Below are 57,224 nucleotides of genomic sequence, written 5' to 3'. Positions count from 1 at the left end.
GTCCTGCATGACCTTGAAGGCGTCGTCGCGGTTCCAGTTGCCGAACTGGCGGTCGAGAACCTTGACGTTGGAGCCTTCGATACCCTTGTCGAAGCCATCCTGACGCTGCTGGTCGATCGGGATCGGCAGGCCGCGGATGATGACGACTTCAGCGTCCGGCGTGGTTGCCTTGATATATTCGCCGGCCGTCTGGCCGAGCGCCGGGTTGTTACCGGCGACATAGAGGTCGCGGACCGAGTTGTCGTTGACGGACGGTGCACGGTCGACGATGGCGACGAACGTGCCCTTGCCCTTGACTTCCTTGATGGCGTTGACCAGCGGATCCGGATCGGACGGCAGGATGACCAGTGCGTCGATGCCCTGAGTTTCAAGGTCCTGCACGGCATTGGCCTGGCTTGCCGGATCCGGCGACGTCTTGACGATGACGTTGAGGCCCGGATGCTGTGACATCAAGAGCTTGGCGACACGTTCGGCGTGGAACACGACACCCGAAGTCCAGCCATGGTCGGCGGCCGGGATCGAAACGCCGATCGTGACCTTCTTTTCCTCTTGCGCGTGGGCAACGCTGGTCAGCGCCATGACGGCGACGGCTGCTGCGCCCAATAGTCCTTTACGCATGTTTCTCTCTCCCTAGTGAATGCGGGTCTGACAGTCCTGACCGGGCGACCCCCTGAACCCGGTCCTTCACGATTTCCGAACCAGCGAACGCTGGACGAGCATCGCAACGATGATGATCGTGCCCTGGATGGCCCCGATCAGATATTCGCTGATGAAATTGGAAAGCAGCATGATGTTGCCAACGAGTTCCAGAATGAAGGCACCACAGATCGTCCCCCAGACCCGGCCCGCGCCACCCTTCAGCGCCGTTCCGCCGACGACGACAGCGGTGATCGCCTGGAGTTCCCACAGGATGCCGGTCGTCGCCGACGTGGAGCCGAGGCGCGGCACATAAAGAAGAACCGCAATCGCCACGCAAAGCCCCTGGATGACGAAGGCGATGGTGCGAACCCGGTTGACCGGAATGCCGGAATAGCGGGCAACATCGGCGTTCGAGCCAACGGCAACGACATGGCGGCCATAACGGGTGCGATAGAGAATGAAAGCCGCAATGCAGGTCACCGCCAGAATTACCACAATCGGCACCGGGACACCGAGGATCGAGCCGAAATAGGCGGGGCGGTATATTTCCTGGAGGGCCGGATCCTTGAGCGTGATCGCACCGCCCTGCGACAGCCACGTCGTCAGTCCGCGGTAGATGCCCATGGTGCCAAGCGTTGCGATGAATGGCTCGATCCGGCCGACCGTGGTGATCAGGCCGTTTGCCAAGCCACACAGGGACCCTGCGACAACCGCGAACAGCACTGCCGCCGTCAGCATCAGGGCCGGGTCGGCGATGACGCCGGAGTTCATGAACAGGATCATCAGACTCGCGACGAAGGCCACCATCGCGCCGACGGACAAATCGAGATCGCCGGAGGAAATAACGAACGTTGCGCCAATCGCGATGATGGCGATGAAGGCACTGCGGGTGGCGACATTGGCGAGATTGTTCAAGCCGATGAAGTTTGGATTGACGAGTGCCCCGAGGATGAGAAGCAGTATCAAAGCCGCAAATGGCGCGACCGCCCGAAGGTCGATATCCCGCCAGCTCCGGCGCCGCACGTCCCGGGTTTCCTCATTCACGCTTGTATCCACTCCAACCTCCCGTCCCATTATCCCTGGGGTTTGTTTTTCAGTGCGCCGCTTTCGCCACAACAGTTCAGGCCGCGGCCTTTTTCTTCAGTCCAGCCGCGTAGCGCATGATCTCCTGCTCGGAGATTTCATCGCCTTCCAGCATGCCGACGATCCGCCCTTCCCGCATGACAGCGACGCGTGTGCAAAGGCCGATCACCTCCGGCATTTCCGAGGAGACGACGATGATCGAGCGGCCATCTCGCGCCAGTGCCGAGATGAAGTGATAGATCTGCTGCTTGGTGCCGACATCGATGCCGCGGGTGGGTTCGTCGATGATGATGATCTCGGGCTCGGTTTCCATGACCTTGGCAAGCAGCAGCTTTTGCTGGTTGCCGCCCGACATGCGGCCAGCCACCACATTGCCATCGCGTACCCGGATATCGAAGCGGCGGCGCGCGCGCTCCAGCGCCTGCGCCTCGCTGGCGGGGCTGAGATAACCGAGCTTGCCGTGATTTTCGAGCGACTGCAGCGTCAGGTTGGCGGTCATCCGCGAATTGAGCAGCAAGCCCTTCGACTTGCGATCCTTGGTCATGTAGGCAAGGCCGCGCCGGTTGGCGGCATGCACATCGCCTGATGGAACCGCTTCGCCGTGGATAACCACTTCACCCGAGGCGCGCGACCTCAAGCCCGCAATCGCCTCCATCAATTCCGTGCGACCGGAACCGATCATGCCGGAAAACCCGAGGATCTCGCCCTTGCGAACCTCGAAACTCACATCTTTGACGTAGCCGGTCGACACCGCGTCGACGCTCAACACGATCTCTTCGTCAACATTCGGCTCGCGCTTGGCCGGATAGAGTTTCGACAACTCGCGCCCCACCATCAGCTGCGCGATCGATTCCCCATCAAGAATGGATGTCGGCGACGTCTTGATCCACTGGCCGTCACGCAGCACGGTGACCCGGTCGGTCAGCTCCATGACCTCGTCCAGCTTGTGCGAGACGAAGACGAAACTCGTCCCCTGATCGCGCAGCTTGCGCACCTGCTTGAACAGGAAATTGGTTTCCTCGCGGGAAAGCACGGCGGTCGGCTCATCCATGAAGACGACGCGGGCATCGCGGCTGATCGCCTTGGCGATCTCGACCATCTGTTTGTCGGCAATCGACAGCGAACTGATCATCGCATTCTCATCGACATGCGATCCGAGCAGATCAAGCACGCGGCGCGTTTCGGACCGCATGAACTTGCGATCGAGCACGCCGAAACGCGTGACTTCGCGGCCGAGAAACAGGCTCTCAGTGACGGTCAGATGTTCGGCGAGATTGAATTCCTGGTGAATGATGACAATGCCGAGCGCTTCGGCGGCACCGTTCGGCGGCAGCTTGACGGAATGTCCATCGAGGATGATGTCGCCGGAGGTGGGCTGCTCGAAACCGGAAAGAATCTTGACGAGCGTGGATTTTCCAGCACCGTTTTCCCCCATCAAGGCATGGATTTCGCCAGCACGCAGATCGAAGTCGACACCGAACAGGACCTGCACGCCGTTAAACGACTTGCTGATGCGCCGTGCGGACAACACGATCGCGCCATCACCGGCGCCGCTGGTCTGCGAACTCATGAAATCCTCCCTGCGGCTCCCATCCGCTTGAGCATGATGTAAACCTTTACATAGATCATGTAAAGGTTTACATCAGGGCATAACCGAGAAATTCTTCGTGCAGGCTTTGACCTCCGGGCAAGTCTGTGTAGTGTCCCGCCGAGACTAAAACCAAGGCAGAGCGCAGTGTCGAATTCCACGCCGGCAACCATCGAAGACGTCGCCCGGATCGCGGAAGTGTCGATTGCGACCGTGTCGCGCGCCATCCATATGCCAGAGAAAGTCGCCAATTCGACGCGGCTCAAGGTCAGCCAGGCAATCGCCATCACCGGCTACACGACCAACGCCATGGCCCGCAGCCTGCGGCTTGGCCGTTCCAATATGATTCTGGTGGTGGCGCCCGATATCGGCGACCCGAATTTTTCCAACATTCTCGTCGGCCTGGAAAACGAAGCGCGCTCGCATGGTTACGGCGTGCTGATCGGCCATACGCAGAACGACGCCCAGCGCGGGCTGGAATATCTGAAGTTCCTGAATTCCAACCAAGCCGCCGGATTGATCCTGTTTACCGGCATCCTGCCTTTTGGCCATCAGTCGATGACTGCACGGCTGCCGCCCAGCGTCGGTGTTTTCGAACCGGTTTTCAATGGCGGCATTCCTTATGTCGGCGTCGATGATACCGAGGGCGCCCGCAAGGTAATCGACCTGCTGATCGCCGAAGGTCATCGCAAGGTGGCCTTTATCGGTGATTCCCGCACCCGGCTGGCCTATAGCCGGCGGCGCAGCGGATATGAGGCCGGGCTGGATGCCGCCAATGTCAGCGCCGATCAGCGTATCGTTTTTGAAGGCGACGGCACGATCGAAAGCGGGCGGCTTGCCGTCGAACAATTGTTCATGCGCGACACGCTGCCAACAGCCTTCATGTGCGTTAACGACCAGACGGCAATCGGCGTGATGATTGGCCTTGGCGCCCGCGGTTACGATATTCCGCGCGATTTTTCCGTGACCGGTTTTGACGACGTGCCACAGGCAAGCTTCATGTCACCGGCACTGACGACCATCCGCCAGCCGCGAACCGCAATCGGCAAACATGCGATGGCGCTATTGCTGGATCTTTTGTCCGACGGAAAGCCGCCGGAAACGGAAATCCTGCTCCGTCCCGATCTGGTGGTCCGCAACTCGGTTGCCGCCCCGTCGCTCAAATGGGCGAAGCGCTGAGCCTTCCGGCCAGCGCTCCATTCATCAAACAGATGTTCGGTGATCAGGCGTAACGCTTCTCAGGCGCGCGGCGCGACACGACTTCAATATGCCGCCGGTTTGACACCGTGAACTGGTTGGCCAGGTCCTTCAGCGTCGTGCTGACGCGCATCAGATTATGGGTTGCCGCATTGGTCTGCTCGACCATGGCGGCATTTTGCTGGGTCATTTGGTCCATGCCCGTCACCGCCGTGTTGATTTCGGTAATGCCGATCGCCTGCTCCCGCGCTGAACCGGCGATGGCATCGATATGACCGTTGATATGCATGACCTGTTCGCCAATCGTCCGCAGAGCCTCGCCAGTCTGGTTGACGAGGGAAACGCCGGTCAGCACGTCCTCGAACGACTTGTCGATCAGGCCCTTGATCTGCTTTGCCGCATCGGTGGACTTTTGTGCGAGTTCACGCACTTCCTGCGCCACGACAGCAAACCCCTTGCCCGCATCCCCGGCGCGGGCCGCTTCAACGCCGGCGTTCAATGCAAGCAGATTGGTCTGGAACGAGATCTGGTCGATGACGCCGATGATCTGGGTGATCTTCTGGGACGATTCCTCGATCGCGCTCATCGCCGATACGGCCTGCTGGACGACTTGCCCCGATTTGCGCGCCTCTTCGGTGGCGTTACCGACGACACGGCGGGCCTCTTCGGTGCGGATCGCCGCTTCCTTGGAGATCGTGGTGATCTCTTCCAGCGCTGCAGCAGTCTGTTCCAGCGAGGCCGCCTGCTGTTCGGTGCGGCGGGCCATATCATCGACGGCGGTCACCAGTTCGCCCGCATTGCCGGAGGTTTCGTCGGCGGCCAAAACGATAGAGCCGAGCGCCTTGTCGAGCGTTCCAAGCGCAGAGTTGAAATTGGTTTTTAAACCGTCGAACTGCGGCGCAAGCGCCGCGCTGAGCTTGGCGGTCAGGTCGCCATTGGCAAGTCCTGTCAGCGAGCGGTCGAGCGCCGAAAGAGCCTCGTCCTGCTGTACCGAGTGTGTTTTCCGCTCGGCATCCCCGATTGCCCGCTGCTCCTGCAGGGCATCGAGATAGACCGAGATGGCATAGTCCATATCGACAAAGGCGGCTTTCATGATCGCCGTCACTTCGATGCTGATATCCTTGGCCTTCTTCTTGTAGAGAAAGCCTTCAAGGTGCTTTTCAACAACCGCCTTGATGATCGATTCCATGATCAGCGCATAGCCGCCGATGTACCAGCGCGGCTCCAGGCCGAGGCGGGCATGGGTCTTGCCAATCGCGGTGACAGCCTCGACATATTTATCATCGAACTCACCGGAGGCGATCTGATCCCAGTGGCGAACCTGCCGCGACTTGGCGCTTTTGACATGCGCTTCGCTGGCGAAGAATTTCGCTGTTTCCGGCACCGCCGTCGCCTTGGCATAGAATTTGTCAAGCGCAGCATCCAGGGAGGCCGAAATGGCCGGCCTTGCCCGGACCAGGGCAGCGCGTTCTTCGCCAACGAGCCCGACAAAATCGAGACGTTCATTCAGGTGTTTGGTCGCGGAAACGGGCGCAGACATAATGGAGCATCCTAAAATCAAAACGGGGAAAGGCATGCGCGCTGCGCAATCGGCGTCATGCCGGCAGGGTGGTCCAAAGCGTGAAGACAGAACTAGGCCGGCATAGTTAAGAATGCCTTTAAGAGCGCTGGTTACTGTTGATGCCAAACCGCCCTAAGACCCTGTCTTCGCCCATATTTTCTCAAAAATGCGACAAAGTGACCGGGGTTGTTTCAAACAACCAAAACAGCATTTCATGCAAAAAGGGGCGCCGGTGGCGCCCCTTTGACTGATCATGAATTTAACTTGGAAAGACGATCAGACGTAACGGTTGACGACGTTTTCGAGCAGTTCCTGCTTGCCGGACTTCGGCTGCGGATTGAGATCTGTCTTTTCGACATAGGCCGTAATCTCTTCCAGCGACATGCTGGTCAGGCGCTTCTGGCCTTCGGCCGATTTCCAGCCGGCATAGCGAGCGTCGAGCGGACCGGAGAGTGCCTTGTCCTCGACCATCTTGGCGGCAGCGCGCAGGCCCCGGGCGCAGCAATCCATACCGCCGATGTGGCCGATCAGCAGGTCTTCCGGATCGATCGACTGGCGGCGCAGCTTCGAATCGAAGTTGGTACCACCGGTCTTGAAGCCGCCGCCGGACAGGACCTGATAATAGGCCAGCGCCATTTCCGGAACGTTGTTGGGGAACTGGTCGGTATCCCAGCCGGACTGGTAATCGTTGCGATTCATGTCGATCGAACCGAAAATACCATAGGCGTTGGCAAGCGCCAGTTCATGCTCGAACGAATGGCCGGCGAGGATCGCGTGGCCCTGCTCGATATTGACCTTGACCTCGTTTTCAAGACCGTAGGACTTGAGGAAGCCGTAGACTGTGGCGACGTCGTAATCGTACTGGTGCTTGGTTGGCTCCTGCGGCTTCGGCTCGATCAGGATGGCGCCCTTGAAGCCGATCTTGTGCTTGTACTCGACAACCATGTTGACGAAGCGGCCAAGCTGGTCGAGTTCCTGCTTCAGGTTGGTGTTGAGCAGGGTCTCGTAGCCTTCGCGACCGCCCCACAGGACATAGTTGTCGCCGCCGAGCTTCAGCGTTGCGTCCATGCAGGTCTTTACGGTCGCCGCGGCAAAGGCAAAGACATCCGGATCCGGGTTGGTGGCAGCGCCCGACATGTAACGGCGGTTGGAAAACAGGTTTGCCGTGCCCCAGAGCAGCTTGACGCCGGTGTCGGACTGCTTCCTGGCGAAATAATCGACGATTTCGTTGAGGTTCTTGGTATTCTCGGCAAAATTCTTGCCTTCCGGGCGCACGTCGGCGTCATGGAAGCAATAGAAGGGTGTCCCGAGCAGCGAGAAGAATTCGAAAGCAACATCGGCCTTCAGCTTGGCTGCCTTCATGCTGTCTTCGAACCAGGGGCGCTCGAATGTCTGGCCACCAAAGGGGTCACCGCCCGGCCAGACGAAGGTGTGCCAATAGGCAACGGCAAAGCGCAGATGGTCTTCCATGCGCTTGCCCAGAACGATTTCGTCCGGATTGTAATGGCGGAAGGCCAGCGGATTGGTGCTGTCGGGGCCTTCATATTTGATCTTGGCGATGTCGCCGAAAAAACCTGTACTCATGGGTGTTTCCTCTTGGTGTTCGAAATGCTGGTTGGAATCAGTAGGCGGAGCGGATCGCAGGATAGAGGCGGCGATAGCGCTGATAGGCTTCCGCATAGGCGCCGTGCAGCGCCGCGTCGGGCTGAATGGTTTCGGCGGTTGCCGGGGCGGTGAAGACCGACAGCGGATCAGCCTTTGTCGCGGCAACGAGGCCCAGACGGGCGGCGCCGAATGCAGCCCCGAAATCGCCGTCGGCAGGCACATCGACCGGCAGGTTGAGAGCCGTCGCAATCGATTTCAGCCAGTAGCGCGAGCGCGAACCGCCACCGATGGCCGTGACGCGGGAGAGTGTCGTGCCTGCAACCCGCAATGCCTCGAGGCTATCACGGAGCGCGAAGGACACGCCTTCGAGAACGGCCTGCGTCAGCGCCACCCGGCTGCTTTTATGGCCAAGTCCAGCGAAGACACCACGGATAGAAGCGTCATTGTACGGTGTGCGTTCACCGGAGAGATAAGGCAGGAAAGTCACCCCGGACGGCGCGTTGAGGCTGTCGCCCAGCTCAGCCGTCAGGTCGGCGGCGCTCTTGCCGGTGATCTCAGAATGCCAGTTGAGCGCATCGGTCGCCGAAAGGATGACGCCCATCTGATGCCAGGTGTTGGGTAGTGCATGGCAGAATGCGTGAACCGCGCTGGCCGGATTGGGCAGATAGCTGGCATTGGCAGCAAACAGCACGCCGGAGGTGCCGAGCGAGACGAAGGCATGGCCTTCACCAACGGTGCCCATGCCACAGGCGGAGGCGGCATTATCGCCTGCCCCGCCGGCAACGATAACGCCGGCGCCCATGCCCCATTTGGCAGCAAGATCAGCCTTGAGCGTCCCGCCCTGTTCCGTGCCTTCGATCAAGGACGGCATATGGCTTTCGGTGAGCCCCGTCGCATCGAGCAGGCTTTCCGACCATGCACGTTTGCCGGTGTCGAGCCAGGAGGTCCCGGCCGAATCTGACATTTCGGAAATATGCTCACCGGTCAGCCACAGGCGAAGATAATCCTTGGGCAGCAGGACCCAATCGACCTTCTCGAAAATATCGGGTTCGTTTTCAGCCACCCAGGCGAGTTTCGGGGCTGTAAAACCTGGAAAGACAATATTGCCGGTCAACGCCCGGAACTGCGGATCGGCGTCCAGCGCCAAGGCCTGCTTGTGGCTGCGCGTATCGTTCCAGAGAATGCAGGGGCGCAGCACCTTGTCGTTGTCATCCAAAAGCGTCGCGCCGTGCATGTGACCGGAGAGCCCGATCCCCTTGACGGCGGCCAATTCCTTGGGATGAGCGGCTTTCAACCCGGCGATCGCCTCTTCCGTGGCGCGGATCCAATCGGCAGGGTCCTGTTCCGACCAGCCTGGATGCGGCCGCGATACGTCCATTGCTCCCGATGCGGAACCGATGATCCGCTGGCCGCCGTCGATCAGCAATGCCTTCACCCCGGACGTACCGAGGTCGATGCCAAGATACATGATGATCTCCCTAATCTTGCCTGCCCTCAGCGGGCGCCTGGTTGCTGTCCTGCTCAAACGGCAGGTTATCCTTGAGGAAAATGTCGAGACGGATGCGCTCCTGCGCACCGATAACGGCGACGCCATCGGCCTTGGCTTTCAATACGCGAATGGCGCTGCGTACCTCGTGCCCCGCGTCCTGATTGAGGACCACATCGATCAATCCGTCGTTCAACGCTGCCCGCGTGTGCTGTGTCAGTTCATGGGCGATCACACAGACCGGGGCGGCGTTCACCCGACGCTTCAAGGCGGCGATCAGGCCGCGATTACCGGCGCCGAGGCTGTAGATACCGGTAATTCCCGGCGATGCGGCAAGGGCTTCGCCGACAAGCTTCTCGACAAAGGCGGGATCGTCCTGTCCTTCGATGACAGGCAGCAAGACATGCCCGGGAAAATTCTCCGTCATCACGGCGCGAAAGCCGTCAAGCCGTTCGCGATGGTCGCGCACCAGCATCGAACCGGCCAGCACCGCCACCGGTCCGGAGCGGCCGCCGAGAAATCGCCCCATCAGGCTGGCCGCCGTGCGCCCTGCGGCGATATTATCGACGCCAGCGAAATGATCGCGCTTCGAACCGGCCAGATCGGAAACAAGCGTCACGACGGGGATGTGATCAGCCCGCAGGCGGTCGACGGCAGCGATGACATCGGGAGAATCGATCGCCACAACCGCGACGCCCGCGGGAGATCCCGCCCGCGCCTCATCCAGCGCTGCCACCAAAGCCTCGGCATTAAACGCGGGGACAGTGACGATGGAAATGCCTGTGCGCTCAACAGCCGAACGGCCGATCGCGGCTTGCACCTGCGCCTCAAGGCCGCGCATGAACGAATTGTCCCCGGACGGTAGAATGAAGACGAGAGGATAGACGCGGCTCTTGGCAAGGTTGGCGGCGGCAACGTCGCGGACATAGCCGATGCGCTCGATCGCCTGTTCAACCTTTTCGCGCGTGACGGCGCGGACACCGGCGCGCTGGTTCAAAACGCGGTCGACGGTCGCAAGGCTGACCCCTGCCGCAGCGGCAATATCGTGAACTGTCGGGCGCATGTTTCCTCCGGCAACGAGCCTTAGAGGAAAATTTGATGTACGTAAATCAGAAAATGGCGGCCGAGCCATTTCCGGGCAATCGCCATCAATCGCAGATCACCCGAAACGCTTGCTGAAAGCCTTCTGAAACGTCACGCCGCCATCCGTGCCGTCAGCCTGCGCGAGGGCTACGTCCATGTATTGATTGGTGATATGCACCACAGCAAAGCCACCCTTGAAGGTGGCAATTGGCTTGAACAGATCAAGACTGCCCTCTTTATAGATCATCGGCGTATCGTGTTCGTGGCCATGAAACAGGCCAACGACATTATAGCCTTTCAAGACCGAAAGCAGTGCGGCGCGATCATCGTCATCCCACCAGTGCGCGTGACCGGAGCCTTCATCATCGAAGGTCATCTTTGCAGGGTCCCATTTCTCCAGCGAGAAAGTATCCCAGCCGTAATGTTGAAACACGACGACCGGCCGGCCATCAGCAGCCGCATTGGCGAGGTCCTGTTTCAGCCAGTCCAGCCCGCTGATTGCTCCTTTGCTGGTATCGCCACCGAAACGCTGCAGCTGCACCAGATGCAGGCCGCCCCAGTCCCAGGAGTAATTGTCGGAATCGATGTCGTAATTGGCGACGGCCACCGGTGGCTTGTAGAACACCGTCGGGCGATGATTAAGCTCGACATAGTCGCGCAGTTCACGGCGATACCAGTCGATATGCGGCGGCGCTCCATCCTGGTCGAGATCATGATTGCCAAGGCCGTTATAAACGGGGAAATGCACCCGGTCCGGCCCGGTGCCTTCCTGATAGCGGCTTGAAAATTGCAGCAGTTGGTGGCCTTCGCCAGGAACCTTGACTTGCCCCCCGCCATCATCCGTCATGTCGCCGCCGATCACCAGGCCGAGCGGCTTGGCGATTTTCTTGCCTGCCCCGGCAAGCCCGGTCGCGACGCCGCCAATCTCCGTTGGCCAGCTAAACTCCGTGATGCGATTCAGCGCCGCCACATGCCGTAAAAGATTGGCGTCGGTCTTGCCTTCCGCCGCGCAGTTCGGGCTGAGCGTACCGCCAGAGATGAGGCAGGTATGAACGTCGGCCGTGAACAGGAATGTCGCATCGATGGGAGGCCAGGCTGGTTTTCCCGCCGCCGCAAAGGCCGGACCAACCGACGACACAACCCCGAGACCAAAGAGATTGGCGAGAAACGAACGTCTGGGGAGCGCAGGAAACGGATGACCAGTCATGCAGAATGCCCTGAAGTTTGCCTTCAGGGCATTCTGGCGGATGAAAGCCGCGCCGTACAGATCGGATGTGCAGTGGCCTTAACGGCTAGTGTCCGCCACCACCGGCTCCGGTTGGCACAGGCGCTGGCTTCTGGATCAGGAAGGCGCAGAAAACCAAAGCACCGAACAGGGCGGTGAGGATCAGGAACACATCGATGAATGACATGACCATCGCCTGCTGCGTCACCATCCCGGACAGCTTCTGAATGGCAATGGTCGCGCCGTCGAGGCCATGCGAATTGTACTTGGCGATCATGTTGTTCAGCTGGTCCATGGCTTCCGGGTTGCCCCATTGCACATGTTCCTGCAGGCGGGCGTAATGCTCTTCCTGGCGCTGCGTGAGAATGGTGTTGATCGCAGCCAGACCAACGGCGCCGCCAAGATTACGCGTCAGGTTGAACAGGCCGGACGCGCCGCGAATACGGGCTGGCGACAATGTACCGAGCGCAACGTTGTTGATCGGCACCATGCACATCATCAGACCGAAACCACGCAGGATCTGCGGCAGCAGAAGCTCATAGAAATCCCAGTCCGCCGTCATCGAGCTCATCAGCCAGGTACCGGACGCAAAGCTGGCAAAACCGATCGCCATCATGACGCGTGGATCGACCTTGGTGGAGAGCCTGCCCGCAATCGGCGCGGTGCAGAACATCGCCAGGCCTGACACGAACATCGTCTCGCCGATCATCAGCGAATCGTAGCCGCGGATCCGGCCGAGATAGAGCGGATAGATATAGGTGAGGCCGTAGAGGCCTATCCCCATGACGAAGGAGAACAGCGACCCAAAGGCGAAGTTTCGATTGGAGAAAGCCCTTAAATCGACCACCGGAAACTCGACTTTGAAGGCCCGATAGAAGAACACCACAGCACCGATCGCCGATGCAACCGCGCCGATGAGAATATATTCGTCGCTGAACCAGTCGTTCTTGTTGCCTTCCTCCAGCACATATTCCAGCGCGCCGAGGAAGACCGCCATCGACAAGAGGCCCCACCAGTCGAACTTCTTGAAAAGGCCCCACTCAGGCTTGTCGAAATCGATGAAATTCCAGGTTACGATGGTAACGATGATGCCCGGGATAATATTGACGAGGAACAGCCAGTGCCAGGAAAAGGCATGGCTGAGATAGCCGCCGACGGTCGGTCCAATGGTTGGCGCCAGCGTCGCGACAAGGCCGATGATCGGCGAGACGATGCTGCGCTTTGACGGCGGGAAGATCGTGAAGGCAGCTGCGAACACCGACGGGATCATGCCACCGCCGATAAAGCCCTGCAGCACCCGGTAGACGATCATCTGGTCGATATTGGTGGCCGTCGCCGCGAGGGCGCTGGCGATCGTAAAGCCTGCAGCCGACACCGAGAACAGCACACGCGTCGAAACGATCCGGGCCAAGGTGCCGGACAGCGGGATCATGATGACCTCGGCGATCAGATAGGCCGTCTGCACCCAGGCGACTTCATCGGAGCCGGCCGACAGTCCGGCCTGGATTTCGGCCAGCGAGGCCGAGACGATCTGAATGTCGAGGATCGACATGAACATGCCGAAGACCATCGCGAAAAAGGCGATCAGCCGTTTCGGGTCCATCTTCTCTTCCGCTTTGGCGGCAGGAAGCGGCATTGTACCCGCTGTTGCAGTGGCAGCCATCGGCTTTGCTCCTGGCGTGACCGCGTTCAAACGAACGTGGGAGCCATCATGATCATGAAAACTGGTGCATCACAGGGTCCCGGCACATCGGCCCGGGACGTTTTTGTCTAAACCGCTGAAGCCGCGCCTTGACGGCGCGGCATACGGATCACTTGGCCGCAGCGGTTTCCTGCTTCGGTGCGGTGCGGGTATCGACATCGACCACGACGCTCAAGCCGGCGCGAAGGCGGCCGCTGTCCAGCACCTCTTTCGGGAAGACAATGCGAACCGGAACGCGCTGGATCACCTTGGTGAAATTGCCCGTGGCATTTTCAGCCGGAAGCAACGAGAACACCGAGCCGGAAGCCGGCGAGATCGACTGCACGGTGCCGACGATCGGCGCTTCGTCGAAGGCATCCACATGGATGTTGACCTTCGAGCCTGGCACCATGTGAGCGATCTGCGTTTCCTTGAAGTTCGCATCGATATAGAGCTGCTCGGTCGGCACCAGGGCCGCCAGACGCTGACCCGCGGAAACGAGGTCGCCATCCTGAACGGACAGATTGCCGATGACACCGTCATAAGGCGCCTTCAGCACCGTGAAGCCGAGATCGCGCTGAGCCTTGTCGCGGGCCAGTTCGAGCGTCCGGATGGTGCTTTCGGCCTCGGCGCGCTGAGCAACCAAAACGGCGATGTTGGCGTTCGCCGTAGCGATCTGCGCATCGCCACCAATGAGATTGGCCTTGGCCTGATCGAGTGCCACCGTGGCATCATCGAGGGAGGCGACCGTACCGACTGCCTTTGACTGGAGGTCACTGGCACGCGCGAGCGTGATCTGGGCACCACGGACGGTCGCCTCAAGGGCGGTTTTCTGCGCTTCTGCCTGCTGCAGGCTGGCCTTTGCACCAGCGATCTGAGCGTCGAAGCGTTGCAGCGACAGTTTTTCCGTATCGATCTGCGCCTGCGCCTGATCGGCGGCAATGCGGTAATCTTCCTTGTCGAGCGTGATCAACGGATCGCCAGCCTTGACGTGCTGGTTGGCGATGACATTGACCTTTTCGATATAGCCGGACACCTTCGGCGAAATCGACGCGATATCGCCCTCAATATAGGCGTCGTCGGTCGAGATCATGAAGCGGCCGTTGGTCCACCAGTCGTAGCCATACCAGCCGCCGGCTGCCAAAGCAGCGATCACGATGACCGGAAACACCAGCTTGCGGCGCTTCGGCGCGGGCTGCTCAGCAACAGCCGCAACCTGAGGAGCCGCCTGCTGCTCGGCAGCGGGCTCCGTCACGTTCTTGGCTTCAGGAGCTTCGATCTGTTCGCCGGGCACCTTGAAATCATCGCCGACGGGGCGGACATGGGCAGCACCGGACTTGCTTGAAACTGACATATTGCACTACCAGCCATGATATGAGAAATTCGAACCGAACCGTTCAGTTCGATTTGACTTAATGCGAAACTACTCACATATCAAGTCAAATCGAACCAACCGGTTCGAAAAGTTAACAATGAGACAAAAATGTCCGAAGGTAACGACAAATTGGCAGAAACAACGGCTACCGCAGACTGTCCGGGTGAGGCCCTTTCCGGCCGCCGCGCCGCCGGCGAAGACCCAGCAAAGCGTGAACAGATCATCGAAGGCGCAAAGCGCGTTTTCATGAGCGTCGGCTTCGCCTCCGCCAGCATGAACGATATAACGCGGGAAGCCGGCGTTTCCAAAGGCACGATCTACGTCTACTTCCAGAACAAGGAAGACCTGTTTTCGGCGATCATCGAAAACGAGCGCGCACTTTTTCTGGCAGCGGTTCGCACGGTTCTGGCCGCTCACGAGGATGTCGAAGCCGGGCTTTATAAATTTGGCGTCTCCTTCGTAACCCACGTGACCGATGAAAAGGTGATCAGCGCGATGCGCACCGTTCTTGGCGTCCGCGATCGGATGCCGGTTCTGTGCCAGCGGTTCTTCAAGGGGCCGGAAAACCTGCGAACGGTCCTCCAGGAATTCCTCGCACATCAGGTCGATATCGGCAGCGTCAAGATCGATGACCTCGATCTGGCGGCAGGCCAGTTTCTGGATCTCGCCAGTGGCGGCTTCTTCAAGTTCCGTCTGTTCGGAACCATGGAGGCCGCACCACCGCCGGAGGAAATCGATCGGGTTATCAGCGGTGCCGTCCGGGTCTTCATGGCCGCTTACGGAGCACGGCATACTGAAAAAGATTGAAGGGCATTTGCGGCACCAATCGCGCAAACGCGATCAAGTGAAGATGCGTGATCGCGGTTAAGATCATACCCGGCTTGCTGTTGGAGGTTGGATGAATGCGATTGGCAAGGCGCTGTGGTTTATCGAAAGCCATTACGCCGGGGATATTTCACTGGAAGATATCGCGGAGACGGCGGGGCTTTCCCGCTATCACCTGTCGCGTGTCTTTGGCCTGACGACAGGATTTTCGATCAGTGGTTATATCCGGGCGCGGCGCTTGAGCACCGCGGCTCTCTCCCTTGCCGAAGGCGCCTCCAGCATTCTCGCAGTCGCCCTTGATGCGGGCTACAGCTCGCATGAAGCCTTCACCCGTGCCTTTCGCGAGCATTTCGGCGCGACACCGGAAGAGGTTCGCAACAGAGGGTATATTGGCGATCTCGATCTTATGGAGCCCCTTCGCATGAACACTGCACCCCTTCCAAGACTGGACGAGCCGCGATTTGAAACCACGCCAACCATGATGATGGCAGGCCTGCAGCAGACCTACAATTACGGCGGCAATGCCGGCATCCCCTCGCAGTGGCAGCGGTTCAACGCCCATGATGGCAGCATAACCGGCCAGATCGGACATGCCGCCTATGGCATCTGCACGCAGGAAGACGGACAGGATAGCAGCTTTCAGTACATGACCGCCGTCGAGGTTCGAGACACCGACGACCTGCCCGAAGGCTTTGAAACTCTGAAACTTCCCGCCCAGACCTATGCAATCTTCGCCCATCGCGGCCATATTTCCGGCATCCAGGCAACCTGCAACGCGATCTTTACCGAATGGCTGCCCACATCCGGCTATAAGCATGCCGGACTTCCCGATCTGATGGAACGCTATGACGAGCGGTTTGACCCGAGAACGGGTATGGGGCTCACCGAAATCTGGCTTCCGGTGGCGAGTTAACGGTATCACAGGTCGATTGAACACCCCTCGGCGCTTGCCTTGCCGCCGTTTCCGCATACATAAGAAACATCAATTACACCCGCGTTGCCATCCGGCGGCGCGGGTTCCCGCATATGCACGCTGATTGCCGAGGAAGGAACCGCCCCCGATGCAGGATATTTTGCTCCTGATGCAAGATCCGACTGCCTGGATTGCCCTGATTACTCTGATCGTCATGGAAGTCGTGCTTGGCATCGACAACCTGATCTTCATCTCGATCCTGACCAACAAATTGCCGCCCGAACATCGGGAAAAGGCACGCAAGATCGGCATCGGCCTTGCCCTGCTGATGCGACTGGGCCTGCTTGGCACAATCGCATGGATCGTCCAGCTGACGACCCCGGTCTTTACCGTGTTCGACCATCCATTCTCGTGGAAGGACATGATCCTGATTGCCGGCGGCCTGTTCCTCGTCTGGAAGGCCACCAAGGAAATCCACCACAATGTGGATCCAGCCGATCATGAGCAAGATTTCATCGCCAGCTCGGTGACAACCGGCTTTGGCGCCGCCATCGGCCAGATCCTGCTGCTCGATCTGGTTTTCTCGGTCGACAGCATCATCACTGCCGTCGGCATGACGCCGCATCTGCCGATCATGGTTATCGCCGTCGTTTTTGCCGTTACCGTCATGCTGGTCGCTTCCGGTCCGCTTGCCCGCTTCATCGAGAAGAACCCGACCATCGTCATGCTGGCGCTCGCGTTCCTTCTGATGATCGGCACGACGCTGATCGCCGAAGGCATGGGCCTGCATGTGCCGAAGGGTTACGTCTACGCCGCCATGGCCTTCTCGGCGCTCGTCGAGGTGCTCAACATGCTGTCGCGCAACAAGCGGCAGAAGGGCAAGGCCGCAAAACACTGACCGGGTATTCGCCTGATTGACGACTGAACAGGGAGCGCACCATCCGGCTGCGCTCCCTTTTTTGTTTGCGGCTGGAAGGCGCCCATCAAAAAAGCCCCGGGACTGTTGTCCCGGGGCAATTCCATATGGGCATTCGAGGAACGAGGCCGAAGGGGTAAGAAGCTCGCCTGCCATTTCGTTGGCCGCGAAGAGAAACCGGAAAAATCTCCGCGTTCTCCATCTCCCTCGGGTCCGGTTGGCACGGCCCGCACTCCTCATCAAGGAAACGGGTCACGCCAACAATGGTTCCCTTTTTGCCGGTTACTTTTCCGCAATCACCTTGAGGTTTTGCAACCCTTGCGCAAAATCGCCACCGATCATCGTGTCCATATTGAAGAACAGACCCATCACTTTGGCGATCAGCGGGCTCGGTCCATCCATCGCCCAGGTCACAGTCGTGCCTTGCGTGGCGGGTGAAAGCGCGAAGGTAGCAACGTTATGGCCTTCGAAGGGACGGATGAAGTCGAGCTTGATCTGTACCTTGGTGGATGGTGTCGCTTCAGTGATTTCCATCCGGCCAGCGCCGACATTCTTGTTGCCATCCCAGCTGTAAACCGCGCCCTGACCGCCTGTCGCGCCATCATAGGTGCGCTTCATGGCCGGGTCCTTCATTTCATAGGGTGACCAGGCCTGCCATTGCTTGAAGTCATTGATCAGCGGGAAAATCTTTTCGGGCGGGGCATTGATGGTGACACTGCGCTCGACATGGAATGTGTCTGGCTTGGTGGATGCGAAGACGACCACGGCGAGCAGAAGCACGACGATGACGGCAAGAACAATCAGTAGAATTTTCAACATATTCAGGGTCCTGTTGTGTAAGGGAATAAGCGCCCCTGAAGCGCCCGTTGCGGGCTTCAGGGGCATGTTGGGCAGTAAGGATTTCAGGCAGCCGTGACGGTGGCGATGACGGCTGCGAGCTTTTCGAGGCTCTGGCTCCAGCCTTCTTCCATGCCGTCGAGCGCGGGCAGAACAGCTTCGGTTGCCCTCAGCACCTGCGCATGCAGGGTCATCTCGGTTTTGCCGTCTTTCTCCGTAAACGTCACCGTATTGAGCGCTTCGAGCATGGTGATGCCGTCTTCGCTGTCATAGGTGCTGGTAAAGACCAGGCGCTGGTTCTCGACGATTTCCTTGAAGACGCCGTTGGACGGATACATCTGACCGTCCGGCCCCTTCATGTGGATGCGGATGACGCCGCCAGGCCGCAGATCGACCTCGCAGACCGGATTGGTAAAGTGGTGCGGCCCCCACCATTGTGCCAGATGATACGGATCGGTCCAGACCTTGTAGACCAGCGCCGCAGGGGCATTGAATGTCCGGGCAAGGACAAGATTGGCTTTGTCGGCCGGGACCACGTCAGCTCTTGCGTTCATTTCCATCTCCCTTTTGAAGTTTTTGCAGATAGAGGTCGAGCTTGTCGAAACTCTCCTCCCAAAATTGCCGGTAGTTATCGAGCCAGGCGTTCAGGTCTTTCAGCGGCCCCGCCTCCAGTTTGCAGGGCCGCCACTGCGCCTCGCGACCCCGGCTGATCAGCCCCGCCTTCTCCAGCACCTTCAGATGCTTGGAAACGGCAGGCAGGCTCATCGCGAACGGTTCGGCCAATTCATTGACGGACGCCTCCCCCAAAGCCAGCCGCGCCAGAATTGCCCGGCGCGTCGGATCGGCGAGCGCCGAAAGAGTTGTGCTCAGTTGGTCCTGGGTCATTTTATTTAGCCAACAAGTTAATTAACTTGAAGGTTAAATAAATCGATTTCACGCGGATGTCAACGGCCATTTGAAAAGTTCCCGGCCACGGCTGGAAACGCAGTTTTCCTTGACGCGCCCTTTTGAATATGGTCTCACGCCAGCCATATGGAATTTCCGGTATTTTCCGCCGTTTCAGGCATCGATCGGGCATTTCCTTCCCTTAAAAGCATGCGCCTTCACATCCGGACGTCTCCTTTCCGGCAGGAAGGCCGAAAGCACGTAAAGCACGGGCCAGGATCATGACAGACAGACCAGTCCGGGTGCGCATTGCACCTTCCCCCACCGGCGAACCCCATGTCGGCACCGCCTATATCGCGTTGTTCAACTACCTTTTCGCACAGAAGATGGGTGGCGAGTTCATCCTGCGTATCGAGGACACCGACGCGACCCGCTCGACCCCAGAATTCGAAACCAAGGTGCTGGACGCCCTGAAATGGTGCGGCCTGAAATGGTCGGAAGGCCCGGATATCGGCGGCCCCTATGGCCCCTACCGCCAGAGCGACCGCAAGGACACCTACCTGCCCTTCGTCGAGAAGATCGTTGCCAACGGCCACGGTTTCCGCTGTTTCTGCACGCCCGAACGTCTGGCGGAAATGCGCGAGGCGCAGCGCGCCGCCGGCAAGCCGCCAAAGTATGACGGCCGCTGCCTGACACTTTCGGCAGAGGAAGTGACGACACGCATGGCTGCCGGCGAACCGACCGTCGTGCGCATGAAGATCCCGGCGGAAGGCTCCTGCAAGTTCGTCGACGGCGTCTATGGCGAAGTCGATATTCCGTGGGATGCAGTCGATATGCAGGTCCTGCTGAAAGCCGACGGCATGCCGACCTATCATATGGCCAATGTCGTCGACGACCATCTGATGAAGATCACCCATGTGGCACGCGGCGAGGAATGGCTGTCCTCGGTACCGAAGCACATCCTGATCTATCAATATCTCGGTCTCGAGCCGCCGGTTTTCATGCACCTGTCGCTGATGCGCAATCATGACAAGTCGAAGCTGTCGAAGCGCAAGAACCCGACCTCGATCTCCTATTACACAGCACTCGGCTATCTGCCGGAAGCGCTGATGAACTTCCTCGGCCTGTTCTTCGTGCAGATTGCCGAAGGCGAGGAAATGCTGACCATGGAACAGCTGGCGGAGAAATTCGATCCGGCCAACCTCTCCAAGGCTGGCGCGATTTTCGACGTACAGAAACTGGATTGGCTGAACGGCCGCTGGCTGCGCGAAGGTTTGACAGAAGACGAGTTCGCCGCCCGCGTGCTTTCCTGGGCGATGGAAAACGACCGCATCAAGCAGGGCCTCAAGCTCTCGCAGTCGCGCATTTCCAAGCTGGGCGAACTGCCGGATCTGGCAGGCTTCCTGTTCAAGTCTGATCTGTCGCTTGACGCCGCCTCCTTTGCCAAGGTCAAATCGAGCCCGGAAGAACTGGTCGAGATCTTCAACACGGTCCAGCCGGATCTGGAAAAGATCCTCGAATGGAACGTCGAGTCGATCGAAGCCGAACTCCGTGCGATTTCCGAGCGCATGGGCAAGAAGCTGAAGGTCATAGTGGCGCCGCTGTTCGTGGCGGTCTCGGGCTCCAGCCGCTCGCTGCCGCTGTTCGATTCAATGGCTATCCTCGGCCGCTCGGTCGTGCGCCAGCGTTTGAAGGTTGCAGGCCAGGTTGCCGCCTCGATGGCAGGCAGCGGCAAATAAAGACTGGCTCTTTCTTCTCCCCAGCGGGGAGAAGTGCCGAGCGAATGCGAGGCGATGAGGGGGTGGTGCGGCAGGCTGAAAAGTCTGTGGCTCCCCCCTCATCCGGCCCTTCGGGCCACCTTCTCCCCGGTGGGGAGAAGAGGAAATGGCCTCGACCCTAGTACCCTTGAGAACAAAAGCCCCATAGAAGGCGAGCCCCATGACCGAAAAGACCGAAACCGCCCTCTCCTCCGATGTCACCGAAGTGCGCGCCCAGAAGCTGAAAATGCTGCGCGAAAAGATCGGCGACGTCTATCCGGCGCATTTCCACCGCACGATCACCAATGCTGAGCTTGCGGCGAAATACGAGAACCTGGAAGCAGACGTGGTGACCGAAGATGTCGTCACGGTTGCCGGGCGCGTCTATTCCTCGCGCAATTCTGGCATGTTCATGGATATCCATGATGCCGGCGGCAAGATCCAGATTTTCTCCCACAAGGACACGACGCCGGAAGAAGCCCGGGCGATGCTGCCGATGATCGATCTCGGCGACATCATCGGCGTCACCGGCGTGGTGCGCCGCACCAAGCGCGGCGAACTCTCGATCAACGCGCAAGAAATCACCATGCTGACCAAGTCGCTGCTGCCGATGCCGGAGAAGTGGCATGGCCTGTCCGACATCGAGCAGCGCTATCGCAAGCGTCACCTCGACATCATGACCAACGAGGAGTCCAAGCTCCGCTTCCAGCAGCGTTCGAAGATCGTTTCCGGTATTCGCCGCTTCATGGAAGACGACGGTTTCATGGAAGTCGAAACGCCGATGTTGCATTCGGTCTACGGCGGCGCAACGGCCGAACCTTTCAAGACGCACCACAATACGCTGAAGCTCGACATGTATCTGCGCATCGCGCCGGAACTGTATTTGAAGCGCACGCTGGTGTCGGGCCTGACCGACAAGGTGTTCGAAATCAACCGCAACTTCCGCAACGAAGGCGTTTCCACAAGGCACAATCCTGAATTCACCATGATGGAATGCTACTGGGCCTATGCCGACTACGAGGACGTCATGGACCTCGTCGAGCGGCTGTTCTCCAAGCTCGCGATGTCGATCCATGGCACGACCGAATTCATGTTCGGCGACAAGGAAATCTCCTTCAAGGGGCCGTTCAAGCGCGTGCCTATGCCGGATGCCGTCAAGGAAGCGACCGGTATCGACTTCCTGGCGATGAAAACCGACGAGGAAGCCCGCGCTGCCGCCGAGGCTGCCGGTTTTGAAGTCGAGAAGGACGCGACCTGGGGCGAATGCCTGGCCTTCATTTTCGAAGAAAAGGTCGAAGGCACGCTGATCCAGCCGTCACACGTGACGCATTTCCCGAAGGATATCTCGCCCTTCGCCAAGGAAGTGCCGGGCGAACCACGCCTAGTCGAACGGTTCGAGACCTATTGCAACGCCTGGGAGCTGGGCAATGCGTTTTCGGAACTCAACGATCCGGAAGAGCAGCGCAGGCGTATGGTCGAGCAGCTCGAGCAGGCGCATGCCCGCGGTGAGAAGGACAAGCAGCTGGACGACGAATTCCTCGATGCGATCGACCAGGGCATGCCGCCCGCAGGCGGTCTCGGCATCGGTGTCGATCGCCTGATCATGCTGCTCACCAACGCGCCGTCGATCCGCGACATCATCCTCTTCCCGGCCCGCCGCAACAAGGCGGACTGAGACAACGCTAGGGACGCGCCATTCGCTAAACCGGATGGCGCGTTCTTGTCAGCCGACGGAACTTTTCAGGCTCCTGCGCGTCTATGTCCGCAGAATCTGAAAAGGACCCCCTCCATGCTGAAATGGGCGCTCATCTTCCTGGTCATCTCGCTGATTACCGGTTTTCTCGGTTTTTCAGGCGTTTCGGCCGCAACCGCGACGATCGCGCGCGTGCTGTTCGCCATCGCCGTGATCATCTTCCTGATTTTCGTGGTTCTCGCCGTCATTGCCGGCAACGCCATCGTCTGATCCGGATGGCCGGCAGCGCGCTGTTTGAAAGCCCGTCAGTGCCCTGCAGGTTCTTCTGCTGGGCGTTCGGCGGGTTTTTCCATCGCGGATTCCAATGGCTTTTCGCCATCTCCGCCGAGCACCATGGCCAGCATGGAGCCGAAGAAACCTTTTTCCTCAGGCTTTACCGCGCCCTGCTCCGCCGTAGCCTCGGCGTCATGTTCCGGCGCGGCTCCTTCCTCGGCATGCGTAGCAGGCGCCTCGCCACTCTCTGCTTCCTCTCCGTGCGCAGCAGCCGGCGCTTCACCGTGGTCGCCGCTCTTTGATCCGGCAGCCCCAGGCACTGCCGCAGCAGCGGCCGCGACCGGATCGAAACAATCCGACTTGTCGTCCATTGCCGTCAACGTGGTCTTGATGTCGTCGGTCGAGAGAGCCACTTCGGCACCATAGAACAGACCGACGGTGTTTGCCTTCGCCTCCGTATAACGGGCCGTAAATGGCGTGCTCATTCCCGGCAGCTTGGATGGATCAGGCGCGAAAAGGACCTGGGCGCCGATGGCCGCGCCGCGCCGATCGGCACGATCTGACGGTCCGGCGGAATCAAGCACAACTACCTGATAGAGATCGGCCTGCTCTTCCTTGGCCAACAGGCCGGTAATGCGCAATGCAGTGCGGACACGATCGACACCGCCTGCAGATTCCGTGCTCACATATTTGCGAATCCAACGTTGGCCATTGCGGCGCATCTTCAGGGTTTCGATCGTGGTGCAGGCCAGGCCCGAAGTTGAGGGCTTTTGCGGTCCGGCCATGCCGAGAAAGGTTTCCTTGCCGGAATAGACGGCATAGGCGCCGGACGCACCCGACAGCACGAGAATGCCGGTAATGAGGAACATCACCTTGCGGGGGAGACGTATCTTTTTAAAGACCGACTTCACGTACGCTGTTCCGTCATCAGCTTGAAACTCCCTTGCCTGCCACCGCGCGTCTGCGCGGATGCAGGAACGGCCCCACCTATTGATTGAGCCCCCATCCTATCGCGGCGACGTTTCGGAAAGTTTAAGCCTGCTGGCCCTATTTCGCGGCAGGATACGGATTTGCCTTGTTTTGGCACTCCACCTCCCATGGCCCGGAAAATGGGTTGCTCTTGGCCGCCGCACCGCTAAAAGTGACACAACGCTGGACGTCACCCCTTTCAGCAAGCTGCGGCCGGCTTTCAAAACAAAGAAAAGAACACATCATGCATAAGGTAATTTTTGATACGGATCCCGGCGTCGACGATGCGATGGCCCTGTTGTTCCTGCATAATCACCCGGATATCGACCTGATCGGCATCACCTCCGTTTTCGGTAATGCCTCGATCGAAACGACGACTCGCAACGCGCTCTATCTGAAGCAGCAATGGGATATTGCAGCGCCTGTTGCCAAAGGGCTTGGCGAAACGCTCGACCCGTCCCGGCCCCATGTTGGCTGGCCAACCTTCATCCACGGCGATGATGGTCTCGGCAATATCGGGGTTCCAGAAACGGTCGATCTGGCCTGCGATCCGCGTCCGGCCCATCGCTTCATCATCGACATGGTACGCGCCAATCCCGGCGAGGTAACGCTTGTTGCCGTCGGCCGAATGACCAATCTGGCGCTCGCCTTGCGCGACGATCCAGATATCGCCGTTCTGGTCAAGGAAGTCGTCATCATGGGTGGTGCCTTCGACATGCGCGGCAACATCACACCGGCTGCCGAAGCCAATATCCATGGCGATCCGGAAGCCGCCGACGTGGTGATGACAGCCCCATGGCCGGTGGTCGTCGTCGGGCTTGATGTAACCGAGAAGACCGTCATGACTCGTGGGCGGTTGGAAGCTATTGCTGCGACCGGCGGCAAGCGCGCCAAGCTCCTGTCGGACATTTCGCAGTTCTATATCGATTTCTACGAACAGCATGTCGATGACGGTATGGTCGTGCATGACAGCTGCGCCTGTGTCTATGTCGTGGCGCCGGAACTCTTCACCCTGCGCAGCGGTGCGATCCGCGTCGTTTGCGGCGGCATTGCCGATGGCCAGACCATCCAGAAGGCCGACGATCATATTTTCCCGCCAAGCGACTGGGACAACCTGCCAAGCCAGAACATCTGCATCGGCGTCGATGCCGAGGGCGTGCTTGATCTGATTTCCAAGACACTCGGCCACAACCCGGTAGCCTGATTTCGAAAAATTCGCTGCGATAGCTGGCAGTCGTGCAATTGCCAGCTATCTTCGTCTGCATGAAACCGGAAACGCTGCTCTATCCGACGCCCAAGGGTCTCTTTTGCGAGAAGGGCGGCTTCTATATCGATCCCGTCCAGCCTGTCGAACGGGCGTTGATCACCCACGGTCACGCCGATCATGCGCGCGCCGGCCACACACATGTGATGGCGACGCGCGAGACGCTGGAGATCATGCGTATCCGCTATGGCGACACATTCTGCGTCAGTACGCAGGAAGCCGTCCTCGGTACCCGCACGACGATCGGCGATGTCACCGTCAGCTTTCATCCGGCCGGTCACGTGCTCGGGTCGGCACAGATCGCCGTTGAAGCAGGTGGCATGCGCATCGTCGTCTCAGGCGACTACAAGCGCCGCCGCGACCCGACCTGCCTCTCCTTCGAGCCGGTCCCATGCGATGTCTTCATCACCGAAGCAACTTTCGGCCTGCCGGTGTTTCACCACCCGGATGACCGTGGCGAGATTGCCAAGCTGTTGACCTCGCTCAAACAATTTCCCGAGCGTGCCCATCTGGTCGGCGCCTATGCTCTCGGCAAGGCGCAGCGGATCATCATGCTTCTGCGCGAAGCGGGTTACGACGCACCGATCTTCATTCACGGCGCCTTAGCAAGGCTCTGCGATTATTATGAAAGCGAAGGTATCCAACTGGGGGATCTCCGGCCGGCCACGATCGATGCGAAAGACAAACAGTCCTTCGCCGGTGCCGTTGTCGTCGGCCCGCCCTCAGCCTTTGCCGACAAATGGGCCAGGCGCTTTCCCGATCCCATGCCCATCTTCGCGTCCGGCTGGATGCTGGTGCGGCAACGCGCCAAGCAGCGCGGCGTCGAACTGCCGATGATCATGTCGGATCACTGCGATTGGCCGGAACTGACCGCGACAATCAACGAGATCAAGCCAGCCGAGGTCTGGGTGACGCACGGCCGCGAAGAGGCCCTTGTCCGTTGGTGCGAGTTGCAGGGTATCGCCGCCCGGCCGCTGCATCTGGTCGGCTACGACGACGAAGGAGAATAGCCGGTGCGTCCCTTCGCAGAACTGCTCGACCGCCTGGTTCTCACGCCACAACGCAACGCCAAGATCAAGCTGATGGCGGATTATTTCCGCGACGCACCGGATCCCGACCGCGGCTATGCGCTCGCCGTCATCGCCGGCACGCTGACCTTGAAGGCCGTGAAACCGAACGTGCTGCGGCAACTGGTACTGGAGCGCATGGACGAGGTGCTGTTCCGCTATTCCTATGATTATGTCGGCGACCTCGCCGAAACGATCTCGCTCGTCTGGGAACCGCCAGCCACAGGAAAGCCAGCATCCAGCGACCTATCGCTTGGCACAGTCATGCATCAGCTGGAAACGGCCGGCCGAGCCAATGTGCATGGCCTCGTGCGCGATCTGCTTGATCAACTCGAAGGGTCAAGCCGGTTTGCCTTCCTCAAGCTCATCACCGGCGGCCTGCGCATCGGCGTCTCGGCACGGCTGGTGAAGCAGGCCCTCGCCGACATGGGCAATGTCGATATCACCGAGATCGAAACGCTCTGGCATGGCCTGTCCCCGCCCTATGTGTCGCTGTTCCAATGGCTCGACGGAAAGACCGACAAGCCCAAACTGGATATGCCCGCGGTTTTCCATGCCGTGATGCTCGCAACACCGGTTGGAGACAATGATCTGGCTTCACTCGACCCGAAGGATTTTGCCGCCGAATGGAAATGGGACGGCATCCGCGTCCAGCTTGCCAATCTGGCCGGGACGCGGCGGCTCTATTCACGCAGCGGCGACGACATTTCCAGTGCCTTTCCGGATATTCTTGAGGCTGCGGATTTCGAGGGTATCATCGATGGCGAGCTTCTTGTCGGCGGCACCATGCGCACCAACCGCGCAACGCGGACATTCTCCGATCTGCAGCAACGATTGAACCGCAAGACCGTGACACGAAAAATGCTGGAAGACTATCCGGCCTTCATTCGCGGTTACGACCTGTTGTTTTCCGGGTCGCGCGATATGCGTCCGGAAAGCTTTTTGACCCGGCGCGCAGCACTTTCGGCCCTGATCGAAAAGGCCGCCCCCTCGCATTTCGATCTCTCGCCGCTCGTCCCGTTTTCGAGCTGGGAGGAACTCGATCGCCTACGCAAGGAGCCGCCGGATCCGGTGATCGAGGGCATCATGCTGAAACGCCTGGATTCGTCCTATACGTCTGGACGCTCGAAGGGGCCTTGGTTCAAGTGGAAACGCGAGCCCTATAATATCGACGCGGTGCTGATGTATGCCCAGCGCGGCCACGGCAAACGGTCCAGCTACTATTCCGACTTCACCTTCGGAGTCTGGACGGAGAGTGAAGGCAAGGATGTTCTGGTGCCCGTCGGCAAGGCCTATTTCGGTTTCACCGATGCAGAGCTTGAGGTGCTGGACCGCTACGTGCGCAATAACACTATCGAGCGCTTCGGCCCGGTGCGGTCGATCCGGGCGGAGCCAGATCACGGCTTCGTTGTCGAGGTCGCATTTGAGGGTATCAATTTCTCCAGCAGGCACAAGTCCGGTGTTGCCATGCGCTTCCCGCGCATCTCGCGGCTGCGAACCGACAAACTGCCGCGCGATGCTGACCGGTTGGAGACATTGCTGGCAATGATTGGCACTCCTGAAATCAATGTGGCAAGCCCTGCGGAACCAATCTAGAAGACGGTTGTTAAACAGGCATCCGACCGAAGGAGTAAGTCGATGCCCGCAAAATCCCAAGCCCAGCAAAAAGCCGCCGGTGTCGCATTGTCCGCCAAGCGCGGCGACATGAAAAAATCCGAACTCCAGGGCGCTTCCAAGAGCATGGAAAAATCCATGTCGGAAAAAGAGCTGAAAGAGCTTGCGGAAACCGACCGCAAGAACCTGCCAAAAAGGAAAAAATCCGAATAGAACGCTAGAATTGACGGGGCCTCGAAGCACATCTTGTTAAGACGCCTTTGCGACAATCCGGTCCAATTGCTGTCGAATAGTGAACAGCATTGGAGATCACGTGTTTTCGGGACTGTCGAATGCGCTCAGAAAGTCAACAATAGTTCGGTTTCTCAAACCGAACTACATGCCGACCTACGTCGCGTTGATGGTGGTGATCGCAACCGGCCTGTTTGCTGAACAGCAGAACCGCGCAGTTCATGCGGCAAAGATGCGGGAGGCGGTTATTGCGGAGCTCAACCCGATCCGCTCGAAGCTCGAAGCCAACATCAATGGCGACATTCAACTCGTGCGTGGATTGATCGCTGCGATCTCCACGGAACCGGGCATGAACCAGAAACGGTTCTCCGAACTGGCGCGCAACATCTTCAATGAGCGTTCGCGCTTGCGCAACATCGCGGCCGCCCCCAACCTGATCGTCTCCCTCGTTTACCCACTCGAAGGCAACGAGAAGGCCCTCGGCCTCGACTACCGCAAGAACAGCAATCAGCGCGCCGCAGCGCTCAAGGTTCGTGAGCTGGGCAAGATGGTTCTTGCTGGCCCCCTGGATCTTGTGCAGGGCGGTCAAGGCCTGATCGGCCGCTTTCCTGTGGCCATCTCATATGGCGGCGCCTCGAACCGCTACTGGGGTGTCGTCTCCGCAGTCATCGACGTGGAGCGGCTCTATCAGGACAGCGGGCTTCTTTCAGCCGCACTTGATATAGACGTGGCGATTTCCGGCCGCGACGGCTTGGGTGAAGATGGCGCCTTGTTTTTCGGCAATAGCGCGGTCAAGGCAGCCGACCCTGTCGAAGTAAGCCTGTTTCTGCCGGGTGGATCCTGGATGATCAGTGCAGTGCCAAAAGGGGGGTGGGTCGATACCCCTCCGAACGCCTGGTTCATCCGCACCCTCATCCTTATCGGCGGCCTCTTCATCCTCGTGCCGATGTTCATCAGCGGGCGGCTGATCGAGGAACGCAAACGTAATATCCAGGTCCTTCAAAACAACAAGGATCAGCTCCAGGAACTGTCCCACCGGTTGAAGATTGCGCTCGATGCCTCACAGATCGGCATCTGGGAGCTCGACATCGCCTCCGGTAAACTTCTCTGGGACGACCGCATGAAGGAATTGTACGGTCTGCGGCAGAACGCCAGTGAAGTCTACGAGGATTGGCGGGACGCCCTGCATCCGGATGATCTGCAGCGCGCCGAACAGGAATTCAGCAATGCCCTGCACCACGGTGCGAGCTACGTTTCGCAATTTCGCATCCGCCTTCCGGGCAGCCGCGTCAGGCATATCCGGACGGTCGGCTCCACCTATATTGGCGCTGGCGGCAATGAGAAGATCGTCGGCGTCAACTGGGATGTAACCACCGACGTCGAAAAGACCGAGCGGCTTGAAGCCGCCAAAGGACAAGCCGAAGCCCACAGTGCCGAACTGGAAGCAGCCCGGCACCGGATGGAATTCAATGCTCTGCACGATCCACTGACAGCGCTGCCGAACCGCCGATACCTTGACGAAATTCTGGCAAAAAAACACGCCGACGAGACGAGACCGGGTCTCGCCAGCATCTTCCATATCGATCTCGATCGGTTCAAGGAAATCAACGACACGCTCGGCCATGCGGCTGGCGACGAAATCCTCAAGCATGCAGCCCAGATCCTTCGCGCCAACACCAGCGGCGACGATTTCGTTGGCCGCATCGGTGGAGACGAGTTCGTCATCATTTCACGCCAGACCGGGATAGAGGCTCATGAAGCTGAGCTCGCCCAACGGATCATCGATGCGATGAGCATACCGGTCCGATACAAGGAACAGGAATGCCGTATAGGCGTCAGCATCGGCATTGCCCATCAGGCAAGGCAAGAGGAGGAACTGAGCCAGGTTCTGGTCAACGCCGATATCGCGCTTTACGAAGCAAAGCGCCGCGGCCGCAACCGCTATGAGTTCTTCACGCATTCCCTGAAGACGGCTGTTTTCAAGACGAAACAGACGGCAGATGAAATCCTGCGCGGTCTCGAGCAGAATGAGTTCATCGCGCATTTCCAGCCGCAGTTCTGTCCGAACACTCTGGATATCATCGGGGTCGAAGCGCTGGCCCGCTGGGACCACCCTACCAAGGGACTGCTGGCGCCATACGCCTTTCTGAAGACGGCCGAAGACATCAATGTGCTTTCGGAGATCGACCAGCGTATCCTTGAGCAGGCGCTGTTCCAGTCGATGCGGTGGGAAGCCAGCGGCATCCATATCCCGAAAGTGTCCGTCAATCTTTCCTATCATCGCCTGCATGATGAAAAGCTGATCGATCGCCTCAATCAGATGGCTATTCCGCACGGTAAGATCTCGTTCGAACTGCTGGAGTCCATCTCGTTCGACGAAAGCGACATGACCGTGCTTTCCAATATCGAGCAGATCAAAAATCTCGGCATCGATATCGAAATAGACGACTTCGGCACCGGATATGCCTCCATTGTCAGCCTTTTGAAGCTCACCCCGCGCCGCCTCAAGATCGACAGGCAGCTGGTGATCCCGATCCTGACCTCGACCACACAGCGCCAGCTGGTGGCCTCAATCATCGACATCGGCATATCGCTCGGTATCGACGTCATCGCCGAGGGCGTCGAAACCATGGAGCATGCCCGAATTCTGAAGGATCTGGGGTGTCACGGGCTGCAAGGCTATGCCTTCGCCAGACCGATGAGCGCGACAGACCTCGCAAACTTTGCCCGCGAGCGCCGATGGCTGGCGGCTTAACTCAGGAAAGCACCGTGCCGCATCATGCGCATGACACCTGCCTTCTCGTGAGACACGCTTGGTTCGCCGGTTCATCACCGGATTTCTCATGTCCGCCCGCATTGGCCCGTGGGCCACGCACGCTGGAAACAATTCGACACGCCACCGACAAACGTCAGACATGCACACCCTTTAAGGGTCAGCAAATTGTTAACATTCACGCAGGCACACTGCTGGAATCAGCGTGATTCGCACGGGCAATTTTTTGTCAGGCGCCCTTGAAATCACAGCTACAACGTCCAAGCCGTGGCACTTAGGAAACACCAAAGCTGGGGAAAGTCCATTTCAGGGCCATCTTTGCAATTGTTCCCTCGCATGCGGCGCGGAAAATGTTAAAGACGAAAAGTATGAATCGTTTATTACCGACCCGCTCGGGCCGGATGGGGACCCAGATGAAAATTGCTAAAGTGCTCTTTCCCTTGAGCCTCGTTCTTCTTTCGGGCTGCGTTGTCGGTCCTAACTATCAATCTCCGAATGCCGCGGTGCCGGCGAAATTCTCGGAGGGAGGCAAGGCGGAAGCAGAGGACGTGACGCTGAAGCCATGGTGGGAAGCCTTCCGCGACAAGAAATTGAACGGCCTCGTCGCACAGGGCCTGGGCGAGAACCTTGACGTCCAGCAGTCGATCGAGCGCATCGTTGAAGCCCGCGCCAATGTCATCGTCGCAGCATCCGGCGGCCTGCCGCAGATCAATGCGAATGGTTCTGCAACGGTTGCGGGCCAGGATGGCTCTACCCGGCGCAAGAGCGGCCAGGGCGACCATAGCGAAACAAAGACGATCGGCGGCGGCGGCGATGCTTCCTGGCTGATCGATCTGTTTGGCCAGTATGCACGCGCCAAGGAATCGGCCAATGCTTCGCTTGATGCCGCCTATGCCGACGTCAACGTTGCCCGCCTGGCCTATCTGTCCGATCTGACCACGTCTTACATCGAGGCGCGTTACAACCAGGAAGCTTATGCGCTGCAGCAGAAGAGTCTGGCATCGCGGCGCGAAACACTGAAGCTGACGAATGACATCAAGGCAGCGGGCGCAGCGTCCAGCCTCGACGTCGTTCAGGCCGAAGGCCTCGTGAACACCACCCTCGCGGAATTGCCGGGTTACCAGACCGGCTTCAACCAGGCGGCAAACCACATCGCCACGCTGCTCGGACTGCCCGCGACAACCGTCACGGCAAGCCTGCGCAACGGCGCATCGCAGCCTTCGCCGCGCTATAACACCAAGATCGGCATTCCGGCTGATCTCGTGCGCAACCGCCCCGACATCCGCAAAGCCGAACGCCTGCTGGCTGCGGCGACTGCCCAGATCGGCGTTGCTGAGGCTCAGCTTTACCCAAGCCTCAGCCTGAGCGGTTCGATCGATGGCGCGCGGATCGTCTCGACGGTCGCAGGGGGCCTTAGCACTTGGTCCTTTGGCCCAAGCCTGAACATTCCGATCTTTAATGGCGGCCGTTTGAAGGCCAATGTCGATATCGCCAAGTCCGGCGCACAACAGCAGTACCTTGCATGGAAGCAGACTGTTCTGAACGCGATCGAGGAAGTCGAAAACGCGCTCGTCGGCCTCCGAAACAACTATCAGACGGTAGTAGCCCTGCGTAAGGTCGTGGATTCCTACGAGGAAGCCCTGGGTCTGGCCCGCGAAAGCTACAAGGGCGGCGCAACATCGCTGCTCGACGTTCTCGACGCGGAACGCAACCTTGCGAACTCCCGCATCGCGCTTGCAGCCAGCATCCGCAACCTGTCCAACAATTACGTTGCTCTCAATATTGCCATCGGTGGTGGCGCGGGTATCCAGGCCATCGGACAGTAAGCCGGAAGCCTGCCGATACCGGCAGGTCCGAATAGCCAGACCAATCAAGCGCGGCCATTTCAATCGGTCGCGCTTTTTTATGCTCATCAGTGGCTTGTGAGGAGTTCATCGGTGTGCTGTGAGGGAATGAAAGTGCGGCTTGGCGCTGGCCTCATATCTTGCACGCTGGGCAGCATCACAAAGGCAATGCTGATGCCCGCGCCTACCGGTCAGAAACGGTATTCGCTCCGTCGCTGGCTGCCAAGCCCGATGCGACAGCCGATCCCTGACCGCGATTGGCTGGACGCATCATCCCGGAGCGCAGGTGGTTCGATTAGTCCTGATGTGGCTTGCACAGCGGCAGGCGTACGGTCTGCAGCAGGCCACCCTCCCGGCGGTTGACGATGGTGATGGTGCCACCATGATTTTCAATGATTTCCTGCGAAATGGCGAGGCCGAGACCGGCGCCCGGCACGATCTGCCGTCTGGCCTGGTCAACGCGAAAGAACGGCTCGAAGACACGATCAAGCAGATTTTGCGGAATACCGGGGCCGCGGTCCATAACCGTCAAGACCGCCTCTTCGCCATAGTTGGCCAGCGAAACGCGGGCACCAAGACCATGCGTGGCAGCATTTACCACTAGGTTACGCAGCGCGCGTTTCAGGGCAAACGGCGCGCCCTTGACCAGGACCGGTACGATCGCTCCCTGCTCTACGAGTAGATCCGTCTCGCGAACCTCCTCGGCGACGGAGCGAAGGACTGCATCCAGCGATACCTGCTCCTGCGCGGCCGGACTGATTTCCTCGCGCACCAGCCGGATAGCACTGTCGGCGATGTGATCCAGTTCGTCGAGATCCTTCAGCCAGGACTGTCTATCATCGCCATCGCCGACGAATTCGGCGCGAAGGCGCATACGCGTCATGGGCGTGCGCATGTCGTGGCCTGCGGCGGCAATCATGCGCATACGGCTGGAAACTGCCGCATTGAGACGTGTTGCCAACCGGTTGATGGTCTTGGCAGTGGTGCGAACCTCCATCGGCCCGGTCTCCGGCAGCTCCGGAATAATGCCATCAGGGCGGATCTTGGCAATCGTTTCATCCAGAATGCGCAGGGGCCTCATCATCACATTGCTGACATAGGCCGAAATGCCGGTCATGCCGATCGCGACCAACGCCAGGTAGGCCGCCAGTGGCAGATAGGGAAAAGGAGCGGGGTCGGGGAAGTCCAGATAAGCCCATCGGCCATCATCCAGCCGGATGGCGATATCCCAGCGATGCGGATTGAAGCTCTTCAACACGACGACATCGGCGGTGTAACCCTGCCGGCGGCCCTCTGCGAGGATATTCTCCGTGCGCTCCTGATCGATGCGGTCTTTCGCCGGTTTTTCTTGAATTGCAATATGCAGCGTCTGCGCTGCCAACGGGTCGGCACGAAGCAGAAGAAGTGCGAACTCGGCCTTTTCGGCAAGAACGCGGTCGTACATGACCTCCGGTGGTTTCCGCAGCAGCCACGCCGTGATGACGGCAGCAATCACCAGTACCAGAACAACCGAGATGATCAGCAGCGCCGTCAACCGCGTGCGGAGCGACAGCATCTAGTTGCTCCGCTCAACGGGAACTGCGAGTTGATAACCCTTGTTGCGCACCGTCTTCAGCATGGCGAACACGCTGGCATCGCCCAGCTTGCGGCGCAGACGGCTGACCAGGATATCAATCGACCGGTCGAAAGGATCGGCCGTCCGGCCCTGCGTCAGGTCAAGCAGCGAATCGCGTGACAGAACACGGCCCGGACGCTGGAGAAACACCACCAGCAACTCGAACTCGCCGCCCGTCAGGTCGACGGCACTACCGTCAGGCGCGTGCAAGGTGCGGCTTTCGATATCGGCGATGTAGTTGGCAAACACATATTGCCGGCTGCCCGTGGGTGTCGGCTCGGCGCGGCCACGGCGAAGCACGGCGCGGATACGGGCAGAGAGTTCGCGCGGATTGAACGGCTTTCCGAGATAATCGTCGGCACCGAATTCAAGCCCGATGATTCGGTCGACATCTTCCTTTAGCGCCGTCAAAAGGATGATCGACAATTGCGGCATCCTTCCCCGCAATGAACGGCAAAGATCAAGCCCGGAACCATCCGGCAACATGACATCGAGGACCAGAAGATCGATCTTCAGCTCAGCCAGCTTGGCCTCGCATTCGCCCTTGCTGCCGGCCAGGCTGATGCGAAAGCCCTGGCCGTCGAGGTATTTCCCAAGCAGCCGACGAATCTCCGGATCATCATCGACGACAAGAATGTGCGGTATTGTATCCATGCCGTGTTTATATCAGCAGCAAGGAAAAACGCACGTACCACGGCCGCTGCCCCGGGCCGTTTTCAGTGTCGAAATATTTCCCGCCACATCGATCCTACATTTCGTTACAAAAATCACGGCCTGATGTTTCCAAACACAAATTGACCGGGCACGTGACGACCGGACGCTGCACTGTGATTTCACGGCACACCCGGCAACGAATTGCCGCAGCCAGTCGATTTTATCACGGTTGCGGGTTGGCATGGCGGTCGAAAGCAGCCATAAAAACAATGTGCTCTTGCACCGTTTCGCGGTGCGCTTCGGGCACCGCCGTGGCGCACAATGCTGCAGCATTCACGGACCCCTCGCGGTCCTGTCATTTCGGAAAGATTTAGGGAAACGGGCACATAGAGACCGCGGCGACATTGCTTTTGATTCTGGTTCTTGCGCCTTTTGCAGGAAGCCTTGCTGCAATCTGCATTCCCGCACACAAAGGTACGGCCAGTGCCTGGCTTTCAGGTTCGATCGCCCTGTTTTGCCTCGCCATATCGGCCGGCCTCTACCCGATCGTCGCCGCGAACAAGGTGCTTCGCTACGATATCAACTGGCTTCCGGAGCTGGGCCTGAACTTCTCGTTGCGCATGGACGGCTTCGCCTGGATGTTTGCAAGCCTGGTCACCGCGATCGGCCTGCTCGTCGTCATCTATGCGCGCTACTATATGTCGGCCAATGACCCCGTGCCGCGCTTCTTCGCACTTTTTCTCGCCTTCATGGGTGCCATGCTCGGCATGGTTCTATCAGGCAATCTCATTCTTCTGGCGATCTTCTGGGAGCTGACCAGCATCATCTCCTTCCTTCTGATCGGTTACTGGCACCACAATGCCAATGCCCGTGACGGAGCCCGCATGGCACTGACGGTCACGGGCACCGGCGGCTTGTGCATGTTCGTCGGGCTGATGCTGATCGGCCATATTGTCGGCAGCTACGATCTCGATGTCGTGCTCTCGTCGGGCAATTTGATCCGCAACGACCCGCTCTATACCCCCGTGCTAATCCTTATCTTGCTGGGAGTTCTCACCAAGAGCGCGCAGTTTCCCTTCCATTTCTGGCTACCCCATGCCATGGCGGCGCCAACGCCAGTGTCGGCCTACCTGCACTCGGCCACGCTCGTCAAAGCCGGCGTGTTCCTGTTGATCCGGCTCTGGCCTGTCATGGCAGGCACTGACCAGTGGTTCTGGCTCGTCGGCCTGGCCGGGCTTAGCACGCTCTTGCTCGGCGCCTATTTCGCCATCTTCCAGCAGGATCTGAAAGGGCTGCTCGCCTATTCGACGATCAGTCATCTCGGCCTAATCACCGTCCTGCTCAGCCTCGGAAGCCCGCTGGCAGCAGTCGCCGCGATCTTCCACACCATGAACCACGCCACCTTCAAGGCCTCGCTGTTCATGGCGGCCGGGATCATCGACCATGAAACCGGCACGCGCGACATGCGCAAGCTGAGCGGACTGTTCAAGTACATGCCGATCACCGCGACGCTCGCGATGGTCGCCAGCGCCTCGATGGCGGGCGTGCCACTGCTGAACGGCTTCCTGTCGAAGGAAATGTTCTTCGCCGAGGCGATTGAAACCCACAAATACAACGCGCTCGACACGCTCACACCCTATATCGCAACGCTCGCCAGCATGTTCGCTGTCACCTATTCGCTGCGTTTCATTTACAGCGTTTTCTTCGGCCCACCACCGCAGGACCTGCCTAAGACGGCCCACGAGCCGCCGCACTGGATGCTGGCGCCGATCTATTTCCTGGTGTTTTCCTGCCTCGTCGTCGGCGTCATCCCGGCCCTGACCATCGGCCCGTTCCTCCACACCGCCGTCCAATCGGTGCTCGGCGATGCAACCCCCGTCTATAGCCTTGCAGTCTGGCACGGTTGGAACCTGCCATTGTTCATGAGCCTAATCGCGCTGGTCGGCGGCATCGGACTGTTTTTCATCATGCGGCCCTATCTCGCCACCAGCATCGAGGGGCCGCCCTTCTTCCGCCGCCTGGAGGGCCAACGCATCTTCGAGCGCGTACTCGTGACCCTGTCGTGGAAATGGGCACGCTCCATCGAAATGCGCGCCGGCACCCGGCGTCTGCAGCCCCAGATGCGGGTCCTCGTCGCAGTAGCGCTGCTTGCGGGAGCCGTGACGCTTCTTTCACAGGGTTTCAAACCGGCGAATATCGTTCTGCGGAATATCGATCCAGCCTTTGCGCTGCTCTGGCTGGTTGGCATGGTCTGTGCCGTCGGCGCCGCCTATCAGGCGAAATTCCACAGGCTCGCAGCGCTCGTATTGCTCGGCGGTGCCGGTCTTGTCACCTGCGTCACCTTTGTCTGGCTCTCGGCACCCGATCTTGCCGCGACGCAATTGCTCGTCGAGATCGTCACGACAGTTCTCATCCTGCTTGGCCTGCGCTGGCTGCCCAAGCGGATCGAGGATCCGGACGACCAGTTGATGACCATCTCCACGCGCCTTCGGCGCCTGCGCGATCTGGCCTTTGCCGTGTTTGCCGGACTTGGCATGATGCTCATCTCCTACACGGTGATGACCCGGGAGATGCCGGAGACCATCTCCAGCTATTTCCTCGAACGCGCCTATAGCGAAGGCGGCGGCACCAATGTCGTCAACGTCATCCTCGTCGATTTCCGCGGTTTCGACACGCTGGGCGAAATCGCCGTTCTCTGCATCGTTGCTTTGACAGTATTTGCGCTGTTGTTGCGTTTCCGCCCCGCCACCGAAAGCCTCGAGGCGCCGGAGCAGCAACGCGTCCAGAACGCCTTCGACGACGATCACCCGGACCGCAAGAAGGGCGACAGCGTCACAGAATACCTGCTGGTCCCCTCGGTCATCATGCGCTGGATGTTCCCCGTCATCGGTATGCTGGCTGCCTTCCTGTTCTTCCGCGGCCATGACCTGCCGGGCGGCGGCTTTGCAGCGGGGATCGCCATGTCGATCGGCTTCATCCTGCAATATATGGCGGGCGGCACGCGCTGGGTGGAAGAACGGCTGCGAATCCATCCACTGCGCTGGATGGCCATCGGCCTCATCGTCGCCACCGCGACCGGTCTTGGGTCCTGGGTCTTCGGCTATCCGTTCCTGACCTCGCACGCCCAATACGCATCGCTGCCGATCCTTGGCAAAATCCCGCTGGCGAGCGCGATCCTGTTTGATCTTGGCGTGTTCTCACTGGTGCTCGGCGCCACCGTGCTGATCCTGATTGCGCTTGCCCACCAGTCGGTGCGTGCTCCCCGCGCCCAGATCAGGGCCGCGAGACTGGCTGCGAAGGAGAACACATAATGGAACTGGTTCTCTCTGCCGGTATCGGCGTTCTGACAGCCTCCGGCGTCTGGCTTCTGTTCCGGCCGCGCACCTATCAGGTCATCATCGGCCTGTCGCTGCTCTCCTATGCCGTCAATCTTTTCATCTTCGGCATGGGGCGGCTGAGGGTCAATGCGCCGCCGGTGCTGGAACCGGGTGGTGTCGGTGGACTTTTGACCCACACCGATCCCATCCCCCAGGCACTGGTATTGACAGCTATCGTCATCGGCTTTGCTATGACGGCGCTTTTTCTCGTCGTTCTTCTCGCCTCTCGCGGCTTTACCGGCACCGACCATGTCGATGGCAGGGAGTAGCGCGGAATGAGCTGGCTTCATCACCTGATCATCCTACCGATCCTGCTGCCGATCGTCACGGCAGCGGCTCTCATTCCCATCGACGAACGGAACCGGACGCTAAAGGGCGTGATCGCGTTCACCTCGACCGTCGTGGTTTTCATCATCAGCATTCTGCTGATGCAGATGGCGTCCTCCTCGGGAGACGGCGAAGCGGGTGCCAGCGTCTACCTGCTTGGAAACTGGCCGGCACCGTTCGGCATCGTTCTGGTGCTTGACCGGCTGTCCGCCCTGATGCTGGTCCTGACGGGACTGCTAGCGATGGCAACGCAAGTGTTCTCGATGGCGAAGTGGCATCGGGCCGGCCATCACTTCCATTCGCTGTTCCTTTTGATGCTCGCTGGTCTCAACGGCGCCTTCCTGACCGGCGACCTTTTCAACCTGTTCGTCTTCTTCGAAATGATGTTGGCAGCGTCCTATGGATTGCTGCTGCATGGCTCAGGCCCGATGCGGGTCAAGGCGGGTCTACACTACATCGCCGTCAACCTCGCGGCGTCCTCGCTGTTCCTGATCGGCGTCAGCCTGATCTACGGCGCGACCGGTACCCTCAACATGGCCGATCTTGCCATGCGGATCACCACGATCGGCCCGGAAAACCGGATGCTGATGGAAGCTGGTGCTGCCCTTCTCGGCATAGCCTTCCTCGTCAAGGCCGGCATGTGGCCACTCGGCTTCTGGCTTCCTGCCACCTACGCGGCGGCAACCCCGCCGGTTGCCGCAATCTTCGCCATCCTCACCAAGGTTGGCGTCTATATTCTTCTGCGGCTCTCCATGCTGCTGTTCGGCAGCGATGCCGGCGCCTCCCTCGGCTTCGGGCAGTCGGTACTTCTTTATGGCGGCCTGCTGACGATCGGTTTCGGTGCAATCGGCGTACTGGCCTCGCAGGCGATGGGCAGGCTTGCCGGCTATTGCGTGCTGGTCTCCTCCGGCACGCTGATGGCGGCGATCGGCCTGGGCAATGGTGCCGTCATCGGTGGCGCGCTGTTTTATCTTGTCAGCTCGACACTGACGATATGCGCCTTCTTCCTGCTGATCGAACTGGTGGAGCGCGCCCGCGATGCCGGTGCCGACGTTCTGGCCGTGACGATGGAGGCCTATGGCGACGTCGATGAGAACGAGGAAGAGAAAGAGGGGGGCGTTGCCGTGCCTGGTACCATGGCCGTACTTGGCCTGTGTTTCTGCATCTGCGCCATCCTTCTGTCAGGCCTGCCGCCACTGTCCGGGTTCCTTGCCAAATTCGCCATGCTTCATGGGGTGTTCAATCCCAGCAGCTTTGGCGACGATGTGCCGGTATCCGGTGTTGAATGGAGCTACACGGCCCTGCTTATCCTGTCTGGCCTTGCCGCCATGATCGCCATGAACCGCGTCGGTATCCGCACGTTCTGGACATCGATCGAAGGCACTATCCCACGCGTCTTCCTGATCGAGATCACACCCGTTCTGCTGCTACTGACGGCCTGCGTTTTCCTGAGCTTCCAGGCAGGTCCCGTCATGCGCTACATGGACGCGACGGCAAAATCGCTGAGTGAGCCACAAAACTACATCGGACGCGTGATGTCGGCGCCGCGCGCCGGTCCTGTGGCAGGGGAATAGAGCATGCGCTACTGGTTCCCCTATCCGCTACTGTCGCTAGCCCTTTTGATGTTGTGGCTGCTGATCAACCAGTCGCTGTCGCCAGGCCAGGTCGTGCTCGGCAGCGTACTTGGGGTCGTCCTTGCCTGGATCATGGTCAATCTCCAGCCCGACAAGACGCGCCTGAAGAATTATGGCGTGATTGCCGTTCTTGCCGGACACGTGGCTGCCGACATTGTCCGCTCCAACATCGCTGTCATGAGTGCGATCCTGCGCGCCGGAAAGCGTCCGATCAATTCCGGTTTCGTCACCATCGACATCAGCCTGCGCGACGAGAATGCGCTGGCAGTGCTTGCCTGTATCCTGACCGCGACACCAGGCACCGCCTGGCTCGAATTCGACCGCCAAACCGGTGTTCTCATGATCCATGTCCTGGATCTTGAGAACGGCGCGGCATGGTCCGAACTGGTCAGAAATCGCTATGAGGCCCCGCTGAAGGAGATATTCGAATGAACGAGCTCTTCATCATCTGGTCGATTCTGGCATCCCAGATCCTGCTTGGACTGGCCATGGGATGTGCGCTGTTCCGGATGGTCCGTGGGCCACGGGCGCAGGACCGTATCCTCGGCCTCGACGCGCTTTATATCATCGCCATGCTACTGCTGCTGACATTCGGCATCCGCACGGCCAATTCGATCTACTTCGAAGCGGCGCTGATCATCGCCATACTCGGCTTCGTTTCCTCGATCGCTTTTGCCAAATTCTTGATGCGTGGCGAGGTGATCGAATGAGCCATCTGACCGACCTTCCAACCTGGGTAGCAATCCCGGTTTGCATCTTGCTTCTCCTCGGGTCAACCATCACCCTTATCGGTTCGATAGGGCTGATCCGGCTGAAAACCTTCTATGGCCGCCTGCACGCGCCGACACTCGGTGCCAGCGCCGGCACGGTCCTGATCTGCACCGCCTCGATGATAACCTTCGCCGTGCTTCAGAACCGCTGGATTCTTCATGAGGTCCTGATCATCGTCTTCGTCATCCTGACAACGCCGGTGACCTTGATGTTGCTTGGCCAATCCGCGCTTTACCGCGACCGGATCGAAGGCAAAAACGACGTGCCGCGCAAGGCAGCCGGCGAGCAGCCGGACACCACGGGCATGGATATCTGAGGCCTTTTACAACCCGTCGCGACCGCGAAACCGCCGCTGATAGGCCGCGTCATAGAGCGAACTCTCGCGGAAGTCAGTGGCTCCCAGCGTGCGGCCGACAAAGATCAGTGCCGTCCGCTCGATCGGATCGGCCGCCACCTTTGCCTCGATATCGGCGAGCGTAGCCCGGATAACTCGCTCATCTGGCCAGGAAGCCTTGACGACGATGGCCACTGGGCAATCGGCGCCATAAAGCGGTGTCAGTTCCTCAACCACCTGTCCAAGCGCATGGATCGCCAGATGAATGGCCAGCGTCGCACCGGTGGCACCAAAACCGGCCAACGTTTCCGCATTCGGCATCGGCGATGCACGGCCGGACACGCGCGTCAGCACAAGGCTCTGGGCAACCGCCGGAATGGTCAGCTCCCGGCCAAGCGTCGCAGCAGCGGCCGCAAATGCAGGTACGCCGGGCGTCATCGTATAGTCCAGCCCATGCTTCTCCAGCCGACGGATCTGCTCGGCAACAGCGCTCCACACCGACAGATCGCCGGAATGCAGCCGCGCCACATCATGACCAGCGGCGGCAGCCTTCACATATTCCGCCTCGATCTCATCCAGCGACATCGGCGCCGTATCGACGATCCGGGCGCCTTCCGGGCAATATTGTAGTAATTCCGGCGAAACAATCGAGCCGGCATAGAGGCAGACCGGGCAGCGGGCGATGAGATCGCGGCCGCGCACGGTGATCAGGTCTGCAGCGCCCGGGCCTGCTCCGATGAAATGAACGGTCATGCTTTGTCCTTTTGAAATTCCAAGATCACGGCTTTACCCATGACCATTGCGTCACCGGCATCGCAGGCCGCCAGCCGGTCATGGCGCCAACGGGAGCGACGCGGGCAATATCGATACGGATCAACGAACCGCCGAGCCGCGCGTGATGATCGAGAAGAACCGCTTCCATCTGTGTCGTGACCGCATTGGCAACCAGCCGGCCACCGGTCTTCAAGGCAGCGATGGCCGCTGCCATCACGCCCTCTTCACTGCCGCCACCACCAACGAAGATCGCATCCGGAGATGGCAGCCCGGCAAGGGCGCCCGGTGCGGTACCATGCACGACGGTTAAACCCGGCACGCCGAAATTGGCCGCGTTCCGCTTGATACGCTCTGCCCGCTCGGCAGAGCCTTCGATGGCAATTGCGCGCATGGCCGGGGCGCACAACATCCACTCGATGCCGATCGAACCGGATCCGCCACCGATATCCCAGAGCAGTTCACCGCGCCGCGGGGCCAGCGCCGACAGCGTCAGTGCGCGGACCTCCCGTTTGGTGATCTGGCCGTCATGCTCATACAGCCCGTCATCGAGGCCGGGCGCCAGCGGCAGGATTCGGGCGCCTGCCTCAGCCACGACATCGACGGCGCAGATGTTGAGCGGATTGATATCCGTCAGCGAAAATTCCGCTGCGACATGCGATGTTTCACGCTCCCCAGATCCACCCAACGCCTCGAGTACCGTCAGTCGCGACGGCCCGAATCCGCTTGCCGCAAGCAACCGGGCCAGTTCACCAGGACCGCGCTCATCCGATGTCAGCACCAGAATGCGCGAGCCTGGCTGCAGATGCGGCCGGATCAGATCGAGCGGACGCCCATGCAGGGAAACGATCACCGAATCCTGCAGCGCCCAACCAAGACGGGAGGCGGCCAGACTGAAGGATGACGGAGCAGGAAGAACGCGCATTTCCGAACGGTCGATCTGCCGCGACAAGGTCACGCCGACGCCGAAGAAGAATGGGTCGCCGGACGCAAGAACCACAACGGGTGTTCCGCGCCGCGCAAGTACAGCTTCGACGGAGCGCTCGAAGGGGCTGAGCCAACTCTGTTGCTCACCGGCGATCAGCGGAGCGGCAAGCTCCAGATGGCGAACGCCGCCGAAAACCACCGAGGCACTGGCGATACAGCGCTTGGCCTCGTCTCCGAGACCGGCTAAACCGTCTTCGCCAAGGCCAACAATCGTCAGCCACGGCGTTGTGTCACCACGAGAAAAGGCCTGATTGTCACCCATGGGCAAACACCGCATCCTGATCCTTGGCGGCACGACCGAAGCGCGGCAACTGGCAACCGCGCTCGCGCAGCGCGCCGATTGCGACAGCCTGCTTTCGCTGGCCGGGCGCACGGCCGAGCCGATGGTGCAGCCCGTTGCGACCCGCAGCGGCGGCTTCGGTGGCAGCGACGGACTTGCCGAGTTTTTGAAGGCTGGAAATTTCGATCTTTTGATCGATGCCACCCATCCCTTTGCCGCTCGCATCTCCAACAACGCCGCCATCGCCGCAGGCAGTACCGGTATTCTGTTTTTTGCTTTGCGCCGCGCCAAATGGAAGCAGGAACCGGGCGATCGCTGGAAGAGTGTTCGCTCCATCGCGGACGCGGTCGGCGCTCTTGGCACCGTGCCGAAACGTGTCTTCCTCGCGATCGGCAGACAGGAGGCTTTCCACTTCGAAAGCGCACCGCAGCACCGCTATCTGATCCGCAGCGTCGATCCCGTTACACCGCGGCTCGACATTCCCCAAGCGGATTACATTCTCGCGACCGGCCCCTTCGAGGAGGCCGCCGAACGTCAATTGCTGATCGAGAACCGGATCGACGTCATCGTCGCCAAGAACAGCGGCGGCACCGCCACCTATGGCAAAATCGCGGCCGCCCGCGCGCTCGATATCGCGGTGATCATGGTCGAGCGCCAGCAACCGGACGATGTCCGCACGGTCGAAACTGTCAAAGACGCGCTCGGCCTTGTCGATCACCTTTTCTCCCCGGAGATGAAACGCGGCGTGTAAACGAGATCGGGTTTACCCGGACGCTGAATGATCCGCGTTTCCGGCGAGCCGATGACCACACAGGTCGCCATATCAGCCTTCTGCGCATCCGCCTGCCCAAGCGGCATGACCAGCATCCGCTCGTCCAGACGGCCAGCCGCACGGCCGAAGATAACCGGCGTTTCCGCAGGCAGCACGGTGCGCAGGATTTCGAATGCTTCGCCGAGCTGCCAGGGCCGCGCCTTGCTGATCGGATTGTAGAGTGCGATCACCAGGCCTGCTTCGGCCACCAGCTTCAAGCGGCGGGTGATCACATCCCAGGGCTTCAGATTGTCCGACAGCGAGATCGCGCAGAAATCGTGTCCGAGCGGAGCGCCGATGCGGGCGGCAACCGCAAGCATGGCGGTGACGCCGGGAACGATGACGAGATCGATCGTGCGCCATTCGTCTGGCCCGTTGTCGATCGCCTCGCAGACGGCAGCAGCCATGGCGAAGACGCCCGGGTCACCGCCGGAGACGACGCAGACATTCATGCCGGAAATAACGCGAAGGATCGCGGCATGCGCCCGGTCGAGTTCTTCGCGGTTGTCCGAAGCGATCCGGTTCTGGTCGGGGCGCAGCGACAACCGGTCGAGATAGGGGCCGTAACCGAGGAAATCGGTGGAGTTCGAGACCGCATCAAGCGCCTCTGGCGTCATCTGCTGCGGACCCCCGGGACCTGTGCCGATCACATAAAGCGTACCGCTCATGGCCTGCCACTCCAGCCGGGCACCAGCACCAGCGAAAAATATGGCGCGATATCATCGGCTTTTTCAGCCAGCGGGATCATGGCGGAATTCGCCATCGTGCCGCGCTCGACGTAAACGGCCTGGTTGATCTTGCCCGCAGCGACCAACGCCCGCCGGATTTTCGGCAGGTTGCGGCCAACCTTCATGATCACGGCGGCTTCCGTGTCGCCAAGACGGCGCTTCAGTTGATCCTCACCCATCGTGCCCGGAAGCACGGAGAGCACGTCGTCGCCCTGTACAATCGGCAATCCCGCCAGCGACCAGCAGCCGGACATGGCCGTAATCCCGGGGATGACCTCGACCGGAAAACGCCCGGCCAGCCGCACATGCAGATGCATGTAGGAGCCATAAAACATCGGGTCGCCTTCGCTGAGGATCGCGACGGTCTTGCCCGCGTTCAAATGTTCGGCAACAGCGGCTGCCGAGGCATCGTAGAAACCGGTAATCTGGCTCTTGTAGTCGTCGTGATCCTTATCGATCTCGACGGTCACCGGATAGTAGAGTGGCAATTCGATAAGACCGGGCTTCAACAGCCCGTCGACAACCGCGCGTCCATTGCCGCGCCGGCCTTCCTTGGCGAAATAGGCAAGCACGTCGGCTGCCGCCAGCGCCTTGACGGCCTTGAGGGTCAGAAGCTCCGGATCGCCCGGGCCAGTTCCGACACCAATCAGCCTGCCGATCGAAGCGCCGCTCAAAGACCCGGCCTCGCCAGCGAATTGACGGCCGCCGCCGTCATGGCACTACCACCGAGACGGCCGCGCACGATGGCATAGGGTACACCATAGGAATTTTCCGCCAGCGCATCCTTCGATTCCGCTGCACCGACGAAGCCGACCGGCATGCCGATGATCGCCGCTGGTTTTGGCGCCCCGTCGCGCAGCAGTTCCAACAGGAAGAAAAGCGCTGTCGGCGCATTGCCGATGGCAACCACGGAACCGGCCAGGCGCTCGACCCACAGCTTCAGAGCGGCGGCAGACCGGGTGTTGCCGATCTCACGGGCGATATCGGCCGTCTGCGGTTCGCGCAAGGTGCAGATCACGTCATTCTCGGCGGGAAGGCGTGCGCGGGTAATGCCATGAGACACCATGAACGCATCACAGAAGATCGGCACGCCGTTCTTCAGCGCCTGACGCGCTGCTGGAACAAAGCCCGGAGAAAACTCGAAATATTGCGCAGCCTCCACCAATCCGCAAGCATGCACCATGCGAACAGCCAGATCGGCCTCTTCCTCGGAAAAGCGGGACAGATCGGTTTCGTTGCGAATGATGGCAAACGAACGCTCGTAGATGGCATCGCCATCCCGGATATAATCGTATTCAGGCATCTCTATCCCTGTTGAACCGCGGCTCTGATCCCGTCCGCTCCGAGCCGTGTAAGGCAGGACCGGGCCGATTCGCCACCCTGTTTCCGCTCAGACACGAGCTTGTCGAGGTGTTCAAGTGCCGTTCTCATGTTGTTTTCTTCGATATAGGCGGTTGGCGCCGCCGATGCTGGGCCATTTACGACAAGGCCGTAGCCTGTTGGCGCAGCGGTAATCGTCAGCGCCGAGGCGGATGGCTTGGCGCACCCCTTGGCGCAACCGGAGACATGCACCGTCAGCGACCCGTCGAGCAGCGCCGGTGCCGTGTCTGCAACCAGTTGTGCCACGGACCGCGTATCGATCCGCGCCGAGCCACAAGCACCGGCACCGGCGCAGGCGGCAATATGGTTGCGGGGATCGCGCGGAAAGGCCCGCAATCCATGGCCGAGGGCCAGAGCTTGCGCTGCGCCTATCCGGTCGGGTGCGATGCCCAGCACCATCAGCGCTTGGCCAGGCGCCAGCCGGATTTCTGTAGCCCCCAGAATTTCCAGCGCTTCAAGCAATGCGACAAGACGCTGTACGTCGATTTGTCCGAAAGGCAGGCCGATGCCCAGAACCGGTCTCTGCCCGCCGAGATCATGTATGCCAGCAGCGTTCGGTGCCGCAACCAGCGGCGCGATCAGATCAAGATCGGTCATCGCCGCCCAGCGTGTCGAAACAGCACCAACAATATCGCGGGCTCGGGCATCCCGGCCGATCGCAGCAAGGTTTTTGAGAATATCCATCACGGCCGGGACGACGGCCGCTTCCTCCAGTGCCGCAATCCGCGTTGCCGTCGTTTCCGTACCGGCAAGGGCCAGCAGCCAGAAGACCTGCCCATTGGTCCGCATCGCTCTCAGCCTGATATCCGCCGTGACCGCGCCCAGGTTCAATTGGCCACCACCATCGATGATGACCGACAGCTTGGGCGCTAGAACCAATGGCGGCTGATGTGCGGCTACCGCCACGCGCAACCGTTCAGCGACGGAAACGGCATCGGCAACTTCGGTCTGGTCCAGCCCGGAGAGCGGGGGCGTTTCGATGGCCAGACCCTGCGCAATCGCTATCCCGGCTTCGGCAATTTTTTCAGAAAGGAGCGGGACTGTGCGCGTGGTCAACCCTCGGATCTGCAGATTTCCGCGGGCGGTGATTTCCAGGATGCCGTTTCCACACGACGCAGCCGCATCCGCTATTGCCATCAGGTCGCGAAGCGCAAATTCCGGCTTTTCAGGCCGCAGCCGTGCCAGAAGGCCATCGCCCGTCATCATCGGCGTTGACAGTGACGGACAGGCGCCGCGGCGCATCGCCAATCCCTGCGTGGCTTCCATCGGTCCGTTGGAGGGGGCGGCACAAAACGTCATGACAGGCAGCTGGCCATTTCCAGTTTTCAAAAAAAGGACAATCCAAGGCGCCGGGCCATCGCTCGCCCGCCGCTGTAGTCTACAACACAGGACACCAGGCCGCCATCGCATGCAGCATGTCGAAACGAAGCACCGCTTTGACCACTACTCTTCAAAATCCGCACCCTTCTGCAAAAGATAAATATCCATGATCCAGCCATGCAGCGCCCGCGCCGACGCCCGGGCTTTGAGGATATCGTCCCTCACATCGGCTAGCCTGCCGGAGATAATGATCTCCTGCTCGGTGCCGAGATAGGCACCCCAATAAATCCGCGCACCCGGGTCGTCGATCTTCATGAACGCCTGCTCGCCATCAAGCATGACGACGGCCGTTTCGCTTTTCTGCGGAAAACTATCGGTCAAACGGCGGCCGGTGGTGATCTCGACCGGTTTGCCGACGAGATTGAGCGGGATCCTGTGGCTGGCCGCAAGCGCCTGAATGCTGGTAATGCCAGGGATGACCGCATAATCGAACACGATCGTCTTCAAGGCACGGACCCGTTCGATAATCCGGATCGTGCTGTCATAGAGCATCGGATCGCCCCAGACGAGAAAGGCACCGGTCTGGCCTTCATCGAGTTCCTCGGTCAGAAGCCGCTCGTAAGCACTGGAGATTGCGGCATGCCATTCATCGACGCTGCGATGATAGGATCGATCCGCCACCTGGCGTACCGGTATTTCGAATTCCACCACCCGGCTGCGCGGATTGGTAACATAGCGCGACACGATATCGCGGCGGATATCGGCAAGCTGCGCCTTGGCATCACCCTTGGTGGGGATAAACAGAACACTGGCCTTATTGAGCGCATTGATCGCCTGTACCGTCATGTGTTCAGGGTTTCCGGCGCCGATCCCCACGACCAGAATGTTTCTCATTTCGCACCCTTTTCCAACATATCGGAGTGTTTGGCTGATTGATTGAAGGAGTGCAAGGCAGAGGCACCTATCATCAAGTCTAAGCATCTGGTAAAGCAGTAAAATACTTTACCTGAACATTACAACCGCGTGGCAATATTCCGATATTTCCACTATAAAATCGACAAAACCGTTTACATTAGCGAGGAATAATTTACATAGGCGCGCAAATCCGGCAACCGGCGATGCGATATGCCGTTGCAGTTCGCAGATCCCCCAGGAGACAGAATCCCAGGTAATGCGGCCTTAGAGAAATTGTGGCACATTGTGCACACCATTTGAGACGGCGAACGTCTCGCGAGGACCTCCACAGTGACGAATTCATCGAAGAACAAAGTCAGCGCATCCGATCCTGCCGAAGCTTTGTGGAACTGCAAGGCGGCGTTCATCGGCATCTTTATCGCCAGTGCGCTTGTCAACATTCTCTACCTGACTGGCTCCTTCTTCATGCTGGAAGTCTATGACCGGGTCCTGCCGAGCCGAAGCATCCCGACATTGATCGCGCTCTGCCTGCTTGCGCTGCTGCTCTATGCGTTCCAGGGCGCCTTTGAGATGGTGCGCAGCCGCATGCTCGTACGCGTCGCAGGGGCCTTGGATGAAGCCATGAGCGCGCGGATCTATCGTGCCGTGGTTCAGGCCCCTTTGAAACTGCGCACCCAGGGCGATGGCCTGCAGGCTCTTCGCGATTTCGATCAGGTGCGTTCCTTCCTGTCCGGCACCGGCCCCGCGGCTTTCTTCGACCTGCCCTGGCTGCCGTTCTACATCGGCATCTGCTTTCTCTTCCATCCACTGATCGGCGTCGTCGCGATCGTCGGTTCGATCATCCTCATTGCCCTGACGTTCCTGACGAACCGCGGCACGCAAGGCCCATCGAAAAGGGCGTCGGAAGCGGGCAACCATCGCAACGCCTTCGCCCAGGCTTCGCAGCGCAATGCCGAAGTCATGCAGGCCATGGGCATGATGGGGCGGATGTCGCAGCTCTGGGAGCAAAGCAACAATACCTACCGGGAGCAGAATCGCGAAACATCGGACGTCGGCAACGGCTATGGCGCTTTGTCCAAGGTGTTCCGCATGGCGCTGCAATCCGCGGTTCTCGCAACCGGGGCGGTTCTGGTCATTGAAGGATTGGCGTCGCCCGGCATCATCATCGCCGGTTCGATCCTGACGGCACGGGCGCTGGCGCCAGTAGAACTCGCGATCGGCAACTGGCGCGGCTATGTTTCCTGCCGCCAGAGCTGGGCTCGCCTGAAGGAACTGCTCAAGGCCCTGCCGGAACGGGAGGCACCGTTGGAGCTCCCCGTGCCGAAGGGGCAACTGAGCGCTGAAAGCCTTGCAGGTGGCCCTCCCGGTGCGCAGCGCCTGACCTTTGCAGACGTGAACTTCACTGTGAGAGCCGGCAGTGCGCTTGGCGTGATCGGCCCCAGCGCCTCCGGCAAGTCCTCGCTTGCGCGTGCCCTCATCGGCATCTGGCCCGCTTTTCGCGGCTCCGTGCGCCTCGACGGTGCAGCACTTGATCAGTGGGACACCGACAGGCTTGGCCGGTTCATCGGTTATCTGCCCCAGGATGTCGAGCTTTTCGCCGGCACCGTGGCGCAGAACATTGCCCGCCTGAGCGAAAATCCGTCACCGGACGCGATCGTTTCCGCCGCCAAGGCCGCCCGTGTCCACGATCTCATTCTCAAACTGCCCAATGGTTACGAGACGGAGATTGGCGAAGGCGGTGCAGCACTTTCCGCCGGCCAGCGCCAGCGGGTCGCTCTTGCCCGCGCCCTGTACGGAGATCCTTTCCTCATCGTCCTCGACGAACCCAACTCCAATCTGGATGCCGAGGGCGAGCAGGCGCTCAGCGAAGCGATCATGAGCGTGCGCGCACGCGGCGGTATTGTCATTGTCATTGCCCACAGGCCAAGTGCGCTCGCCGCCGCCGATATGGTGCTGATGATGAACGAGGGGCGGATGCAGGCCTTTGGGCCAAAGGACGAAGTGCTTGCGCAGATTCTGCGCAAGGAGAACCGCCAGCAGCAAGTTGCAAGCCACGCATCGTTGAAAGTCGTGGGTGAAGGACAGGAGTCCGCATCGTGACCGATACAGCAAAGCCCATAAGCGCGCACCGCTCGCTGCGCCGGCATATCACCGCGGTGACCGTCCTCGGCCTCGCCCTCGTCGTTGGCGTCGGCGGCTGGGCAATGACCACCGAACTGTCGAGCGCGATCGTCGCCAGTGGCACCGTCGTGGTCGAGAACAATGTCAAGAAGATCCAGCACCTGACCGGCGGCATCGTCGAAGAAGTGCTGGTTAAGGAAGGCGATACCGTCAAGGCTGGCCAGATCCTGATCAAGCTCGACGGGACGACCGTGCGCGCCAACCTCTCCATCGTTCAAAATACCCTGGCGCAGCTTTATGCGCGCCGGGCCAGGCTTCTCGCAGAACAGCTCGGCTCAGACGATTTCACCATCCCCGAAGACCTCAGCCAGCTGATATCCGGCACCAGTACGCCCGGTGAAGTTCTGGAGCAGAGTGAACGCAAACTGTTCATCAGCCGCAAGAACGCGCTCGTCGGCATGAAAAGCCAGCTCGCATCGCGCAAGGACCAGCTGGCCGATGAAACCAAGGGCCTGAGCGTTCAGCTCACAGCGATCGAAGATGCGCTGAAGCTGATCAGCGAAGAACTGACGGGTCTCGATAAGCTCTACGGCAAGGGCCTTGTTTCCATGCAGCGGCTGACTGAACTGAAGCGTGACCGCGCCCAGCTCGAGGGAGACCGCGGCGCGCGTATCGCGGCCCGCGCTCAGGCGGCCGGCAAATCCAGCGAGATCGACCTGCAAATCCTGCAGCTGGATGAAGACCGCCGCACCGAGAATGCCAAGGAGCTGACGGATGTCGAAGGCAAGATCGCCGAATACGAAGATCGCCGCGTCGCCGCCATGGACCAGCTGAAGCGCATCGACATTCGTGCGCCGCTTGACGGCCGGATCTATCAGCTGGCCGTTCATAGCGTGAACGGCGTCATCAACCCCGGCGAAGTTCTGATGCTTGTCGTCCCCGGCGCTGACGGCCTGACGGTCGAGGCCAAGATTGCCACGCATGACATCGACCAGATACGCGTCGGCCAGCCGGTTGAAGTCCGGTTCAGCGCCTTCAATCAGCGTACCACACCGATCGTCGAGGCAGAGGTTGTCACCGTTGCACCCGACCTCGTGACCGACCAGCGCACCGGCATGACCTACTATCCGTTGCGCATCAAACCGAAGCCGGAGAGCCTGAAGGGCCTGAAGGGGCTGACCCTTTATCCCGGCATGCCGGCCGAGGTCTTCATCAAGATCGCCGATCGCACGGTGATCTCCTATCTCGCGAAACCGCTGACCGAACAGATCCAGCATACGTTCCGCGAGGATTGAGCCAGGCAAACACCGGCAACACGGCGGTGGTGATCATCGTCGTGTTGCCGGAAAACGCCGGTTTGAAACAAACAGTGCTGCAACGCAAAAATGCCGTGGCTGCTTGCGGCACCACCGGTGTATGACCATGGTCATGACCTCGAAGCAAACCGGCTATATCTTCGTCTTGGCTGCCCTTGTAATCTTCTCGATACAGGACGCGATTTCCAAGCATCTGGGCAGCCTTTATCCTCCCGTCTTCATTACCATGATCCGCTATTGGGCCTTTGCCGCCTTCGCCATCGCGCTGGCGGCGCGTTCGCGTGGCGGCCTTGTAGTCACCGCAAGGACAAAACGCCCGGGACTGCAGATCCTGCGCGGCATCCTGCTGGTTGGACAGATCGTCATCGTCATCATCTCGTTCTCGCGAGTGGGCCTTGCCCATTCGCAGGCAATCTTTTCGTCCGGGCCGCTTTTCGTGGCGCTGCTTTCCATGCCGCTCCTGGGCGAGCGCGTCGGTTGGCGGCGCTGGACGGCAATCATCGTCGGGTTGCTGGGCGTTCTGCTGATCCTGAAACCGGACGACAGCAGCTTCGATATCAACTTCCTGATCCCGATCTCATCGGCGCTGATCTTTGCGATCTATGTGATTTCGACCAGGCTGGTCAGCCGCGACGATAGCTCGATCACCAGCTTTTTCTATACCGGCATCGCCGGTGCCGTTGCGATCACGCTGATCGGACCATTGTATTGGACGACATTGGCGCCGCAGGACTGGGCCTGGATGCTGCTCTTGTGCATTACCGGAACGACCAGCCACTTCTTTCTGATCAAGGCCTATGAACTGCTCGACGCGGCGGAGGTCCAACCCCTGACCTATCTTCAGCTGGTCTTTGCCTCGATCATCGGCGTCTCCGTCTTCGGCGAGACGCTGAACCTCAACATGATCCTCGGATCGGTGATCGTCGTTTGCGCCGGCATTTTTACCGTGTGGCGTGAAAGCATCGTTGCCCGCCGCAATGCCAAGAACCCTGAACCGCCCTCCTCCCAGACATTGACCTAAGCTGGCGTTTCCGGGTTGGCGGGCAGAGCCCACTCGATCGGCTGGCGGCCCTTCGAGACCAGAAAATCATTGGCCCTGGAAAAAGGCTTGGTGCCAAAAAAACCGTTATGCGCCGAAAGCGGCGACGGATGCGGCGAGCGGAGCACCAGATGGCGCGACTGGTCGACGAAGGCCGCCTTCTTCTGCGCATAGGATCCCCAGAGGATGAAGACGACGGGATGTTCCTGATCGTTGACCGCGCGGATGATTGCATCAGTGAACGTCTCCCAGCCTTTGCCCTGATGCGATGCCGCCATCGCCCGCTCGACCGTCAGCACGCTGTTGAGCAGCAATACACCCTGCCGCGCCCAGCTTTCCAGAAAGCCGTGACGGGCAGGCGCAATGCCGAGATCGCTTTGCAGTTCCTTGTAGATGTTCACCAGTGACGGCGGGGAGCGCACGCCCGGCTTGACGCTGAATGACAGCCCATGCGCCTGCCCCTCGCCATGATAGGGGTCCTGCCCGAGAATGACGACGCGCACCTGGTCGAGCGGCGTCAGATCCAGCGCGCGAAAATACTCCGGCCCCTTCGGAAAGATCTGCTTGCCGCTGTTTTTCTCCTCCAGCAGGAACGTCTTCAGGCTGGCCATATAAGGGCTGGAGAATTCCGCGCTCAGAGCTGCCTTCCAGCTTTCCTCGATCTTCACACTCGATTCCATCGCGTCCCTGCCCTGTTCATTCCGGTCAATCTTGTGCCGCCGAATGTAACTTCCGCCGCATCGATAGCAAGCCGCGAGCTGCAGGCCGGTGCAAATGACTTTCAATATATTTTGACAAACATAACGCTGGCCAATCGGATTATACCGTTATATCTAAAGAGATATCTCGAAACCAATGGGGGACCGCATGCGCTCTGAACGTCGAACCTTGCTGAAATTTTTCGGAACTGCCGCCGTTGCACTCTGGATTGGCGCCGCGGCGCTTGCCCAGCCTGCACTTGCAGCCGAAAAGGTCACCGTCTTTGCCGCAGCAAGCCTCAAGAACGCGCTCGATGCCATCGATGCCGAATGGAAGAAGGAATCAGGCAAGGAAACCACCGTTTCCTATGCGGCAAGCTCGGCGCTCGCCAAGCAGATCGAATCCGGCGCACCGGCCGACGTCTTCATCTCCGCCGACCTTGCCTGGATGGATTACGTCGCTGAAAAGAAGCTGATCAAGGACGAAACCCGCGCCAACCTGCTCGGCAACCGTATCGTTCTGGTGACCGGCAAGAAAGACGCCGCTCCGGTGGATATCAAGCAGGGACTGGATTTGAAGGCTCTTCTCGGCGACGAAAAGCTCGCCATGGGCGCCGTCAATTCTGTGCCGGCCGGCAAATACGGCAAGGCAGCACTTGAAAAGCTCGGCATCTGGTCTTCGGTCGAGAAGAACGTTGCGGGTGCTGAAAACGTCCGCGCAGCGCTTCTGCTCGTCTCCAAGGGCGAAGCACCCTACGGCATCGTCTACCAGACGGATGCCGCCGCCGACAAAGACGTGACGATCGCCGGTACTTTCCCGGAAGACAGCCATCCGCCGATCGTTTATCCGATCGCGATCACCACCGACAGCAAGAACCCGGACGCCGCCGCCTATGTCGACTTCGTCAAGTCTGCCAAGGCCGCCGCACTGTTCGAGGCCCAGGGCTTTACGGTTCTGAAGTAAGACAGGCCGGAAATAAGACTTCAATGCGCTCTATCCGCGAATGGATGGAGCGCATATCGTCTGACCGTCAGGGACGGAGCACGCACATTTGGACTGGTTGACTTTAAGTGACGCGGAATGGACGGCAATCCGTCTCAGCCTGCGCGTCTCGCTCGTCGCGATGATCGTCAGCCTGCCCTTCGCCATTGCTATCGCCATGCTTCTGGCGCGCGGGCGCTTCTGGGGCAAATCCATCCTCAACGGCTTGGTTCACCTTCCGCTGATCCTGCCGCCGGTCGTGACCGGCTTTCTCCTTCTCGTTCTGTTCGGCAAACGCGGCCCGATCGGCGCATTTCTCGCCGAATATACCGGTATCGTCTTTTCCTTCCGCTGGACCGGCGCTGCCCTTGCCTGCGGCGTGATGGCCTTCCCGCTGATGGTGCGCAGCATTCGCCTCTCGATCGAGGCCGTCGATCGACGGTTGGAACAGGCTGCATCAACACTGGGTGCCGGACCCTTCTGGGTATTCCTGACCGTCACCCTGCCGCTGGTGCTGCCCGGCATCATCGCCGGTATGGTGCTCGCCTTTGCCAAGGCGATGGGCGAATTCGGCGCGACGATTACGTTCGTCTCCAATATTCCGGGTGAAACCCAGACCCTGTCGGCAGCGATCTACACTTTCACCCAGGTTCCCGGTGGCGATGCCGGCGCGTTTCGCCTGACCCTCATTTCCATCGTCATTTCGATGGCCGCGCTGATCGTGTCCGAAATCCTGGCAAATCTTGCCGCAAAGAAAATGGATGCCGCATGAGCCTCAAGGTCGATATCCGTCATCGGCTCGGCGCATTTTCCGTGGAAGCTGCCTTCACCGCGGACAAGGGCGTGACCGCCCTCTTCGGCCGCTCGGGCTCCGGCAAAACATCGCTGATCAATATCATTTCTGGTCTTATACGGCCGGGCGGCGGGCATCTTTCCTTCAATGGAGACGTTCTTTTCGACGGTGACAACCAGATTTTCGTGCCCGCGCATAGGCGCCGCTTCGGTTACGTCTTTCAGGAGGCACGGCTGTTTCCGCACCTGAGCGTGCGACGCAATCTCGGCTACGGCCGGTGGTTTGCCCGCCGCAGCCATGTTGGTGCGGATTTCAACCGGATCGTCGATCTGCTCGGTGTCGGCGCACTGCTGGACCGCGCGCCGGCCAATCTCTCCGGCGGCGAAAAACAGCGCATCGCCATCGGCCGGGCGCTGTTATCCAACCCGCGCCTGTTGCTGATGGACGAGCCCATGGCTGCGCTCGACGAGGAGCGCAAGGCGGAAATTTTACCCTATCTGGAGCGGCTGCGCGACGAAGCGGATATTCCGATCATCTATGTCAGCCACTCGGTGGCAGAAGTCGCCCGGCTGGCGACAAAGGTCATCATCCTGGAAAATGGCCGCATCAGCGCATCTGGCGATGCGGCAACCATTCTCAGCCAGCCCTCCTCGACCATCGACCGCCGCGAGGCCCGTGCTGTCATCGACGGCACTGTCGAGACGACGGACATGGAACACCAGATCACGGTCATCAGGTCCGGAAATGTCGAAATCCGCGTGCCGCAGCTGAATGCCCCCATTGGCAAACACGTCCGGCTGCAGATTGCCGCCCGCGACGTCATGCTGGCAACCAGCCGGCCAGAAGGTCTGAGTGCGCTCAACATTCTGCAGGCCATGATCATCGAGATCGGCGAACCGGCGCAGGGCATGGTCGATGTACGGCTGGATTGCGATGGTGTGACGATCATCTCGGCGGTGACGGTGCTGTCCCGCGACATGCTCGGGCTCAATCCCGGCAAGCCGGTTTACGCGATCATCAAGAGCGTGGCTCTGGATCTCTGATCGCCGGCGCGCTGGCGCTGAGATTGTCCTGCAGCCAGGCCAGCTCCGATGCCAGTGCCGCCTGTGCCTTCTCCTCCATCGCTCGAAACTGACGGATCAGCTCGTCACCGAAAGGCGTCAAAACCGCACCGCCGCCCTGTTTTCCGCCACGCTGCGATTCCACCGCCTCTTGCCTGAACATGCTGTTGAGCGCGCTCACCAAAAGCCAGGCCCGCCGGTAGGACATATCCATGGCCCGGCCCGCAGCGGAGATCGATCCGGTCTCGCGGATATGCTCGAGCAGTTCGATCTTGCCCCGCCCCAGCCGTTCGGAATGTGGAAAATCGACCCGCAAAACAGGGTGGAGACTGCTGGATTTTGTCTGTGTCATGCGGTTCTGCATACCTTGGCTGCTCGGCGAGAGATTATCGCGCCGGCCTGCCGATGTATAGCGCCGCCATCACGCTGGAATGGCTTGCCTCATACCCGCAATCCGGTCTCGCCATCGAACACATGGACATCGGCGGGACGGATCGACACATCGATGATATCGCCGGTTTTCACCGGTCTGCGCGCCGTTTCAACAATCGTCACCTCCGTCGCAGTGGCTGTCGTGATGTAAGTCGCCGAGCCGGTGCTTTCGACAATGCCGACCGGCAGGCGGAAAACACCCTGCCCCGGCTCGACGAAATGCAGATGTTCAGGCCTCAATCCCGCCGTCACCCTGCGGCCCGGCTGTAGCTGCCGGTCGAGCGTGATGGTCTGCCTCTCGCCGACATCGACCGCCAGCGAACGGCCATCCTCGCCGACAACAGCAGGCACGAAATTCATCGCCGGCGAACCGATGAAGCCGGCAACAAACTTGTTGGCCGGCCGGTCGTAAAGTTCGAGCGGTGCGCCCTGCTGCTCGATGACGCCATCCTTCATCACCACGACATGATCGGCCATGGTCATGGCTTCGATCT

53 protein-coding genes (2 of these 53 only partly in view) are annotated in these 57,224 nt (G+C 59.9%); 27 read left to right on the top strand and 26 right to left on the bottom strand.

Features of this window, described 5'->3' with window-relative positions; translation table 11 throughout:
* The 3 genes from ACSQ3J_RS25160 to ACSQ3J_RS25150 all read right to left on the bottom strand — a co-directional run.
* Window positions 1–618: the 5' portion of a substrate-binding domain-containing protein gene (locus ACSQ3J_RS25160; RefSeq protein ID WP_436040564.1), read on the bottom strand. 336 nt of this gene lie to the left of the window's left edge; the window shows 618 of its 954 coding nt (coding positions 1–618); its start codon is at window positions 616–618; its stop codon lies beyond the left edge, outside the window.
* Window positions 619–684: 66 nt separating this feature from the next.
* Window positions 685–1,713: an ABC transporter permease gene (locus ACSQ3J_RS25155; RefSeq protein WP_060503030.1), complete on the bottom strand. Its 1,029-nt coding sequence runs from the start codon at window positions 1,711–1,713 to the stop codon at window positions 685–687.
* A 46-nt stretch (window positions 1,714–1,759) separates the two neighbouring features.
* Window positions 1,760–3,292, bottom strand: coding sequence for a sugar ABC transporter ATP-binding protein (locus ACSQ3J_RS25150; protein WP_060503031.1), 1,533 nt, complete (start codon window positions 3,290–3,292; stop codon window positions 1,760–1,762).
* Window positions 3,293–3,457: 165 nt separating this feature from the next.
* Between ACSQ3J_RS25150 and ACSQ3J_RS25145 the strand changes: the two genes are divergently transcribed.
* Complete coding sequence (locus tag ACSQ3J_RS25145) at window positions 3,458–4,489, top strand: LacI family DNA-binding transcriptional regulator (RefSeq protein ID WP_060503032.1); 1,032 nt, start codon at window positions 3,458–3,460, stop codon at window positions 4,487–4,489.
* A gap of 43 nt (window positions 4,490–4,532) precedes the next feature.
* On the opposite strand, the gene ACSQ3J_RS25140 is transcribed toward ACSQ3J_RS25145, so the two are convergent.
* The 7 genes from ACSQ3J_RS25140 to ACSQ3J_RS25110 form a co-directional block, all read right to left on the bottom strand.
* Complete coding sequence (locus tag ACSQ3J_RS25140; RefSeq protein ID WP_060503033.1) at window positions 4,533–6,047, bottom strand: methyl-accepting chemotaxis protein; 1,515 nt, start codon at window positions 6,045–6,047, stop codon at window positions 4,533–4,535.
* A 297-nt stretch (window positions 6,048–6,344) separates the two neighbouring features.
* Window positions 6,345–7,652, bottom strand: coding sequence for a xylose isomerase (gene xylA, locus ACSQ3J_RS25135; protein WP_436040563.1), 1,308 nt, complete (start codon window positions 7,650–7,652; stop codon window positions 6,345–6,347).
* A 37-nt stretch (window positions 7,653–7,689) separates the two neighbouring features.
* Window positions 7,690–9,141: a xylulokinase gene (xylB, locus tag ACSQ3J_RS25130; protein WP_436040562.1), complete on the bottom strand. Its 1,452-nt coding sequence runs from the start codon at window positions 9,139–9,141 to the stop codon at window positions 7,690–7,692.
* A gap of 10 nt (window positions 9,142–9,151) precedes the next feature.
* Window positions 9,152–10,222 (bottom strand): LacI family DNA-binding transcriptional regulator, encoded by a 1,071-nt coding sequence (locus tag ACSQ3J_RS25125; protein WP_436040561.1) that lies wholly within the window; start codon window positions 10,220–10,222, stop codon window positions 9,152–9,154.
* 96 nt (window positions 10,223–10,318) lie between these two features.
* A complete protein-coding gene (locus ACSQ3J_RS25120) occupies window positions 10,319–11,449 on the bottom strand; it encodes a metallophosphoesterase (protein WP_436040560.1) in 1,131 nt (376 codons plus the stop codon).
* Window positions 11,450–11,534: 85 nt separating this feature from the next.
* Window positions 11,535–13,130, bottom strand: a complete 1,596-nt coding sequence (locus ACSQ3J_RS25115; protein ID WP_436040559.1) for a DHA2 family efflux MFS transporter permease subunit — start codon at window positions 13,128–13,130, stop codon at window positions 11,535–11,537.
* A 148-nt stretch (window positions 13,131–13,278) separates the two neighbouring features.
* Window positions 13,279–14,502 (bottom strand): HlyD family secretion protein, encoded by a 1,224-nt coding sequence (locus ACSQ3J_RS25110; protein ID WP_060503038.1) that lies wholly within the window; start codon window positions 14,500–14,502, stop codon window positions 13,279–13,281.
* A 129-nt stretch (window positions 14,503–14,631) separates the two neighbouring features.
* Between ACSQ3J_RS25110 and ACSQ3J_RS25105 the strand changes: the two genes are divergently transcribed.
* From ACSQ3J_RS25105 to ACSQ3J_RS25095, 3 genes are all read left to right on the top strand, one after another.
* Window positions 14,632–15,330 carry a TetR/AcrR family transcriptional regulator gene (locus ACSQ3J_RS25105; RefSeq protein ID WP_436040558.1) on the top strand — a complete coding sequence of 233 codons (699 nt, stop codon included), beginning with the start codon at window positions 14,632–14,634 and terminating at the stop codon, window positions 15,328–15,330.
* Between the two features lie 91 nt (window positions 15,331–15,421).
* Entirely contained in the window at window positions 15,422–16,261 is an 840-nt protein-coding gene (locus ACSQ3J_RS25100) for an AraC family transcriptional regulator (protein WP_436040557.1), read from the top strand.
* A gap of 148 nt (window positions 16,262–16,409) precedes the next feature.
* Window positions 16,410–17,159 (top strand): TerC family protein, encoded by a 750-nt coding sequence (locus tag ACSQ3J_RS25095; protein WP_436040556.1) that lies wholly within the window; start codon window positions 16,410–16,412, stop codon window positions 17,157–17,159.
* Window positions 17,160–17,459: 300 nt separating this feature from the next.
* On the opposite strand, the gene ACSQ3J_RS25090 is transcribed toward ACSQ3J_RS25095, so the two are convergent.
* The 3 genes from ACSQ3J_RS25090 to ACSQ3J_RS25080 form a co-directional block, all read right to left on the bottom strand.
* Window positions 17,460–17,996 carry an SRPBCC family protein gene (locus ACSQ3J_RS25090; RefSeq protein ID WP_060503041.1) on the bottom strand — a complete coding sequence of 179 codons (537 nt, stop codon included), beginning with the start codon at window positions 17,994–17,996 and terminating at the stop codon, window positions 17,460–17,462.
* Window positions 17,997–18,079: 83 nt separating this feature from the next.
* The gene (locus tag ACSQ3J_RS25085; protein ID WP_436040555.1) at window positions 18,080–18,568 is read right to left on the bottom strand and encodes an SRPBCC family protein; all 489 of its coding nucleotides are present in this window, start codon (window positions 18,566–18,568) and stop codon (window positions 18,080–18,082) included.
* On the bottom strand, window positions 18,552–18,899 hold the full coding sequence (locus ACSQ3J_RS25080; RefSeq protein WP_037100287.1) for a metalloregulator ArsR/SmtB family transcription factor: 348 nt from the start codon (window positions 18,897–18,899) through the stop codon (window positions 18,552–18,554). Before ACSQ3J_RS25080 ends, ACSQ3J_RS25085 begins: the two co-directional genes overlap by 17 nt.
* A 281-nt stretch (window positions 18,900–19,180) precedes the next feature.
* Between ACSQ3J_RS25080 and gltX the strand changes: the two genes are divergently transcribed.
* From gltX to ACSQ3J_RS25065, 3 genes are all read left to right on the top strand, one after another.
* Complete coding sequence (gltX, locus tag ACSQ3J_RS25075) at window positions 19,181–20,638, top strand: glutamate--tRNA ligase (RefSeq protein WP_436040554.1); 1,458 nt, start codon at window positions 19,181–19,183, stop codon at window positions 20,636–20,638.
* A gap of 199 nt (window positions 20,639–20,837) precedes the next feature.
* Entirely contained in the window at window positions 20,838–22,331 is a 1,494-nt protein-coding gene (gene lysS / locus ACSQ3J_RS25070; protein WP_436040553.1) for a lysine--tRNA ligase, read from the top strand.
* A gap of 114 nt (window positions 22,332–22,445) precedes the next feature.
* Window positions 22,446–22,619, top strand: coding sequence for a DUF1328 domain-containing protein (locus tag ACSQ3J_RS25065; RefSeq protein WP_037100293.1), 174 nt, complete (start codon window positions 22,446–22,448; stop codon window positions 22,617–22,619).
* Window positions 22,620–22,654: 35 nt separating this feature from the next.
* On the opposite strand, the gene ACSQ3J_RS25060 is transcribed toward ACSQ3J_RS25065, so the two are convergent.
* Entirely contained in the window at window positions 22,655–23,533 is an 879-nt protein-coding gene (locus tag ACSQ3J_RS25060; protein ID WP_244481983.1) for a hypothetical protein, read from the bottom strand.
* A gap of 302 nt (window positions 23,534–23,835) precedes the next feature.
* Here ACSQ3J_RS25060 and ACSQ3J_RS25055 point away from each other — a divergent pair, with 302 nt between their 5' ends.
* From ACSQ3J_RS25055 to ACSQ3J_RS25030, 6 genes are all read left to right on the top strand, one after another.
* A complete protein-coding gene (locus ACSQ3J_RS25055; protein WP_060503046.1) occupies window positions 23,836–24,795 on the top strand; it encodes a nucleoside hydrolase in 960 nt (319 codons plus the stop codon).
* 59 nt (window positions 24,796–24,854) lie between these two features.
* The gene (locus tag ACSQ3J_RS25050; protein WP_060503047.1) at window positions 24,855–25,865 is read left to right on the top strand and encodes a ligase-associated DNA damage response exonuclease; all 1,011 of its coding nucleotides are present in this window, start codon (window positions 24,855–24,857) and stop codon (window positions 25,863–25,865) included.
* 3 nt (window positions 25,866–25,868) lie between these two features.
* Window positions 25,869–27,518 (top strand): cisplatin damage response ATP-dependent DNA ligase, encoded by a 1,650-nt coding sequence (locus ACSQ3J_RS25045; protein WP_060503048.1) that lies wholly within the window; start codon window positions 25,869–25,871, stop codon window positions 27,516–27,518.
* A 42-nt stretch (window positions 27,519–27,560) separates the two neighbouring features.
* On the top strand, window positions 27,561–27,749 hold the full coding sequence (locus ACSQ3J_RS25040; protein ID WP_060503049.1) for a DUF3008 family protein: 189 nt from the start codon (window positions 27,561–27,563) through the stop codon (window positions 27,747–27,749).
* Between the two features lie 166 nt (window positions 27,750–27,915).
* Complete coding sequence (locus ACSQ3J_RS25035; RefSeq protein ID WP_060503050.1) at window positions 27,916–30,522, top strand: bifunctional diguanylate cyclase/phosphodiesterase; 2,607 nt, start codon at window positions 27,916–27,918, stop codon at window positions 30,520–30,522.
* Between the two features lie 431 nt (window positions 30,523–30,953).
* On the top strand, window positions 30,954–32,366 hold the full coding sequence (locus ACSQ3J_RS25030) for an efflux transporter outer membrane subunit (protein ID WP_436040552.1): 1,413 nt from the start codon (window positions 30,954–30,956) through the stop codon (window positions 32,364–32,366).
* Window positions 32,367–32,679: 313 nt separating this feature from the next.
* Here ACSQ3J_RS25030 and ACSQ3J_RS25025 read toward each other — a convergent pair whose 3' ends face one another.
* Complete coding sequence (locus ACSQ3J_RS25025; protein WP_060503052.1) at window positions 32,680–33,939, bottom strand: ATP-binding protein; 1,260 nt, start codon at window positions 33,937–33,939, stop codon at window positions 32,680–32,682.
* Window positions 33,940–34,653, bottom strand: a complete 714-nt coding sequence (locus ACSQ3J_RS25020; RefSeq protein WP_060503053.1) for a response regulator — start codon at window positions 34,651–34,653, stop codon at window positions 33,940–33,942.
* Window positions 34,654–35,057: 404 nt separating this feature from the next.
* Here ACSQ3J_RS25020 and ACSQ3J_RS25015 point away from each other — a divergent pair, with 404 nt between their 5' ends.
* From ACSQ3J_RS25015 to mnhG, 6 genes are read left to right on the top strand one after another with little or no spacing between them, the layout of a single operon-like run.
* The gene (locus ACSQ3J_RS25015; protein WP_060503054.1) at window positions 35,058–37,964 is read left to right on the top strand and encodes a monovalent cation/H+ antiporter subunit A; all 2,907 of its coding nucleotides are present in this window, start codon (window positions 35,058–35,060) and stop codon (window positions 37,962–37,964) included.
* A complete protein-coding gene (locus tag ACSQ3J_RS25010; protein WP_060503055.1) occupies window positions 37,964–38,299 on the top strand; it encodes a Na+/H+ antiporter subunit C in 336 nt (111 codons plus the stop codon). Before ACSQ3J_RS25015 ends, ACSQ3J_RS25010 begins: the two co-directional genes overlap by 1 nt.
* Before the next feature lie 6 nt (window positions 38,300–38,305).
* Window positions 38,306–39,931 carry a monovalent cation/H+ antiporter subunit D gene (locus ACSQ3J_RS25005; RefSeq protein WP_060503056.1) on the top strand — a complete coding sequence of 542 codons (1,626 nt, stop codon included), beginning with the start codon at window positions 38,306–38,308 and terminating at the stop codon, window positions 39,929–39,931.
* Window positions 39,932–39,934: 3 nt separating this feature from the next.
* Window positions 39,935–40,423, top strand: a complete 489-nt coding sequence (locus ACSQ3J_RS25000; RefSeq protein ID WP_060503057.1) for a Na+/H+ antiporter subunit E — start codon at window positions 39,935–39,937, stop codon at window positions 40,421–40,423.
* Window positions 40,420–40,701 carry a K+/H+ antiporter subunit F gene (locus tag ACSQ3J_RS24995; protein WP_060503058.1) on the top strand — a complete coding sequence of 94 codons (282 nt, stop codon included), beginning with the start codon at window positions 40,420–40,422 and terminating at the stop codon, window positions 40,699–40,701. Before ACSQ3J_RS25000 ends, ACSQ3J_RS24995 begins: the two co-directional genes overlap by 4 nt.
* Entirely contained in the window at window positions 40,698–41,078 is a 381-nt protein-coding gene (mnhG, locus tag ACSQ3J_RS24990; protein ID WP_060503059.1) for a monovalent cation/H(+) antiporter subunit G, read from the top strand. Before ACSQ3J_RS24995 ends, mnhG begins: the two co-directional genes overlap by 4 nt.
* Before the next feature lie 6 nt (window positions 41,079–41,084).
* Here the strand turns inward: mnhG and cobM are convergent, their stop codons facing one another.
* Window positions 41,085–41,849 carry a precorrin-4 C(11)-methyltransferase gene (gene cobM, locus ACSQ3J_RS24985; protein ID WP_060503060.1) on the bottom strand — a complete coding sequence of 255 codons (765 nt, stop codon included), beginning with the start codon at window positions 41,847–41,849 and terminating at the stop codon, window positions 41,085–41,087.
* Between the two features lie 25 nt (window positions 41,850–41,874).
* On the bottom strand, window positions 41,875–43,116 hold the full coding sequence (cbiE, locus tag ACSQ3J_RS24980) for a precorrin-6y C5,15-methyltransferase (decarboxylating) subunit CbiE (RefSeq protein ID WP_112834739.1): 1,242 nt from the start codon (window positions 43,114–43,116) through the stop codon (window positions 41,875–41,877).
* Here cbiE and ACSQ3J_RS24975 point away from each other — a divergent pair.
* The gene (locus tag ACSQ3J_RS24975; protein WP_060503062.1) at window positions 43,115–43,885 is read left to right on the top strand and encodes a cobalt-precorrin-6A reductase; all 771 of its coding nucleotides are present in this window, start codon (window positions 43,115–43,117) and stop codon (window positions 43,883–43,885) included. The two genes, cbiE and ACSQ3J_RS24975, sit on opposite strands and share 2 nt — an antisense overlap.
* Here the strand turns inward: ACSQ3J_RS24975 and ACSQ3J_RS24970 are convergent.
* From ACSQ3J_RS24970 to cobF, 5 genes are all read right to left on the bottom strand, one after another.
* On the bottom strand, window positions 43,849–44,613 hold the full coding sequence (locus ACSQ3J_RS24970; protein WP_060503063.1) for a precorrin-3B C(17)-methyltransferase: 765 nt from the start codon (window positions 44,611–44,613) through the stop codon (window positions 43,849–43,851). The genes ACSQ3J_RS24975 and ACSQ3J_RS24970 overlap by 37 nt on opposite strands.
* A complete protein-coding gene (locus ACSQ3J_RS24965; RefSeq protein WP_060503064.1) occupies window positions 44,610–45,347 on the bottom strand; it encodes a precorrin-2 C(20)-methyltransferase in 738 nt (245 codons plus the stop codon). Before ACSQ3J_RS24965 ends, ACSQ3J_RS24970 begins: the two co-directional genes overlap by 4 nt.
* Entirely contained in the window at window positions 45,344–45,976 is a 633-nt protein-coding gene (locus ACSQ3J_RS24960; RefSeq protein WP_060503065.1) for a precorrin-8X methylmutase, read from the bottom strand. The genes ACSQ3J_RS24965 and ACSQ3J_RS24960 overlap by 4 nt, the downstream gene beginning before the upstream one ends.
* Window positions 45,977–45,978: 2 nt before the next feature.
* The gene (gene cobG, locus ACSQ3J_RS24955; protein ID WP_060503066.1) at window positions 45,979–47,352 is read right to left on the bottom strand and encodes a precorrin-3B synthase; all 1,374 of its coding nucleotides are present in this window, start codon (window positions 47,350–47,352) and stop codon (window positions 45,979–45,981) included.
* A 144-nt stretch (window positions 47,353–47,496) separates the two neighbouring features.
* Entirely contained in the window at window positions 47,497–48,267 is a 771-nt protein-coding gene (cobF, locus tag ACSQ3J_RS24950; protein ID WP_060503067.1) for a precorrin-6A synthase (deacetylating), read from the bottom strand.
* A 351-nt stretch (window positions 48,268–48,618) separates the two neighbouring features.
* On the opposite strand from cobF, the gene ACSQ3J_RS24945 reads away from it, so the two are divergent.
* The 4 genes from ACSQ3J_RS24945 to ACSQ3J_RS24930 are packed head-to-tail and all read left to right on the top strand — an operon-like array spanning window position 48,619 to window position 52,746.
* Window positions 48,619–50,388, top strand: a complete 1,770-nt coding sequence (locus ACSQ3J_RS24945) for a type I secretion system permease/ATPase (protein WP_060503068.1) — start codon at window positions 48,619–48,621, stop codon at window positions 50,386–50,388.
* On the top strand, window positions 50,385–51,704 hold the full coding sequence (locus ACSQ3J_RS24940) for an HlyD family type I secretion periplasmic adaptor subunit (RefSeq protein WP_060503069.1): 1,320 nt from the start codon (window positions 50,385–50,387) through the stop codon (window positions 51,702–51,704). The genes ACSQ3J_RS24945 and ACSQ3J_RS24940 overlap by 4 nt, the downstream gene beginning before the upstream one ends.
* Window positions 51,701–51,829 carry a hypothetical protein gene (locus ACSQ3J_RS24935; RefSeq protein ID WP_277995993.1) on the top strand — a complete coding sequence of 43 codons (129 nt, stop codon included), beginning with the start codon at window positions 51,701–51,703 and terminating at the stop codon, window positions 51,827–51,829. The genes ACSQ3J_RS24940 and ACSQ3J_RS24935 overlap by 4 nt, the downstream gene beginning before the upstream one ends.
* 8 nt (window positions 51,830–51,837) lie before the next feature.
* Window positions 51,838–52,746: a DMT family transporter gene (locus ACSQ3J_RS24930; RefSeq protein ID WP_082512017.1), complete on the top strand. Its 909-nt coding sequence runs from the start codon at window positions 51,838–51,840 to the stop codon at window positions 52,744–52,746.
* Here ACSQ3J_RS24930 and ung read toward each other — a convergent pair.
* The gene (gene ung, locus ACSQ3J_RS24925; RefSeq protein WP_060503071.1) at window positions 52,743–53,444 is read right to left on the bottom strand and encodes a uracil-DNA glycosylase; all 702 of its coding nucleotides are present in this window, start codon (window positions 53,442–53,444) and stop codon (window positions 52,743–52,745) included. The genes ACSQ3J_RS24930 and ung overlap by 4 nt on opposite strands.
* Before the next feature lie 187 nt (window positions 53,445–53,631).
* Between ung and modA the strand changes: the two genes are divergently transcribed.
* From modA to modC, 3 genes are all read left to right on the top strand, one after another.
* A complete protein-coding gene (gene modA, locus ACSQ3J_RS24920; protein WP_060503161.1) occupies window positions 53,632–54,426 on the top strand; it encodes a molybdate ABC transporter substrate-binding protein in 795 nt (264 codons plus the stop codon).
* A gap of 88 nt (window positions 54,427–54,514) precedes the next feature.
* Window positions 54,515–55,216, top strand: a complete 702-nt coding sequence (modB, locus tag ACSQ3J_RS24915) for a molybdate ABC transporter permease subunit (protein WP_060503072.1) — start codon at window positions 54,515–54,517, stop codon at window positions 55,214–55,216.
* Entirely contained in the window at window positions 55,213–56,280 is a 1,068-nt protein-coding gene (modC, locus tag ACSQ3J_RS24910) for a molybdenum ABC transporter ATP-binding protein (protein ID WP_060503073.1), read from the top strand. The genes modB and modC overlap by 4 nt, the downstream gene beginning before the upstream one ends.
* On the opposite strand, the gene ACSQ3J_RS24905 is transcribed toward modC, so the two are convergent.
* Window positions 56,255–56,650 carry a winged helix-turn-helix domain-containing protein gene (locus ACSQ3J_RS24905; RefSeq protein ID WP_060503074.1) on the bottom strand — a complete coding sequence of 132 codons (396 nt, stop codon included), beginning with the start codon at window positions 56,648–56,650 and terminating at the stop codon, window positions 56,255–56,257. The two genes, modC and ACSQ3J_RS24905, sit on opposite strands and share 26 nt — an antisense overlap.
* An 89-nt stretch (window positions 56,651–56,739) precedes the next feature.
* On the bottom strand, window positions 56,740–57,224 hold the 3' end of the coding sequence (locus ACSQ3J_RS24900) for an ABC transporter ATP-binding protein (RefSeq protein WP_060503075.1). Its footprint extends 583 nt past the window's final position; only the last 485 of its 1,068 coding nucleotides appear in the window; the start codon falls outside the window, past its right edge; its stop codon occupies window positions 56,740–56,742.

Source organism: Rhizobium sp. LjRoot98 (assembly GCF_964252935.1).
GTDB lineage: Bacteria > Pseudomonadota > Alphaproteobacteria > Rhizobiales > Rhizobiaceae > Pararhizobium.
Note: the sequence above shows the minus strand (reverse complement) of the source record. Positions and strands in the feature narration are given on the sequence as shown.

Coding starts and splice junctions, on each gene's coding strand:
- ACSQ3J_RS25110 (WP_060503038.1), bottom strand. CDS start 14,502: ATGTCAGTTTCAAGCAAGTCCGGTGCTGCCCATGTCCGCCCCGTCGGC.
- ACSQ3J_RS25050 (WP_060503047.1), top strand. CDS start 24,855: ATGAAACCGGAAACGCTGCTCTATCCGACGCCCAAGGGTCTCTTTTGC.
- ACSQ3J_RS25020 (WP_060503053.1), bottom strand. CDS start 34,653: ATGGATACAATACCGCACATTCTTGTCGTCGATGATGATCCGGAGATT.
- ACSQ3J_RS24905 (WP_060503074.1), bottom strand. CDS start 56,650: ATGACACAGACAAAATCCAGCAGTCTCCACCCTGTTTTGCGGGTCGAT.
- ACSQ3J_RS25065 (WP_037100293.1), top strand. CDS start 22,446: ATGCTGAAATGGGCGCTCATCTTCCTGGTCATCTCGCTGATTACCGGT.
- mnhG (WP_060503059.1), top strand. CDS start 40,698: ATGAGCCATCTGACCGACCTTCCAACCTGGGTAGCAATCCCGGTTTGC.
- xylB (WP_436040562.1), bottom strand. CDS start 9,141: ATGTATCTTGGCATCGACCTCGGTACGTCCGGGGTGAAGGCATTGCTG.
- ACSQ3J_RS25030 (WP_436040552.1), top strand. CDS start 30,954: ATGAAAATTGCTAAAGTGCTCTTTCCCTTGAGCCTCGTTCTTCTTTCG.
- lysS (WP_436040553.1), top strand. CDS start 20,838: ATGACCGAAAAGACCGAAACCGCCCTCTCCTCCGATGTCACCGAAGTG.
- cobG (WP_060503066.1), bottom strand. CDS start 47,352: ATGACGTTTTGTGCCGCCCCCTCCAACGGACCGATGGAAGCCACGCAG.
- ACSQ3J_RS24930 (WP_082512017.1), top strand. CDS start 51,838: ATGACCTCGAAGCAAACCGGCTATATCTTCGTCTTGGCTGCCCTTGTA.
- ACSQ3J_RS25080 (WP_037100287.1), bottom strand. CDS start 18,899: ATGACCCAGGACCAACTGAGCACAACTCTTTCGGCGCTCGCCGATCCG.
- xylA (WP_436040563.1), bottom strand. CDS start 7,652: ATGAGTACAGGTTTTTTCGGCGACATCGCCAAGATCAAATATGAAGGC.
- cobF (WP_060503067.1), bottom strand. CDS start 48,267: ATGAGAAACATTCTGGTCGTGGGGATCGGCGCCGGAAACCCTGAACAC.
- ACSQ3J_RS25095 (WP_436040556.1), top strand. CDS start 16,410: ATGCAGGATATTTTGCTCCTGATGCAAGATCCGACTGCCTGGATTGCC.
- ACSQ3J_RS25150 (WP_060503031.1), bottom strand. CDS start 3,292: ATGAGTTCGCAGACCAGCGGCGCCGGTGATGGCGCGATCGTGTTGTCC.
- ACSQ3J_RS25090 (WP_060503041.1), bottom strand. CDS start 17,996: ATGTTGAAAATTCTACTGATTGTTCTTGCCGTCATCGTCGTGCTTCTG.
- ACSQ3J_RS25000 (WP_060503057.1), top strand. CDS start 39,935: ATGCGCTACTGGTTCCCCTATCCGCTACTGTCGCTAGCCCTTTTGATG.
- ACSQ3J_RS25140 (WP_060503033.1), bottom strand. CDS start 6,047: ATGTCTGCGCCCGTTTCCGCGACCAAACACCTGAATGAACGTCTCGAT.
- ACSQ3J_RS25085 (WP_436040555.1), bottom strand. CDS start 18,568: ATGAACGCAAGAGCTGACGTGGTCCCGGCCGACAAAGCCAATCTTGTC.
- ACSQ3J_RS25100 (WP_436040557.1), top strand. CDS start 15,422: ATGAATGCGATTGGCAAGGCGCTGTGGTTTATCGAAAGCCATTACGCC.
- ACSQ3J_RS25105 (WP_436040558.1), top strand. CDS start 14,632: ATGTCCGAAGGTAACGACAAATTGGCAGAAACAACGGCTACCGCAGAC.
- ACSQ3J_RS24975 (WP_060503062.1), top strand. CDS start 43,115: ATGGGCAAACACCGCATCCTGATCCTTGGCGGCACGACCGAAGCGCGG.
- cobM (WP_060503060.1), bottom strand. CDS start 41,849: ATGACCGTTCATTTCATCGGAGCAGGCCCGGGCGCTGCAGACCTGATC.
- ACSQ3J_RS25115 (WP_436040559.1), bottom strand. CDS start 13,130: ATGGCTGCCACTGCAACAGCGGGTACAATGCCGCTTCCTGCCGCCAAA.
- ACSQ3J_RS25120 (WP_436040560.1), bottom strand. CDS start 11,449: ATGACTGGTCATCCGTTTCCTGCGCTCCCCAGACGTTCGTTTCTCGCC.
- ung (WP_060503071.1), bottom strand. CDS start 53,444: ATGGAATCGAGTGTGAAGATCGAGGAAAGCTGGAAGGCAGCTCTGAGC.
- ACSQ3J_RS25055 (WP_060503046.1), top strand. CDS start 23,836: ATGCATAAGGTAATTTTTGATACGGATCCCGGCGTCGACGATGCGATG.
- ACSQ3J_RS25010 (WP_060503055.1), top strand. CDS start 37,964: ATGGAACTGGTTCTCTCTGCCGGTATCGGCGTTCTGACAGCCTCCGGC.
- modC (WP_060503073.1), top strand. CDS start 55,213: ATGAGCCTCAAGGTCGATATCCGTCATCGGCTCGGCGCATTTTCCGTG.
- ACSQ3J_RS25025 (WP_060503052.1), bottom strand. CDS start 33,939: ATGCTGTCGCTCCGCACGCGGTTGACGGCGCTGCTGATCATCTCGGTT.
- ACSQ3J_RS25125 (WP_436040561.1), bottom strand. CDS start 10,222: ATGCGCCCGACAGTTCACGATATTGCCGCTGCGGCAGGGGTCAGCCTT.
- ACSQ3J_RS24960 (WP_060503065.1), bottom strand. CDS start 45,976: ATGCCTGAATACGATTATATCCGGGATGGCGATGCCATCTACGAGCGT.
- modA (WP_060503161.1), top strand. CDS start 53,632: ATGCGCTCTGAACGTCGAACCTTGCTGAAATTTTTCGGAACTGCCGCC.
- ACSQ3J_RS25155 (WP_060503030.1), bottom strand. CDS start 1,713: ATGGGACGGGAGGTTGGAGTGGATACAAGCGTGAATGAGGAAACCCGG.
- ACSQ3J_RS24970 (WP_060503063.1), bottom strand. CDS start 44,613: ATGAGCGGTACGCTTTATGTGATCGGCACAGGTCCCGGGGGTCCGCAG.
- cbiE (WP_112834739.1), bottom strand. CDS start 43,116: ATGGGTGACAATCAGGCCTTTTCTCGTGGTGACACAACGCCGTGGCTG.
- ACSQ3J_RS25040 (WP_060503049.1), top strand. CDS start 27,561: ATGCCCGCAAAATCCCAAGCCCAGCAAAAAGCCGCCGGTGTCGCATTG.
- gltX (WP_436040554.1), top strand. CDS start 19,181: ATGACAGACAGACCAGTCCGGGTGCGCATTGCACCTTCCCCCACCGGC.
- ACSQ3J_RS25035 (WP_060503050.1), top strand. CDS start 27,916: ATGCCGACCTACGTCGCGTTGATGGTGGTGATCGCAACCGGCCTGTTT.
- ACSQ3J_RS25005 (WP_060503056.1), top strand. CDS start 38,306: ATGAGCTGGCTTCATCACCTGATCATCCTACCGATCCTGCTGCCGATC.
- ACSQ3J_RS24995 (WP_060503058.1), top strand. CDS start 40,420: ATGAACGAGCTCTTCATCATCTGGTCGATTCTGGCATCCCAGATCCTG.